The sequence below is a fragment of the Xanthomonas sp. NCPPB 3761 genome (genome assembly GCF_041475705.2).
Taxonomy (GTDB): Bacteria; Pseudomonadota; Gammaproteobacteria; order Xanthomonadales; family Xanthomonadaceae; genus Xanthomonas; species Xanthomonas phaseoli.
This window is the reverse complement of sequence record NZ_CM191262.1, coordinates 172,148-229,818: the sequence shown is the minus strand read 5'-3', so window position 1 is coordinate 229,818 and position 57,671 is coordinate 172,148. Positions and strand designations below refer to the sequence as shown.

Sequence of the window (57,671 nt, the reverse complement as noted above, 5' to 3'; positions counted from 1 at the left end):
GCGTGCGCCAGTGGCGGCGAATGGGTGGCCGGTGGCCAGCGACGAGCCCAGCGGATTGATCTTGTCCGGATCGATGCGACCCAGCGGCGCATCCAGCCCGAGGCGATTGCGGCAGTAATCCTCGCTTTCCCAGGCGCGCAGCGTGCACAGCACCTGCGCGGCGAAGGCCTCGTGGATTTCGTAGATATCGAAGTCCTGCAGGGTCAGGCCCTGGCGCGCCAGCATCTGCGGCACCGCGATGGTGGGCGCCATCAGCAGGCCTTCGCCATGCACGAAATCCACTGCCGCCACCTGTGCATCGCGCAGGTAGGCCATCGGCGTGTGGCCATGCGCCAGCGCCCAGGCTTCGCTGGAGAGCAGCACCGCGGCGGCGCCATCGGTGAGCGGGGTGGAGTTGGCGGCGGTGAGCGTGCCGCGGCCGGAGGTCTTGTCGAATGCCGGGCGCAAGGTCGCGAGTTTTTCCAGCGAGGTGTCGGCGCGCAGGATGTTGTCGCGCGAGACGCCGCGGAATGGCGCGATCAGGCTGTCGAAGAAGCCGCGCTCATAGGCAGCGGCCAGCTTGTGGTGCGAGGCCACCGCCCATTCGTCCTGCGAATCGCGCGAGATGTTCCATTCCTTGGCCATGTCTTCGCAGTGGTCGCCCATGCTCTTGCCGGTGCGCGGCTCGGCCACGCCGGGAAATTCGGGCTTGAGTTCGGCCAGCTTGAAGCCGCGCAGCAGGGCCTTGAGCTTGTCGCCGGTGGCCTTGGCGCGGTTGGCGGCCAGCAGCCGTGCGCGCAACTTCTTGCCGTACACGATCGGCACTTCGGAGGTGGTGTCAGAGCCGCCGCCGATACCCGAGTCGATCTGCCCCAGCGCGATCTTGTTGGCGATGGTGATCACCGAATCCAGGCTGGTGCCGCAGGCGCGCTGCAGGGTGATGCCCGGCGTCAGCGGCGACAGACCCGACGACAGCGCCGCCTCGCGCGCCAGGTTCCAGTCGGCGGAGTGCTTGATCACCGCGCCCATCGCCACTTCGCCCAATTGCTGCCCATGCAACCCGAAGCGCTCGACCAACGCGCCCAGCGTGCGCACCGACATGCCCAGGTTGCCCACATCCGCATACGCGGTGTTCTGACGACAGAACGGGATACGAACGCCGCCCAGAATGGCGACGGGACGGGCTGCGGGCATCGGTTGACCTGGCATGGAGGACTCGGGGACATGGCCTGCACAGGGCCGGCAGGCATAATGGCCGCAGTGTAGCTTCGACCCCGTGATGGGCCAACCGCGAATCATGAGCAAGACCGAACAACGCGTCACCGCCATGGGTGTGCTGGCGCTGGAATTGACCGGCGGAAGCGCCCCCGAGCGGGGCGCCTTGGCGCCCGCGCAGGCTGGCATGCTGGCCGAACGCATCGGCCGCGACTTGGCGCAATGGATCCCGGAAGTCCGTGATCTGGAGTTGAGCGTGGCATTGGCGCATTTCGATCCGGCCGAGGTACTGCGACCGGGCTGGCCGCTGCACCGGCGCCTGGAAGAGCTGCAGGCGCGTGCGCCAGGGCGCGACCAGGGCCCGCGGGTGCTGGCCTTCGGTGCCGACGCGCAAGGCGAGATTCCGCTGCCGTTCCAGGCCGATGCGCAGCTCACCGGTGGTGGGCTGCGCGTCTTGCCGTTTTTGCTCACCGGCGACCCACAGATCGTGGCCACCGTGGCCGAGGCGATGGAGGAGGTGCTGTTGGCCCAGGGCATGGCCCAGGCCGATACCGCGCTACTGGCGCAGGAGAGCTTCGGTGCGCGCATCGAACATGCCCGGTATCTCACCGCGCACGATCTGGCGGCGATGATGTCGATGCAATACGACAACCAGGGCCTGGCACCGCTGTGGCCGCTGATTGAAGCCGCCCTGCTCGCGCCCACCAGCGAAGAGTGGCTGGAGCAGGCGCCGGAACCGGTCCTGCGCTATGTCGATGGCGAAGTGCGCATTGCCCTGTTCGATCCGGCCGGCTGGTGCGATTACTACGCGCACGACCGCGAACACTGCGAGCGCCTGCGTGGGGTCTACGAACAATTCCTCTCGCGCCAACGGCAAATGGCCGCGGTGCTGGAGGCGCACGGACTACCGGTGCTCTACGTGCATGTGGAGCCGGATCAGGATCCGCGGCAGGCGTTGGCAAGCTAGCGCTTACCGTTAACTCGCTTGAGTTATCTCGGATTTCACGGACGAATACACATGAAGCATTACGCAAAGTCTCGTCGATTTGGATTGGTCGCAGTCGCTGGACTTTTCACATGTAGCGTAATCCATAGAGCCGAATCCGCTCCTGCTCAATCTAACTGAACCGTCGACGCCGATTCGATGGCTGCTTCGCCTGCCTTCTTGGATTCGTACAATTTGCACCTCGATTACGAGATGACAGTAGAGGTGCTTGCGACCATCGATGAGGACGACAAAGTTGAAGGCACATCAGTTTCCAGGTCATCTCGCAACAGACTAGTTGATCGCGCGGCAATGGCTGCAGTCGAACATTGGCGTTACCATTGCCAGGGCACCCCTGGAACGGTGTTATTGACTGTTCGAATTCCTGCGCCGCGCTGCAAGCTTGACAGCGATTCATGGCGAGAGCACCGGCCGATCTATCCTGAGCGACTGACACGCGAGCGCGTAAAAGGATCTGTTGAACTGAGCCTGCGCCCGGGCGCCGATGGCAGGACGGAAGTCAGTCTAAAAACAGGTAGCGGCCATGCCGACGCTGACAATGCCGTGCTCGATGCCGCGCGTAAATGGCGTTTCTCGTGCGACTCCTCATCCGCACCAACACAAACTGCGCTCACTACTGAGCAATTCAATTTTTCGGGCTCCTCTATTCCAGAAAAGCAAAAGGTAAAAGCTCCGTCTTACAGCGACGAATTGAGAACGACTGTTCGCGACACCCTTCCGATGGAGTATGCACATGCAGGGCAATTTCTTAACGACCTGCCGAATCGGAACGATGTGGAATTGAACAAGGAACTGGTCGCACCAGGCTTAAAGGTTTACACGACCAGTCTTAAGAAAGTCATGGAGCAGATCCTTTCATCCGACCAACTCGAGCAACCCGATGTAACGACATGGACGATTTTTATGCCTCCGCATCCGTGGGCGCCCTCGGTAATACGTACGCGCAGCGAGACAGTCACCGACGAGCCAAGTGGTCAGCGTCGTCCAATTACCCGGATCAACTACCTGTGCGAGTCGATCACCACGAACTGCGCACAAGTTGAAAACCGTGTTAGCGAGATGGTCAAGCCCGTGTCAGCCACCCAGTGATTTCCCCAGCCGCGTCTCATCGCGACCGGGGATTGGAAGTTAGCGCGTGGCAGCCTGCGCGTTGTCGGTGGTGATCACGCCGCAGGCCAGGCGGCCGCCCGCGTTGCCGGTGGGCTGGGTTTTGTAGTCGTCTGCGTCGGCATGCACGATCACCGCGTGGCCGGCGATATCGAACTGGTCGGCCTTGCCCAGATTGACGTTGCTGGAGACCGGGCCGTCGATGGTGGCGTTACCCTGCGCGTCGGCGGTGATGTTGGGCATGTCGCCACCGTGGTGCGGGTCGGCGCTGATATTGCCGTGATCGGATTGGGACGGGTTGAAATGGCCGCCGGCGCTGCTGCCGTCCGGTGCGCTGCAATCGCCCTTTTCGTGGATATGGAAGCCATGCTCGGTATTGGGCTTGAGGCCGCTGAGCTGACCGGTGACGCGCAGCGCGCCGTCGACGGTCTTGAACGTCACCGTGCCTTTGACGTCATTGCCCTTGGTCGGCTTGAGCTCGGCGGTCGCGGTGGTGGTGGCTGCCGCTTCGGTGACCATGGAGGCGGCGTGTTCGCCACCGTGCGCCGCTTCGGCCGGCGTGCTGGCCTGCGGTGCGGGTGCCGGCTCGGCCGGCGCTGGTTCATCGCGCTTGCACGCAGTCAGCACCAGGGCGGTGGCCAGAAACAATGTGGTCGGAACAATGCGCATGGAGTACTCCTGAAGAAAGGCCGCAACTGCAGCCGTTGATGCCCCGACTCAGGGCTGCGAAGGGGGCGTGCCCCATTGGGTGACGCGAATGACGCCACAGGCCAGGCGCGCACCGGCATTGCCGCTGGGCTGGCTGCGATAGTCGTCGGGGTCGGCATGCACGATCAGCGACTTGCCGATCACGTCGGTCGGGGCGCCATCGCCCAGACTGATGCCGGACAGAATCATGTCCAGATGCGCCACGCCTTCGGCGTCTGCACGCAGATTGTCCATGTCGCCCAGATGATGCGCGCCGCCACCGGCACGCCCGTGCGGCGCACCGGCCGGGTTGAAATGCGCGCCGGCGCTGCTGGCGTCGGCTGCGCTGCAATCGCCGCGTTCGTGCACATGGAATCCGGACACGGCGCCCGGACGCAAGCCGCCGATGGTGCCGGTGAGGCGAATGCCTTGCAGCGCCGGCACCAGCACTACCCGACCGCTGACCAGGCTGCCCGAGGCAGATGCCAGCGCCGCCTCGGCTTGCTGCACCGGGCGCGCAGGCACCACCCGCGCCGCTGGCGGCGGAGGCGCCTTGGGCGGCGGCGGCGTGCTGCTGCAGGCGGCCAGCGCCAGCGCGGTGAAGGCAACGATCGTGGGCGACCGGTAACGCATCGAGCAGTTCTCCTGATCAGGCTGGAAACCTATGCGGGTGCATGTTCACGTGTCATGAAATGCACTTGGGACAGCCCCCGAGTTTACGGGGTAGGTGTCGCTGGCCGGAGATGCGCAAACGTGCTCGCACCGCCCCTGTCCCGCAGCCGGGAGAAAAACTCGACTGCAAAGAGCGATGCCGCCCTGCCCGACTGTCTTGCCTTCTCCCGCGTGCGAGGGAAGCCGCTCGAAGGACGGATGGCGGCGTCGCGCGCCGCCGGATACTCGAGACAGTGGCGCGTGCGAGCAAACAACGAGGAGTTCATGCACGCGTGCTGCCGCGATGCTCGTCAAGCTCGCCTGTTTCGCTGCGTGGATCAAACACCTGCGCGTAGTCCGGCTTTTTGCAGGTGCCCCTCACTCCCTCTCACGCAGGTGGGAGAGGGGCTCACCTCCGCGTGCGGGCTGATCAGCGGCGCTTGCGGCCCGGCCCCAGCTTGCGGGTGACTGTGTTGCGGCCCAGTCCCAGGCGGGCGGCGGCTGCGGCACGACGGCCCTGGGTGAGTTGCAGCGCCGCTTCCAGCAAGGTCCTGTCCAGGCGCTCGCGCGCTTCGGCGTGCAGGCCCTGGGCACCTTCGCTCAGGCGTTGCGCGGCCCAGCTGGAAAGCATGTCGTCCCACTGCCCGTCGCTGCGACCGCTGCGGTGACGACGGCCACCGCGCGCCAGTGCGGCGTCCACGTCGACCACGTCGATGATGTCCGACGTCGCCAGTGCCGCCAGGCGCCAGCACACGTTTTCCAGTTCGCGCACATTGCCGGGCCAGTCGTACTGGCGCAGGTCTTCCAGCGCGGCCGACGAGAGCCGCTTGGGCAGCATGTCGAGCTTGCGCCCGGCCATGGCCAGGAAATTTTCGGCCAATTGCGCGATGTCGCCGCGCCGTTCGCGCAGCGGCGGCAATTGCAGGCGCACCACATCCAGGCGATGCAGCAGATCGGCGCGGAAGCGGCCTTGTTCGACCAGCGCTTCCAGGTCCTGGTGGGTGGCGGCGATCACGCGCACATCGACGCGAATCAATTCGCGCCCACCGACGCGGAAGAATTCGTTCTCTGCCAACACGCGCAGCAGCCGGGTCTGCAGCGGCAATGGCATGTCGCCGATTTCGTCCAGAAACAGCGTGCCGCCATCGGCCTGTTCGAAGCGGCCGATATGCCGTTTGGTCGCTCCGGTGAACGCGCCGGTTTCGTGGCCGAACAATTCGCTTTCCAGCAATTCGGCAGGAATGGCAGCCGTGTTGAGCGCGACGAAGGGTTTGCGCGCACGCGGGGATTCGTTGTGCAGCGCACGCGCCACCAACTCCTTGCCGGTACCGGTTTCGCCATTGATCAGCACCGACAGCGGCGCCTGTGCCAGGCGGCCGATCGCGCGGAACAAGGCCTGCATCGCGGGCGTGTCGCCGATCAACGAGGCCGAGCCTTCGGCCAGCCGCGTGGCGAGGATCTCTTCGACGCCGGCATCGGCGTCCGGCAATGCGCGCGCGGCCAGTGCCACCGCATCGTCCAGGTCGAACGGCTTGGACAGGAACTCGTGCGCGCCGCCGCGGAAGGCGCCAGCGGTGCTGGCAACATCGGTGTAGGCCGACATCACGATCACCGGCAACTGCGGGTGCTTGGATTTGAGTTTGTCGAGCAGGGTCAGGCCGTCTTCGCCGGGCATGCGCACGTCGGTAAACAGCAGATCCGGCGTGGGCCGCATGGCCAGCGCCTGCAGCGCGGCCGCGGCGCTGTCGAAGCCGTCCACGGCGTAGCCTGCATCGCGCAAGGCGGTGGACAGCACGAACCGGACCGACCGGTCATCGTCGACCACCCAGATGTGGGATACGCCGGCGGCCTCAGCCATGTGGATGCTCCTTGTCGTGATCGCCGGCCAGCTCGGGCAGCAGCAGGGTGAAAACGGTATGGCCCGGACGCGAGCGATAGGTCAGCGTGCCGTGGTGCTCGCGCGAGACCTGCTGGGCCAGCGCCAGGCCCAGCCCGCTGCCTTCGGCACGGCCGCTGACCAATGGCAGAAACAGGTGCTCGGCCAGTTCTTCCGGCACGCCGCCGCCGTCGTCGATGATCTCCAGCCGCAGCGACATCGCATGCACGCGGTCGCGGATGCGCTGGCCGTGCTCCACGCGGGTGCGCAGCGTCACGCGCGTGGCGCCGGCCTGGAAGGCGTTGCGCACCAGGTTCCAGACCGCCTGGGTCAAACGGTCGCCATCGCCCAGAATGTCCGGAATGCTGGGGTCGTAGTCGCGCTGCACCTGCACCGACCAGCCACCCTCGGCTTCGGCCAGGCGCAACACCCGTTCGAGCACCACATGAATGTTGAGGCGATCGTGCGGGCGCGCCGGAGTGGGCGAGAGCAGCCGTTCGAGCAGGGTGTTGAGGCGCTCGATCTCGGTGCCGATCAGTTCGATCAGTTCGCGTTCGTCTTCATCGCGCCCGGCCGCGCGGCGCGCCAGCAACTGCGCGGCGCCCTTGAGCCCGGCCAGCGGGTTACGCAGCTCGTGCGCCAGCCCCTTGAGCGCAGCGCTCAAGGCGTTGGGCAGGGCGTGGGTGGGATCGAGCGCGGGGAATTCGTCGACCGGGTGGGTTTCCAGCAGCCAGCCGCCGTCGTCCAGCCGCGACAGCCAGCCCTCGGCAAAGCGCGGCGCGTCGTTGGGCAGGCCCAGCGCCAGCCGGTGCAGGCGCAAGACGTCGCGCTCGTCGTTGAGCAGAAAGCGCGCCAGCGCGTCGCCCTGCACTTCCAGCGCGGCCAGGGGCTGTTCGACCAACCGCCGTGCGCTGACCCCGAGCCAGCGGGCAAACGCCGGGTTGACCCCCAGCACGCGGCCCTCGCGGTCGGCCCAGGCGACCGGTGTGCCCAGGCTGTCCAGCGATGGCATGGAAGAGGACGTCACCATTGCACCAATTTAGTGCAAACCGCAGCGCCATGCATCGATGTCGCGCGAAGCGAAGCGTACGGAGACACCATGTGGGCCGGACGGAGGCGGGTCGCACCGATCCAGCGTGCATCCGCGCCGGCAGTCATGGGCGTGGGGCTGGTCATGCAGGCACCTCGGCAGTGGTTCCGCGCCCAACGGGCGGCGGGGAAAACGGACCCGGCTGGGCGATCCCGGCCGGGTCGTGGCGCCACCCGCGGCAGCGCGGCCGCGGGTGTGCATGCTCAGGACTCGTACGCGGCTTCGCCGTGCGAGGTGATGTCCAGGCCCTCGCGCTCGGCTTCTTCGCTGACGCGCAGGCCGAACACCAGCTTTGCGACCAGAAAGCCCACCACCGACACCACGCCGATCCAGCCGACCGTGATCCCGACGCCCAGCGCCTGGATGCCGACCTGATGCACGATGTCGTAATCGCCGCCCTTCTGGCCGCCCAGCGAGGCCGCCGAGAACACGCCGGTGAGGATCGCGCCGATGATGCCGCCCAGGCCATGCACGCCGAACACGTCCAGACTGTCGTCGGCGCCCAGCAGGCGCTTCAGACCGGTGACGCCCCACACGCACAGCACGCCGGCGGCAAGGCCAATCACGATCGCACCGAACGGACCCACGGTGCCGCAGGCCGGGGTGATACCGACCAGGCCGGCCACCATGCCCGAGGCCACGCCCAGTGCGGACGACTTGCCCTTGATGATCTTCTCGGTCAGCGACCAGCCCAGGATGGCGGCGGCGGTGGCCAGCAAGGTGTTGAGGAAGGCCAGCGCCGCACCGGCATTGGCTTCCAGGTTGGAACCGGCGTTGAAGCCGAACCAGCCCACCCACAGCAGCGAGGCGCCGACGAAGGTCAGGGTCACGTTGTGCGGCTTGATCGCCTCACGCCCCAACCCGGCGCGCTTGCCGACGAAATAGGCGCCGACCAGGCCGGCAACACCGGCATTGATATGCACCACGGTGCCGCCGGCAAAATCCAGCGCGCCCAGTCCGAACAGGTACCCGCCGGTGGCCCAGACCATGTGCGCCAGCGGCAGGTAGCCGAAGGTGAACCAGATCACCGAGAACAGCAGTACCGCGGCGAACTTGGCGCGTTCGGCAAAGGCGCCCACGATCAGCGCACCGGTGATGCCGGCGAAGGTCGCCTGGAACGCGACGAACACGTATTCCGGCAAGCTCACGCCCTTGGTGAAGGTCGCCGCCAGGGTTTCGATGGTGACGCCCTTGAGCAGCGCCTTGTCCAGGTTGCCGATCCACGCGCCTTCGCCGGAGAACGCCAGGCTATAGCCGTACAACACCCACAGGATGGTCAGCAGCGAAAAGACTGTGGCGACCTGGATCAGCACCGACAACACGTTCTTGGCGCGCACCATGCCGCCGTAAAACAGCGCCAGGCCCGGCACCACCATCATCAGCACCAGCAGGGTGGAGGTCAGCATCCAGGCGACATCGCCCTTTTCCACTACCGGTGCGGCTTCGGCGGCGGCGGCCGGCGGGGTGGCCGGCTGCGCCGATGGCAGCGGTTCGGTGGTGACCGGCTCGGTCGGCAGCGGGGTGACCTGCGGGGTGGACTGCGCATGCGCACTGCCCATGCCGCCCACCATCAGCGCGCTGAACAGCATCAGCATGCACACGCTGTAGAACCGGGCTTTCCACCCGGCAAAAAGAGCTGTCTTCATACGAACTCCGGGGGTGGTGGGGTCAGAGCGCATCGGCGCCGATCTCGCCGGTGCGGATGCGCACCACCTGCTCGATCGCGGTGACGAAGATCTTGCCGTCGCCGATCTTGCCGGTGCCGGCGGCGTTCTGGATCGCTTCGACCACCGCGTCCAGACGGTCGTCGGTGACCACCGTTTCGATCTTGATCTTGGGCAGGAAGTCGACGACGTACTCGGCGCCGCGGTACAGCTCGGTGTGGCCTTTCTGGCGCCCGAAGCCCTTGACCTCGGTTACGGTGATGCCCGACACGCCAGCTGCAGACAAGGCCTCGCGGACCTCGTCGAGCTTGAACGGCCGGATGATGGCGGTGATCAATTTCATGCGCATACCCCGAATGGTGGAAAGAACCGGCCGGCATTGCGCCGCCCGGCGGTGTCAGTCACCTGGATGCCTACCCCGGCATCCGATCGTTCGCGATTGCGCGGACCCCAGCAGATGCCATGCATCCGCCTCGTGGGAGAGGTCAGGCCCGCGCGCCGCGAACGATGTGCTCTCTCGTTACCCCTGTGATCCACGGCCGGAGCCCTGGATCGATCGAACATGTGCGGCGATGGCGGAGGTGGGAGGGGGGCCTCCGCCATCACCGCGGTGGAACTCAGTTGCCGTAGTACAGCTGGTACTCCAACGGGTGGGTCGCAGCGCGGAACTTGGTGACTTCCTGCATCTTCAGCGCGATGTAGCCGTCGATGAAGTCGTCGCTCATCACGCCGCCGGCCTTGAGGAACTCGCGGTCCTTGTCCAGCGCTTCCAGGGCCTGGTCCAGGCTGGAGCACACCTGCGGGATCAGCTTCTCTTCTTCCGGCGGCAGGTCGTACAGGTCCTTGTCGCTCGGGGCGCCCGGGTCGATCTGGTTCTTGATGCCGTCCAGGCCGGCCATCATCAGCGCGGTGAAGGTCAGATAGCCGGACTGCAACGGATCGGGGAAACGCATTTCGATACGGCGCGCCTTCGGGTTGGTGACCCACGGAATGCGGCACGAGGCCGAACGGTTACGCGCCGAATAGGCCAGCATCACCGGCGCCTCGAAGCCCGGGACCAGGCGCTTGTAGCTGTTGGTGCCGGAGTTGGCGAAGGCGTTGATCGCGCGGGCATGCTTGAAGATGCCGCCGATGTACCACAGCGCCAGCTGCGACAGGCCGCCGTAGCCGTCGCCGGTGAACAGGTTGACGCCGCCCTTGGCCAGCGACTGGTGCACGTGCATGCCCGAGCCGTTGTCGCCCACGATGGGCTTGGGCATGAAGGTGGCGGTCTTGCCGTTGCGGTAGGCGACGTTCTTGATGATGTACTTCATCGTCAGCAGTTCGTCGGCCTTCTGCACCAGCGAGCTGAACTTGGTGCCGATCTCGCACTGGCCGGCGGTGGCCACTTCGTGGTGGTGCACTTCGGTTTCGATGCCGACCTGTTCCAGCGTCTTGATCATTTCCGCGCGCAGGTCGTGCAGGCTGTCGGTCGGCGGAACCGGGAAGTAACCGCCCTTCACGCCCGGGCGGTAACCGCTGTTGCCGCCGTCGTATTTTTCGCCGGTGTTCCAGGCCGCCTCTTCCGAACCCACCTGGAAGAAGGTGTGGCCCATGTCGTTGGCAAAGCGCACCGAATCGAAGATGAAGAATTCCGGCTCTGGGCCGAAGAACGCCTGGTCGGCGGTGCCGGAGGATTTCAGATAGGCCTCGGCGCGCTTGGCGATGCCGCGCGGATCGCGCTCATAGCTCTGCATGGTGGCCGGGTCGAGGATGTCGCAGGTCAGCACGAGGGTCGGATCGGCGAAGAACGGATCCAGGTACGCGGTGCCCGCGTCCGGCAGCAACACCATGTCCGACTCGTTGATGCCCTTCCAGCCCGCGATCGAACTGCCGTCGAACATCTTGCCTTCTTCAAACAGCGCCGGCTCGATGATATTGACCGGGAAGGTGATGTGCTGCTGTACACCACGCATATCGACGAAGCGCAGGTCGACGAACTCGACCTTGTTGTCCTTGATCAGCTTTTCAACATTTTCCACGGACATCGGAAGAAACCTCAGCAGGAGTTAAGTGGCTCGTGGGCGGTAGTACAGCAGGGATCGTGCCAAGCGATCGCGCTTCACAAGCCCTTGATTTTGCTGACATCGCTCGCGACCGTAACAGCTACATCGCACTATTCAAGTGCAAAAAGTAAAACCGGATGCACCAATGTGGTGCATGCCGCAATGCACTATCCTGGCGCCTCCCTCACCCCTGCCCAGTCCGATGTCCGATCTGATTTCCGCCCTGTTGTTGGGCATTCTCGAAGGCCTCACCGAATTCCTGCCGATCTCCAGCACCGGCCACCTGCTGATCGCCGAACAATGGCTCGGACGCCGTTCTGACTTCTTCAATATCGTCATCCAGGCTGGCGCGATCCTGGCCATCTGCCTGGCGCTGCGGCAGCGCCTGTGGGGCCTGGCCACCGGCCTGGGCGAGCGCGCCAACCGCGACTACGTGCTCAAGGTCGGCGTGGCCTTCCTGGTCACCGCGGTGGTCGGGCTGGTCGTGCGCAAGGCCGGCTGGCAATTGCCCGAAACGCTCCAACCCGTCGCCTGGGCATTGTTGATCGGCGGGGTATGGATGCTGGTGGCCGAACACTTCGCCGGCAAGCTGCCCGAGCGCGATGTGGTGACCTGGAAGGTGGCCATTGCAGTGGGCCTGGCGCAGGTCGTGGCCGGTGTCTTTCCCGGTACGTCGCGCTCGGCCTCGACGATCTTCATCGCCATGCTGCTGGGCCTGAGCAAGCGCTCGGCAGCGGCGGATTTCGTGTTCATGGTGGGCATTCCGACCATGTTTGCGGCCAGCGGTTACGCGCTGCTGGAGATGTACAAGGAAGGCGGTTTCGGCACCGAAAACTGGACTGACGTGGCGGTGGCCTTCGTGGCGGCGACCATCACCGGCTTTGTGGTGGTCAAGTGGCTGCTGGGCTATATCAAGAAGCACCGGTTCACGGTGTTTGCGGTGTACCGCATGCTGCTGGGCGCCGCCCTGCTGCTGTGGTTGCCGGCGGCTGCGGGCTGACACCCGACCGCCCCTACCTGGCCTACAGGTCGCGATGGTTGCGCCATGCGGGCCAGGGCCGCCAGGAACGCAAAGCGTCGCCCCCGAGAGATTGTGGACGGCAGGCTGGGCACTGCAGCGGGCTGGCGACAGCAGCCGGCTCCGGGCAGCGCCCGCGCCCGCCTGGCAGTGCGCGCGGTCGTTGGTTGGCGCTCCGGGGCGTCCACGTCGTGACGCCGGTCATTGCCCCGGGCGCACGCTGGCGGTATCACTGACGCATCGATCTCCGGGAGCTGCGCATGCGTGCCGTGTTCTTCGCCCCTGCACTGCTGGCGGCGGGCGTGACGGCCTGCGGGTCGAGTGCATCGCCGGACCCGCCCGGCGCCAACCACGCCGCTGCGCGGGCGCCGGTTGCCACTCCTCCTGACACGGACAACGTCCCGTTGCGCACCGCCCTGCGTGCGCAGCACTGGCAGCTGCAGCAGGCCAGCGATGCGCATGGCACGGCCTTGCGCAGCCTGTTCGTGGACGGCGTGCCGCCAGTGCAACTGGACTTCGACGCTCAGCGCATCCAGGTCAGCCAGACCTGCAACGCGCTGGGCGCCAACTACAGCGTGGAGCAGGCGCACGCGCAGATTGGCCGGGTGGTCTCGAGCAAACGGATGTGCGCCAATGCACGCCGGATGGCGCAGGAACGCGCGGCCAGCGACCTGTTGTCCGGGCGCTTCGCGGTGGTCATGGACAACGCGGCGGCCGCGCCCCGCCTGACCCTGACCCGCAGCGACGGCACCCGGCTGCTCTTCAGCGGCACGCCCACCGCCGACACCCGGTATGGCGGGCCGGGGCAGACGCTGTTGATCGAGGTGGCCGCAGAGACCGTGCCCTGCGTTTTGGACCCTGCGCGCCGCTGCCTGCAAGTGCGCGAGCACGAGCCGGGCGCGGCCGCCGGCACAGAGGCCGCCACGTCGTGGCAGCCCTACGACGGCACGATCGAGGGTTTCGAGCATGAAGACGGCATCCGCACGCTGCTGCGCGTGACCCGCTACCCGGCCGGCAGCGCGCCGGACGCCAAACCGGTCTACGTGCTCGACCAGATGATCGAAGCCGGCAGCTAGCGCAGCCGCAGTGGGGAGCCGGCGACGGCATCGCACGCTGCGATGCCGGTGCCTCGCATCAGAACCGGATGAGGACCTTGCCCACGTGTTGCGCCTTGGCGAAATAGTCGAAGGCCTGGGGCGCCTCATCGAACCGGAACGTCTTGCTGTGCAGGGTCTTGATGCGGTGCTGCTCGATCGCCCGCAGCAGGTCCACGAACATCGCCCGGCTGCCGTTGGCGATCCCGCGAATGGTCACGTTCTTGCGGATCAACGCCACGTAATCGGGAATCGGCGAAGACGCGCCGGGGGTAACGCCGATCACCACGATGGTCGCGTTCGCGGCCGCCGCCTTGATCGACTGCCCCAGGGTGTCCTGCCCGCCGGTCTCGATGATGACGTCCGCGCCACCGCCGGACAGCTGCATCACCGCCTCGGCCCAGTCGGGGTGGGTGCGGTAGTTGACGGTGATGTCGGCGCCCAGGCGGCGTGCGAGCTCGAGCTTGTCGTCGCTGGACGAGGTCATGGCGACACGGGCCCCGTGCAGCTTGGCCAGCTGGAGTGCGGCCATCGAGACGCCGCCGGTTCCCAGACACAACACCAGGTCGCCGGCCTTGATCCTGGCCACTTCCACCAGCGCGTGCCAGGCGGTCACCGCGGCCGATGCCAGCGCAGCGACATCTTCGTCCTCCAGCGACGCAGGCACCTTGATCAGGGCACCGGCAGGCAGCGACACCTTTTCGGCCAGCCAGCCGTCGTGGGTCACGCCCAGGTCGTGGGCGAACATCTCGGCATCGAACCTGCCATTCAGCCAGGTGGGAAAGTGCCCACTGACGACACGGTCGCCAGGCGCGACCTGGCTGACGCCTGCGCCGACGGAGGTCACGATGCCCACGCCCTCGGCAACCGGAACGCGCGTGGGCGCAAGCTTGCCGCCGTAGGTGCCCTTCAGGATCTGCAGGTCGCGGTTGATCAGGCCCACCAGTCGCGGAGCCACGATGACCTCACCCGGTCCTGCGACCGGCTCAGGCATCTGGACCGCGACCAGGCTCTCAAGGCCGGTTTGATTGCCAATCTGGAATGCTTTCAAGGGGGATTGCCTGTGCTGCGACGCCGGCCGAACGTGGCTGGCGTCATGGGGGATGGAGCGACCGCCGCCATCGGCGCGATCGCTCAGCGCAGCGACGGGTTCAAGGTGTAGGTACCGTGCAACGCCGCTTCGGCCAGCACATGACCCTGCATCGCCGACAGCACATCGGCGGCGGAGAAGTTGTCGGGCAGGCTGAGTTTGGCCACGTCCAGCGCGAACACGCGGAAGAAATACCGGTGCACGCGCAGGTCGTTGAACGGCGGGTACGGGCCGTCGTAGCCGCGGTAGTCGCCGGCCATGTCGGCATTGCCGGCGAACCACTGGGTGTAGGAATTCAGCCCCTGCCGGGCACCGGCCGGGCCGGGGGGCTGCTGCTTGCCCTTGACCACGAAGCCGTCGCTGCAGCTGCCCGCCGCGATCTCATGCACATCGGCGGGGATATCGGCCATCGCCCAATGCACAAAATCGGTGCGTGGCTGCTCGACGGGAATCTGCAGGTCGTCGCGGCCGACGGTCTCGGGCACGGTCGGCACGTCCGGGTCCAGGCACAGCAGCGCAAACGACTGCGTGCCGGCCGGCACCTCGCGCCAGGCCAGGTGCGGATTGCGGTTGGGCGCAAAGCCCTCCGGCGTGCCGGCGGCAAATTCCACCGCGATGGGCGTGCCGTTTTCGATGCTGTTGCTGGTCAGACGCATGGCGGGTCTCCGAGAGAAGCGATACGGATCAGGGTGCCTGGCTCTGCGCCGCAGCGGAAGACGTGGCCATGGAACCTTCTGATGCGCTCGGCCGGGTTTACCGCCGCGCTCGTACCGCGACTGCATGCACTGCAGCAGCGCGAGACGGCGGCCACGCCCACCTGCCGTGGGCGCGACCGCGTTGATGGCGCCTCAGTCCTGCGGGTAGCCGAAGCGCACCGCGATCAGGGTGAGCAGATCGAACTGCGCGCCGAGCACGCCGCGGTAATCGCGCCAGCGGCCGGAGGCCAACCGCGCCGGGCCGCGCGGTTCGACCAGCGGGAAGCTCAGTCCGAACGCCTGCTCCAGGGCCGTCGAAATTCCCTGCGGGTCGTTTTCGATCCCGTCCAGCCGGATGATGCGGTGCGGGTACAGGTCGCGCTCGTGCAGCGTGGCCAGCTGTTCCAGCGCGATCAGCAACCAGTCGGTGGCCTGCTGCGGCGATTGCAGCGCCAGCGGCGCCGACGCACCGGCCGAGAGCCAGTCCAGCAACATGTCGCGCGGGTCACGCAGCGCAATCGCCAGCCGGCCCTCGGGCAGATGCGGGCGCAGCGCGGTCAGCAGGGTGTTGTCCCACCACAGCAGCCAGTCGATGACATTGCCGTCGTCGATGCCGCGGCGCGGCAGTTGCGCCTTCCAGCCTTCCACCAGCGCCGTCGGTGCCAATTCGCCGGAAGCCAACTGTTCGAGGGTGCGGTAGCTCTGCAGCGCATCCGATGGCGGCGTGGTGCCATAGCGGTCGCCACGCACCAGTGGGGTGGCCGCGCCCATCACCGCGACCAGGCGTTCGACATGCGACCCGGGCGTGCCCCACACGAACAGCGGGCGCGCGGTGACGCTATCGGGAATGCTGCCCAGCGCAGGCCACTGCGTCGGCTGCCTGGCTGCCTGCGGCGGCAACGGCAGCCGATGCTGGGCCTGTTCGCGATGGAACTGCATCCAGGTGCCCAGCGCGGCATCGGGCTGGCCGGCGCGGTCCTGCACATTGCCCAACCACGGCCGCAGCACGGTCTGCTGCGGCGCAGGCAGCGATTCGATCAACGATTCGACACAGGCGATCGCCGCCGGCGGATCGCGTTGCAGCAAGGCTTCGACGATGCGCTGCTCGCCGCTGATGCGGCCCGGCTCCACTGCCACGATCTGGCGCGCCACCATTTCCGCCTCGTCGGCCTGGCCCTGCATGTCGTGCACGCGCATCAGCGCTTCCAGCGCCGGCAGGTGTTCGGGCATGGCCAGCAGCCAGCGCTCGATCACGGCCTGCGCCTGCGGCCCACCGACCGGCTCCACCGCCAGGCGCGCCAGCCACAGATCGTGCGCGGTGGCCGAGGTGGCCAGCGCCGCATCCAGGGTGTCGCGCGCATCGTCCACCGCGCCCAGCCGCTCCCAGGCGGTGAGCAGCGCGTGCAACGTGCGGCGGTCGGCCGGCCAGTGCGCCAGCGCCAGGCGCAGGTGCGCGGCGGCCTGGTCGGGACGCCCGGCCTGCAGCTCCATCTCGCCGGCCAGCCGGCGCATGGCCGGCAGATCGCCGCCGGGCTGCTCGAGCACGCCCTGCATCGCCGCCAGTGCGTCGTCCAGGCGGCCCTGGCGTTGGGCCAGTTGGGCAATGAAGGCGCGCAGCGCGGTGCCCGGCGGATTGAGCTCGATCACGCGCTCGAAGGCACGCTCGGCGAACGCAAAATGCTCCTTCTGCAGATACGCAAAGCCCAGCGAAAACAGCACGCGTGCATCGTCGGGCAGCTGCTCGGCGGCGCGGGTCAGCAGCGCCAGCGCGCGGTCGCTGTGGCCGCGGCGCATTTCCACCACGCCATCGACCGCCAGCAATTGCGGGTGTTCCGGCGCCAGGCGCGCGGCGGTGCGGCTGAGCCGCTCGGCCTCGTCCAGATCGCCGCGGGCCACCGCCAGATGCGCCTGCATCACGTAGGCATTGAACTGATTCGGATCCAGCGCGGTACTGCGCGACAGCGCGGCATCGGCGGCGGACAGATCGCGCGTGGCCAGCAAGGCGCCGGCGCGCAGCAGGTGCAGGTCGGCATCTTCGGGCGTCAGCGTCAGCGCGGTATCGATGCTGTCCAGCGCCAGCGCCGGCTGCCCCTGCTGCTGCAGCGCAAGCGCCAGCCAGCGGTGGGCGGCGGCGTGATCGGGCGCGTTGGTGACCCACTCGCGGGCCAGCGCCACCGCATCGTCGGCCGCATTGCGGCGCAGGGCTTGAAGAATGGCGTCTTGCATGGCGGTGGCGGGTCCCGGACAAACCGCTATTGTAACGATGCGCGCTGCGGCGCCGACCTACCGGGCAGCGGCCAGCCGCTCAGCCACCCAGCGTTCGGCGAAGCCGTCGCCGCGGGCGTTTTCCAGAAAGCCGCAATGCCCGCCCCAGCGCGCGATTTCCAGCTGCGCATGCGCCGGCAACTGCCAGGCGGCGAAATCGGCGAACGGAATCACCGGGTCGTCTTCGGCCATCAGGATGTCGACCGGCACCTGCAGGTTGGCCAGGCGTTGGCCGGCAATCGAGTAGCTATCGAAATACGCTTCCAACGAGCCGTGCCCGGTATGTTTCACCGCCAGCCAGGCCATCAGCCCGCGCATGTCCAGCGCCAGGGTGGCGTCGTCGTACCCGTGCTGCTCGGGGAACAGCTTGCGCTTGCGCAGCAGCGATTCGCGCCATTTACGGCGGAAGTACCAGTCGTAGAACTGCGGGCCCTTTTCCAGCTGGGTCATGGTGGCGGCCGGGTCCAGCAACGGGCACACCGCCGCCACGCGCGCCAGCGGCAGGCCGGCGGCGGGCGCACGCAGCGCCAGCCGCAGCGCGAAATTCCCGCCCAGCGAATACCCTGCAGCCAGCAACGGCGCAGGAAAACGCCGCCACAGATCGCCGGCGGCATTGACCACTTCTTCGATGCGGTCGGAGTGGAACAGGTCCACGTTGAGATGGTGGGTACCGCCGTGGTCGCGGAAGTTCAGCCGGAACACCTGATAGCCCAGACCGAGCAGGCGCGCGGCGGTCAGGCGCATGTAGTTGGAATCGGCGCTGCCCTCCCAGCCATGCAGCAACAGCACGGTGCCGCGTGGCGGCGCATCGCCGGGCGGGACGCTCATCCAGCCCTGCAGGCGCACACCGTCGCCGCCATCGAGGATATGTTCGCTGGTGACCGCGCCGCTGGCGGCCAGCAACTGGCGGCTGCGGATGCGCCGCAAGGCACTGCTGCCCAGCACCGATTGCACGTGCGGGTTGCGCAGCCAGCGCGGCGGCAAGTAATCGGAGGCATTCATGCGCGCATCGCACCGGCGTTGCGGCTGGCCGCAGGGGAGAGGCGCGTGCGCATCGTCGGCTAGGACTCCATCGCTGCGACGATGCGCTGGCGCGAGGTCTCGGCCATGCGACGGCGGCCTTCGATGTCCAGTGCGCGAATCGGCTCGAGAAAATGCACTTCGGCCAGCCGCGACGGCTCGCCCAGCAGGCGCACGATATTGGCGAAGAAACTCTCGCGCTCGCCGAAGGCCACCACCGCCTGCGCATTGCCGCGCAGCCCGTAACGCAGCGCCACCGGCTGTACCGGCACGCCGGCTTCCACCGCTGCCTGGAAGATGCGCGCATGGAACGGGCCCACTTCGGTACCGCCACGGGTACGTCCTTCCGGAAAGACCCCCACCGGCTTGCCGCTTTGCAGGCGCAACAGCATTTCCTGCAGCACCCCGCCCAGCGATTCGGTATTGCCGCGCTGGTGGAAGATGGTCTGGCCCTTGGTCGCCAGCCAGCCCACCAGCGGCCAGCCGGCGATTTCGCGCTTGGCCACAAACCCCATCACCCGCTGGCTGTGCAGGATGGAGATATCCACCCAGCTGACGTGGTTGGCCACGAACAGGGTCGCGCCCGGTAGCGGCGTCCCGAAGCGGCGCAGCCGAAAGCCGAACACCCGCATCAAGGTGCCCTGCCACCAGCGGATCATCCGCTCCTCCAGGGTGTCGTCGTGCCCGATGCGGATCCGTGCCAGCGCCGGTACCACCACGCACAACATGGTGACCGGCAGGCCCAGGCACAGATGCAGCAACAACAGTGGCACCCGGTAGAGGTACCGGAACCAACGCAACGCGCCGCCAGCGTCGCGCGTGGCGTCCAGGGATGACTCGCTCATTCGACGAACGGAACCGGTAACGGGGGAAGGAGGCGCGACCATTGTGACAGCAGCGTGGCCGCCGCGCAGTGCCGGCAGCGGATGACGCTGTTCCATGCATGCCGCTGCCGGGCGAACTCAGCCATCGCTGCGCGCGATCACCGCCAGGGTCAACCGCGACACACAGACGCGCTTGCCGGCCGGGTTTTCGATAGTGATGTCCCAGACCTGCGTGCTGCGCCCCACATGGACCGCCCGGGCAGTGCCGGTCACCAGCCCCTGGGTGGCCGCGCGCAGGTGATTGGCATTGATCTCCAGCCCCACGCAGATCTGGGTGGACATATCCACGCACAGGTTGCCGGCGCTGCTGCCCAGGGTTTCGGCCAGCACCACCGAGGCGCCACCGTGCAGCAGGCCATAGGGCTGCTTGGTGCGCGCATCCACCGGCATGGTGGCGCGCAGCCAGTCGTCACCGGCTCCGGTAAAGACGATGCCCAGATGCGCGATCAAGGTATCGCGGCTGGCGGCATTGAGGGCGGCTAGATCGACAGGTTCGCGGAAGGTCATGGGCGGGGAATGGGGAATGGGGAATGGGGAATGGGGAATGGGGAATGGGGAATGGGGAATGGGGAATGGGGAATGGGGAAGCGGGAAGCGGGAAGCGGGAAGCGGGAAGCGGGAAGCGGGAAGCGGGAAGCGGGAAGCGGGAAGCGGGAAGCGGGAAGCGGGAAGCGGGAAGCGGGAAGCGGGAAGCGGGAAGCGGGAAGCGGGAAGCGGGAAGCGCAAGAGCATCCAGGCGCCTGGCGTGCGATGCAACTGGGCGGGTGTGCTGGCGGCCGACAGCATGCGTTGGCGATGCCGATGCATTGCGCGCGCCCCGCCCGTGGCAACTACAGCCGCTTCGGCGATTTCCGGTCTCTTAGGGCCGATCTGTAGCCAACTGCGCCCATCCAACCACAACGTGCAATCACTACACATCCGCTGCTGCCACCCGCGGCACGCCGGCCGATCAGAGGATCGGCACCAGCCCGGCGCCGAAGGCGGTCAGCATGCGCACCAGCAGCCACTTCGGGCCGACATTGACCTCCGGGAAATCGCCCACCGCCACATAGCACTGGCGAAACCGCGGGTCTTGCCGCTTGAGCGGGAACGGACACTCCGGGCCGGGCTGGAACTCGTAGTTGGTGGCGTAGCGCCATGGCCAGAAGTCCAGCACCGGCAAGGCTTCGGAGACCTTGCCCACGCTGTAGTTCAACCCGCCCAACACCGGCGGCTTTTCGCGCGGCGCCACCGTCCAGGCATTTTCCGGGGCGATATCGCGCTCGATGCTGGCAGCCAACGCCTGCGCAAAGCGCGCATCGTCGATCACCACGGCCGCTTCGGTGTTGTAGTTCTCGCTGCGCGGGTCGAAGTTGTGCGTGCCGATCACGCCGATGCGGCGATCCACCACCAACGACTTGGCATGCAAGCCCATGCGCGCACCGGCGCGGGTGACCGGCAGCGGCTTGTTGACCGCGCGCGTGCCCAGGAACGAGGGCCGCGTTTCGGTACGCAACACGCGCCGATCGACCTCGCTCCCGCCCGGCGCACGGCCGCCACCACTGCCGCGCAGCACGCTGCCGCCGCTCGCGCTGGCGTTGCCGTCCGGGCCGCTGCTGCCGCGCATCGCATTGCCCGCTGCGCTGCCGCCGATCAGGCGATTGGCGCGGCTGTCCTGATTGACCTCGGACGCGGGGTTGAGCGGGTCCGGCACCAGGTTGGCGTAATCCACCGGGGCATCCAGCGGAAACGGCTTGAACTCGTACACGTTGAAGCCCAGCTCGCGCATGTTGCGGCGTTTGAACTTGTACGACAGCGCATACACGATGGGGTTGTCGGTGGCGGCCAGGCTATTGGTCGACACCACGATGCGCGGCGGCTGCGGGTGTTTGCGCAACGTGCGGAAGATCGCCTGCGCCTGGTCGGACAACACCAGGTACGGGGTCTGCAACAGCACTTCCTGCTGCGCGCCGGCAATCAGGCCATCCAGTTCCGGCGCGGTGGACACCGCCTTGGCCGCATGCTCCCGGCGGTGTTTTTGCGGCAGATCGGCCACGTACAGCACACGCTGCACCGGCATGGCCGGGGTCACGAAGGCGTCGCGCACGAATTGCGGGTCGCGCGCTTCATGGTCCACCCGCGCCACCCGGTCGGGCCGGCGGAACTGTGCCGGCGGCATCGTCGGCACGCCCTGCTCCAGCAGCAGGCGCCCGACATCGTTCAGACGTTCGGCCGGGACGCTGCGCCGGGCGCGCCAGAACGCATCGAAATTGGCGGCCATGGCGCGCACTTCCGGCCCGGCCAGAATCACGTCGCGGTCGCGGAAGTTGTACTCGCTGTCCCAGTCGTAATAGTCGTCCTGGTAATTGCGCCCCCCGACCACGCCCAGCACGTCGTCCACCACCAGCAGCTTGTTGTGCATGCGCTGGTTGAAGCGGCGGAAGCAACACAGCACGCTGCCGGCGTAGTCGAAGTAATTGAGTTTGACCTTGCCGAAGGTGGGGTTGTAGATGCGCAGCTGCAGGTTTTCATGGCTGCTGGCCAGCGCGCCGAGAATCTGCAGATCGGCGATCGCCGACAACTGATCGATCAGGATGCGCACCTTGACCCCGCGCTGGGCGGCGTCCACCAGTGCATCCAGCACCATGCGGGCGCTGTCGTCCTTATCGAAGATGTAGGTCTGCAGATCGATGCTGCGGGTGGCGCTTCGGATCAGGTTGAGCCGGGCCACCAGCGATTCTTCGCCGTGGTCGACGATGGTGGCGTAATGCCGCGGCGCCGCCGGTGTGGAGGCGGTGATCGCCTCGCCGCCCAGCGCGCGCAACGGCGAGGGTTGCGCACAGCGATTGGCCTGGCTGCAGTTGACCACGGTGCTGCGTGCCGCAGCGGCGACACCGGCGGCACGGTTGCGTTCGGTTTGTGACAGGCTGGCGCATCCGGTGCCGAGCAACAACGTTGCCAGCACGCAAACCCTCAACAGATACGTCACGGGCGCCGCGCCTCCTGCAGGCGCCCACGCAGAATGAACGTCACCCTGTCGCCCAGGGCCATCTGCCACGCATTCATTCCGTAACGTCCACGCAGGACCGTCCCTCGACTGATCACGTCGCAATCATAGCCCGGCCGCGTACATTCGGCCGGCACCACATGCAGCGTTTCCAGATGCGTGATTCCGCGGATGGTCAGGTTGCCGACGATGTCGCCGCCCTGCTTCACCACTTCCTCGACATACGGCAGCGATTCGAATTCGACCACCGGGTACTGCGCAACGTCGAAAAAATCTTCCCCGCGCATCCAGCTGGTGTACCGGTCCTTGCCGGGGATCTCCACCTGAGTGGCGTCCAGCCGGAAGCGCACCTGCTGCCGCCCATCGGCCAACGTCACCACGTCACCGCGAAAACGCGGGAAGAACCCCTCGATCTTCATCCCGAAGCGTGTCTTGATCTCGAACCCGAAGCGCGATTGCGCCGGGTCGATCGACTGCACCTTCTGCTGCGCCATGCAGGGGAACACGACCCAGAGCGCGAGCCAGGCGTACCAGCGCAGCGACGATGACACGGATCAAGGCCACCAGAAGGCGGTCAGGCGGGCGATGCCCGGCTCGATGGTGGCGTCCAGCGGCAAGGCCAGCAACGCGATCGAGGCGGTGGGCATGCCGCGGTAATCGCCGGTCTGGCCGCTGTGCATCAGCGCTGCCAGCCGTTCCAGGCCAGGGTTGTGGCCCACCAGCAGCAGGCGCTCGGCCTCGCGATGTTCGTCCACCAGGCTGGCCAGGGTGCCGGGCGTGGCCTCATAGATGCGTTCGTCCAGCCGTTGTTCGATGTAGCCGGTGAGCTCGAGCACCGCCTCCAGGGTTTCGCGGGCGCGGCGGGCCGGGGAACACAGCACCCGGTCGGGCACCAGCCGCTGCTCGCGCAGCCAACGCCCGGCCGCTTCGGCCTCGGCGATGCCGTGTGGCGACAGCGGGCGATCGAAATCGGCCTGGCCGGTATCGGCCGGTTCGGCGTGGGCGTGTCGCAACAAGATCAATTCGCGCATGGGAACTTTCCGGTTCTAGGACTTCTTGAGCCACTTGAACAGCGGCTCCCAGTCCTGTTGATGGTCGCGCACCTGCGCCGAGCGGTAGTCGAACAAGCTGCGGCCCAGCCCGGCCATCACCACATAGGCCTGGGTGTCGCGCAGTTGGGTCACCAGCGGATACGGCCAGCTGCCGATCATGTCGGCGGCCTGTTGCGAGGTCTGGGTCCAGGGACGGGCACGATTGAGCACCAGGCCCACCGGCAGCTTGCGCTGATGCACGCGCGGCACCTTGGCCAGCGTGTTGAGAAAGCCGACCACCGCTTCGATATCCAGCGCCGAGGACAACACCGGCACCACGATGGCATCAACGTGGTCGAGAAATCCGCTCAAGTCGTCGGCCATGGCACCGGCCGGCGCATCGACGATCAGGGTATCGGTGCCGTCCGGCACGGCGCTCTGCCAGCTGCGGCGCTTGGTGGCGTCGATCGGCAAGACCGCACTTTCCAGGCTGGCGCGGCGCTCTGCCCAGCGGGTGGACGAGCCTTGCGGATCGGCATCCGCCAGCACGGTGCGCTGGCCTTGCAACGCCGCATGTGCGGCCAGGTTGGTGGCGATCGTGGTCTTGCCGACGCCGCCTTTGGAGGCGGCCACCAGGACTGTCTTCATGCACGCCTCGCTTCCGGGAGCAGGCCGGCAGCGTACACCGCGACAAGGTGAGGAAGTAGTCGAAACGCGTTAAACGCACTGCTGCGGGGCTGGCAACGACAGCACAGACCGTCAGCCGATGAGCGCAAGCCCTGGTGCCGCCGCTGTGCGTGGCAACGATGGGAGCCTGGCACCGCGCAGGATCGTCCACGCGTCTGGCTCGGCCGCGGCGTCGCACTGCAGCATGGCGCCGATGGTGCAGCCGTTGGCGTACCACGGCTCGGACAAGCGCAAGCGCGTGCGTGCGTGCGTACGCGCGGTACGAGTGGGCTCTGGCTGCTGCCAGCGTTACCGCCTTATGCCACCAGCCGCGCCAGCAGCCAGGCCCACGCAGGCAGCGTCAGCAACGACAGCAGGATGCTGTAGCCGACCATCGCTGCAGCCAGGCGTGGCGCCAGCCGGTGCGAAATGGCCAGCGCGGCGGCGGTGATCATGGTGGGCATGGCCGATTCGAGCACATTGGTCTGCAGCATCTGCCCTTGCAGGCCCAGCACCCAGGACAATGGCAAGGCCAGTACCGGCATCAACAGCAGCTTGAACACCAGGCCCACTGCCAATGGCCTGAGTTCGTCGGCAGGCAGGCGCAACTGCAGCGAAAAGCCCACCGAGAGCATCACCAGCGGCAACATCGCATCGGCCAGGTTCTTCAGGCCCGCGCCGATCCAGGCCGGCGGTTGCTCGGGCATCAGGGTCAAGGCGAACAGCAGCGCCCACAACGGCGGGAACTGCAGCACGCGCATCACGATCAGCCGTGCGGTCGGCGGGGTATCGCCGCTGTACCGGGCCAGTACGTACAGCCCGAACGTGGACAGCAACACGAAGGTGCCAAACTGGTCGTAGACCACTGCATACGGCAGTGCGTGATCGCCGATCAGCGCGCGCACCATCGGAAAGCCGATGAAGCTGGAATTGGTAAACACCACACACATCAGCAGCGCGGCGTATTCGGCGCGGCCGAAGCGCAACAGGCGGCTGCAGCCCCACAGCAACGGCACGATGATGGCGGTCAGCAGCCATGGCGTGGCAATCACCCCACCGAGCGAAGCATCCAGATGCAGGCGCGGGACATAGGTCAGCACCGACGCCGGCAGGCAGATGTACAGCACGATGCGGTTGAGCACATCGGCGCTGTTGTCCGGCAACACCCGCAGGCGGGCGAACAGCAGGCCCAGCCCCAACATGGCCAGAATCAAGGCAAATGCATCTACCGCCATGCGCGATCGTGTCCGTTGGAATGCGATGCACAGGATCGCATAGCGCACGGTGCGCATCGGACGATGCGTTGGCCTGGCTGATCCGAGGCGCACGCCACCCGAGCTTCGGTCACCGCGCAATTCCCACTACCGCATGCTTTCCCTATGCCGAAGCCAGCGGAGCGAAGACGCGGCGCCTGCGCTGTTCCAGACGATGCGTCGGACAAACACGGCATTGCACCGTGTTTGATGGTGCGCGGACAAACCCTGCAGCAAATTCGCAGCGTCGGCTGCGCGGTACGCTCACCGCGCGCGGGACACGCCGTGAACCCGTCCCTGGGAGTTCGATGGCGGCCTCGATGCCGCCGACGGCCCCGCAATCGGCCAGGACACCGCACTAGACAGCGCGTTGGTGACTTGATTGAAGAGCAAGGACGCAGCGTCAGCCATTCGACCGGCTGTTTCTTTAACTCTGCGCATCGACCACCTTAACTGGTCCTTGCGCGCTCACCGTCGCAGGACCCTCGGCGGCATGGAGGCCCGCCCCCCCACGGAGCCTACAGGGACGTCCTTGCAGGCGTGTCCTGCGATGGTTGGGCGGGCAAGGGCCCTGCAGCCACGCCGCAGACCCATGCTCTGCTCTCCCGCATCGACCCCGCAACGTCAGCAAGCCAAGGTTCCAAGCCGTGCTTGCGACAGGCGCAGACCCGATCAGCCTTTCGCCGAGCGAACGGCATCAAGGTCAGACGTCTTGGTTTCAGGTAAGCGGCGGGCCGGCGCACCAGATGGCGCCTGGTTTATCGGCAAATGGCGGCAGCCCGTGGATCCACTGCACGACCCGCGCTGCAGGAACTCCCGCAGCGCGGCGAGGCATTACCGAAACGCTGGCGGGTTGGCCTGCCAGGCTGCGAAGACCTCGGCCAGGCTGGCACGGTCGGCTTCGCGCCATTCCGGCAACAGGCTGGCGTAGTTGGCGGTGCTGCTCCAACGGTCCGGCCAGGTGCGCACGGCTGCGGCATACCACTCGACCGCCTCCTGCTTGCGCCCGGCACGCCAGAGCGCCAGTGCAGCCGTGGTTGGCAGCCATTCCGGCGTGGCCGGACGGCCATTGGCCAGGTTGGCCCATTGCTGCAGCGCCTTGTCGGGCTGGTCGGCACGCAGCAGGTCCCACCCATAGTTCCAGGTGATGGCCCGGTACTGCTGGCTGCCGTTGGAGACCAGCGCCAGCGCGCCCTGATACAACTCATCGCCCAACTGGGTGCGCCCGCCCGCATAAGCCAGCGCCGCCAACTGCGCGCGCGGATCGGCCGCACGCGCGTCGCGTTGCACCATCGCCGCCAGCCGGTCGACGACTGCATCGCCCTGGCCCTGTACGGCCACCACGGCCTTGGTGGTACCGCGATCTTCGTCGAAATAGAACTCCTTGGGCTTGGGCAAGCTCTGCGCCTGCGCCAACGACCACACCCCTCCGAGCAGGGCCAGAGCGGCCCACGCGTATTTCCTTTTCACTGTGTTTTCCCCTGACAGCAAACGACCCCTTCCCATCCCCATCCTACCCGCAGCGCGTCGGCTGCGCATCCGCACAGGGATAGGTGCGGAAAAGCTGACTGTTACACTTTGCGCCGCCGTTTTGGAATCCGTCGGGTGCGTCAGATAGTTTCAGATGACATGCACCGGGGCCCAGCCACCCTTTCCGGGCACGCCATGACCAGTACCGCTGCGCTTTCTTCTCCCGACTCTGCCAACACGCCGGAGCTCGGCCGGGTGGATGCGGACTACACGCTGGACCACAAGTACACGCGCACCGATGGGCGCATCTACCTGTCCGGTGTGCAGGCGCTGGTGCGGCTACCGCTGCTGCAGCGCCTGCGCGATGACGCCGCCGGCCTTGCGACCGCCGGCTTCATCAGCGGCTACCGCGGCAGCCCGCTAGGCGGGCTGGACCTGGAACTGTGGCGGGCGCGCAAGCACCTGGACGCGGCCAAGGTCACCTTCACTCCAGGCCTGAACGAGGACCTTGCCGCCACCATGGTGTGGGGCACCCAGCAGACCAACCTGTTCCCCGGCGCGAACGTGCAGGGCGTTTACGGCATGTGGTACGGCAAAGGGCCGGGCGTGGACCGCAGCGGCGACGTGTTCAAGCACGGCAACGCCGCCGGCACCTCGCCGTTTGGCGGCGTGCTGGCGCTGGCCGCCGACGACCATGCCTGCCGCAGCTCGACCCTGCCGCACGGGTCGGAAGACGAATTCGTCAGCGCGATGATGCCCATCCTCAACCCGGCCGGGGTACAGGACATCCTGGACATGGGCTTGCTCGGCTGGGCGATGAGCCGCTACACCGGGCGCTGGATCGGCTTCAAGACGATTGCCGAAACGGTGGAATCGTCCGCCTCGGTGGACGTGGACCCGTTCGCCCGCACCATCGTGCTGCCGGAGGATTTCGCGCTGCCGCCGGGCGGTTTGAGCATCCGCTGGCCAGACCCGCCGGTGGACCAGGAGATGCGCCTGCATCGCTATGCGATTGCCGCCGCGCAAGCCTTTGCGCGCGCAAACCGCATCGACAAGGTGGTGCTGGATGCGCCGCACGCACGCTTGGGCATCGTCACCACCGGCAAGAGCTACCTGGACGTGCTGCAGGCGCTGGAATACCTGGGCCTGGATGCGCAGGCCTGCGCGCAGATCGGCATCCGCGTGTACAAGGTCGGCATGACCTGGCCGCTGGAGCCGGTGGGGATCAGCGCGTTCGCGCAGGGGCTTGAAGACATCGTGGTGGTGGAGGAGAAGAAGGCCTTCATCGAGCGCCAGATGAAGGAGCTGTTCTACAACTGGCCGGCCAGCGCCGGTGCGCGGCCGAGCATTGTCGGCAAGTACGATGAGCAGGGCGCGTGGATCCTGCCGTCCACCGGCGAACTGACGCCGGCCACCATCGCGGCGGTGATCGGCAGACGCATCCTGCGCCTGCTGCCATCGAGCACGATCAATACCGATTCGATCCAGCAGCGGCTGCGCTGGATGGACGCCAAGGAAGCGGAAATGGCGCTACCACGTGCGCAGTTCCCGCGCGTGCCGCATTACTGCTCCGGCTGCCCGCACAACACCTCCACCGCCGTGCCGGAAGGCTCGCGCGCGCTGGGCGGCATCGGTTGCCACTACATGGTGACCTGGATGAACCGCGCTACCGACACCTTCACCCACATGGGCGGCGAAGGGGTGACGTGGTCGGGGCAGGCGCCGTTTACCGACACCCCGCACGTGTTCCAGAACCTGGGCGATGGCACGTATTTCCATAGCGGCTCGCTGGCGATCCGGCAGTCGGTCGCCACCGGCGTCAATATCACCTACAAGATTCTCTACAACGATGCGGTGGCGATGACCGGCGGGCAGCCGGTGGATGGCACGCTCAGCGTGCCCGACATCGCGCATCAGCTGCGCGCCGAAGGCATCCATGAGATTGCGGTGGTCAGCGACGACATCGGCAAATGGACGCGGCGACGCGACCTGTTTCCGCCTGAGGTCGCGTTTCACGATCGTGGTGAACTGGATGCCGTGCAGCAGCATCTGCGCACGGTCAAGGGCGTGTCGATCCTGATCTTCGACCAGACCTGCGCCACCGAAAAACGCCGCCGTCGCAAGCGCGGCAAGCTGATCGATCCGCCCAAGCGGGTGATGATCAATTCGCTGGTGTGCGAAGGCTGCGGCGATTGCGGCGAGAAAAGTTTTTGCGTGTCGGTGTTGCCGAAGGAAACCGAATTCGGGCGCAAGCGCCAGATCGATCAGTCCAACTGCAACAAGGATTATTCCTGCGTCTCGGGCTTTTGCCCGAGCTTTGTCACCGTGCATGGCGGTGCCCCGCGCAAGGGCAAGCGGCGCGACGCCAGCACGCTGCTGGACACGCTTCCCTCACCGCCCAAGCGCACCGCTCTGGAACGGCCGTGGAATATCCTGATCACCGGCGTCGGCGGCACCGGCGTGGTGACCATCGGCGCGCTGCTCGGCATGGCCGGGCACCTGGAAGGCAAGGGCGCCACGGTGCTGGACCAGACCGGCCTGGCGCAAAAGGGCGGCGCGGTGACCACGCATATCCGCATCGCACGCCAGCCCGCCGACATCCATGCCGTGCGCATCGCCGCCGGCGAAGCGGACCTGGTGTTGGGCTGCGACATGGTGGTGGTCAACGATTATTGGGCACTCTCCAAGGTGCGCGATGGCCGCACCCAGGTGGTGCTCAACACCTACGAAGCCATGCCGGGCACATTCACCACGCAGCCGGACCTGCAGTTTCCCGCTGCCGAGATCATCGCCGGTGTGCGCACTGCGCTCGGTGGCCAGGAGCCGTTGTTGCTGGATGCCACGCAGCTGGCCACCGCCCTGCTGGGCGACGCCATCGCCAGCAATCTGTTCGTGCTCGGCTACGCCTGGCAGCACGGGTTGGTGCCGCTGTCGCATGCGGCGCTGATGCGCGCGATCGAACTCAATGGTGCCGCCGTGACGATGAATCAGCAGGCGTTCGCCTGGGGGCGCCTGGCGGCGATCGATCTGCCGGCGGTGCAACGCGCTGCGGGTCTGGCCGATGCCGACGCGCCTGCACATCTGCATGGCGAGACACCGCATGCACGCGGACCAGGCCGCTGGGAAGAGCACGATCTCAGCGGCCAAAGCGCACCGCGTGCGTTGGCGCAGACCGACGGCAGCACGCTGCATGGCGAGGTCGCTGCACCGGCCGCCCCGCTCGACGACGAGCAGTTGGCGCACTCGCTGGACGAGGCCATCGCGCGTCGCGTCGCGTTCCTGACCGACTACCAGGATGCCGCCTACGCGCACCGTTATCGCAGCCTGGTCGAGCGCGTACGCACGCACGAGCTGCAACGCGTGCCCGGCAGCAGCGCACTGACCGAGGCGGTGGCCCGTTACGCCTTCAAGCTGATGGCCTACAAGGACGAATACGAGGTGGCGCGGCTGTATACGCGTGGCGATTTCCAGCGCCGGTTGCAGCAACAGTTCGAGGGCGACTACACGCTGCGCTTCCATCTGGCGCCGCCGCTGCTGGCCAAGAAAGACGCGCACGGCAACCTGATCAAGCGCGAGTACGGGCCGTGGATGTTCACCGCCTTCAAGCTGCTGGCGCGGTTGAAGTTCCTGCGTGGCGGCACGTTCGACGTCTTCGGCTACAGCGAAGAACGGCGTGGCGAGCGTCAGCTGATTGCCGATTACAGTGCCACCGTGGACATGCTGCTGGAACGGCTGGATGCCGATAACGTGGGTTTGGCCGCGCAGATCGCCAGCATTCCGGAACACATTCGCGGCTATGGCCACGTCAAGCATGCGCATCTGCAGGAAGCCAAGGCGCGCGAAGCGGCGCTGCTGGCGCAGTGGCGCAATCCCAGGGCGTTGCATGTGGTGCAGGCGGCCTGATGCACCGCTCAGCATGGTTTTAGCGGGCACGGCCGCGACATCCTTGGCGCGGACACAGCACCAGACAGTTGGTTGGCTGCTTCATTCGAGACCATGCATCGATCGACCATCTCGACTGGTCCTTGCGGCGGACGCGAAGATCTCAAGGGCGCAATGCCCTCACCGCTCGCGGGACACGCCGTGAACCCGTCCCTGGGGGCTCGATAGGTAAAGGCCGAGAGGATCCGATCAGCAATACACCCGCATGACCTGGTCATTGACCACTCCTGTACGCAGGCCAACCTCAGTCGAATCGCGGCCCGCGCATCAGCCGAATCGGTCCGCGAACATCGGGCAGCTGCACGGTTCTGCCTTGCTGGGTGACACGCACGACACCAGCGCTTGCGGCAGCTGCGGCCACCGCACGCACCTGGGGCATCAGGCTCCGCCATACCGCCGCGTCATCGCTAAAGGCACGCGCGACCTCCGAGGGACAGATAGACTGCTCGGGACGACGTTGCGCAAGCAGGTGCCGGATCAACGCGGCAACCTGCGCATCATCGGGCGGCTGCACGCCGAGCCCGCAGGATCACACTGGGCGCAGCAGGCGCAGGCCGAACCAATCCTTGGCATCGTTCCAGCCGTGGGTGACCTTGAGCCCGGCTGCGGCAGCCAATTCGGCAAAACGCGCGTCGGTGTATTTGCAGCTGTATTCGACCTGCATCGCCTCGCCTTCGGCAAACGCGATGTCCTTGCCGCCGACCCGCACCTGCTGCGCGCGTTGGCTGACCAGGAAGGTTTCGATGCGGCCGCGCTCACGGACATACACCGCGTGGTGACGGAAACCGTCCAGATCGAAATCGCTCCCGATCTCGCGATTGAGCCGCGCCAGCAGGTTGAGGGTGAACTCGGCGGTGACGCCGGCTGCATCATTGTAGGCCGCCTCGATCAGCCCGGCGTCCTTGTCCAGATCGATACCGATCAGGGCGCAACCATCGCTGCCCATGGTCTGGCGCATCGCGTCCAGCAATTCGATCGCGGCCGCATCAGCGAAATTGCCGAGCGTGGAGCCGGGGAAGAACACCACGTGCCGCCGCGCCGGGCGCTGCGCATCGGGCAGGCGTAGCGGCTTGGTGAAGTCGGTGCACACCGGCAACATCTGGATCTGCGGAAATTGCTGGGCCAGCCGCGCGGTGCTTTCCAGCAGCGCGGTACGGGAGATTTCCAGTGGCGTGTAGGCCACCACATCGCGCAGGCCCTGCAGCAGCAACTCGGTCTTGCGGCCGCTGCCGCTGCCGTATTCGACCACATGCACGCCAGCGCCGATCGCCTGAGCGATCGAGCCCATGCTGGCTTCCAGCAAACTCAGCTCGGTGCTGGTGAGGTAATACTCCGGCTGCTGCGTAATGGCTTCGAACAGCTGCGAGCCGCGCGCATCGTAGAAATATTTCGACGGCAGCGTCTTGGGCGTTTGCGACAACCCCGCCAGGGCATCGGCAGTGATGTCGTCCGGCTGCGGGCGCAGATCGGTGAGCGCGGCGTGCGCGCGTTGCATGGCATGGGCGGCTGCGTTCAAGGCAGATCCTTGGCAAGGCGCACGCCGGCAAATTGCCAACGCGCATCGGAGGGGAAAAAGTTGCGGTAACTGGCACGCAGATGGCTGGCCGGGCTGGCGCAACTGCCACCACGCAAGACCCATTGCGCATTCATGAATTTGCCGTTGTATTCACCCAGCGATCCGGGCCACGGGGTAAAGCCTGGATACGGCAAATACGCGCTGCCGGTCCACTCCCAGACATCGCCGAACAGCTGCTGGATACCGGTGTCCACGGCGTCGGCGCCACGCGGATGCAGCGCATCGGTGTCCACGAAATTGCCCTGTACCGGCACGCCGGTCGCGGCCTGCTCCCACTCGGCTTCGGTGGGAAGGCGCGCACCGGCCCAGCGCGCGAACGCATCGGCTTCGAACAGGCTCAGATGGCAGGCCGGCGCGTGCGGGTCGCGCATGCGCCAACCGTCCAGCGTGAACTCGCGGCCATCGGCATCCCAATACAAGGGATGCTGCCAACCGTGTGCCTGCACCATCGCCCAACCATCGCTGAGCCAGGCACCGGCGCTGCGGTAGCCGCCGTCATCGATGAATTGCTGGAACTCGGCGTTGGTGACCACACGGCTGGCCAGCGCATGCGCACCGACCAGTACGCGATGGCGCGGCGATTCGTTGTCGTAGGCGAAGCTGTCGGCCTGTGGCCATGCGGGCGCGCCGATCTGGACGACCTGCTCGTCGCGCGCATGCCAGCGCAGTGGGCTGGCAACGGCCGCAGGCGGCGCGGGCAGGTCACGGTAGGCCGGCTGCAACGGGTTGCTCCACAGCGCGTGCTTGATATCGGTCAGCAGCAACTCCTGGTGTTGCTGCTCGTGCTGGATACCGAGCTGCACGACGGTGCAGGCCTGGGCATCGAGCAGGCCTTCGCGCAAGCGCTGCTGCATCTGCCTATCGACCGCAGCACGGTAGTCGCGAACCTGCTGCAACGAGGGACGCGAGAGCACGCCGCGGCGGGCCCGCGCATGCATCGGCCCCACGCTCTGGTAGTAGCTGTTGAACAGGAAATCCCAGGCCGGCTCGAACACGCGATACGCCGGATCGGCCTGCAGCACGAAGCGTTCGAAAAACCAGGTGGTGTGCGCCAGGTGCCATTTGCTGGGGCTGGCATCCGGCATGCTCTGCACCATCGCGTCTTCGGCGCTCAAGGGTGCGGCGAGACGGTCGCTCAGCGCGCGGGTCTGCGCGTAGCGTTCCAGCAGCGTCAACTGCTGTTGCTGGAGGTGGCCAAGCAGAGGAGAGAGTGCAGACATCGCCATATGCTTGGGGAGCGCCCGTGAACGTGCTGTGTCGGCAGCGTGGCAGCCAGCGGTAAGCTGTGGGCATGTCATCGCCATCTCTGTCCAGTACGCTTGCTGGGCCCTTCGATTGGGCCCAGCGCCAGCAGGCATTTGCACTGCCTCCCGGGGTCATCTATCTGGATGCGGCGTCGCGTGGTCCGCTGTTGCGCGCCATGCAGACAGTGGCGCATCACGCGGTGGATGCGATGGCCGCACCGTGGCGGTTGCCATTCGATACCTGGTTACAGCAGATCGAGCAGGTGCGCGGACTTGCGGCCGCGTTATTGGACGGCGATGCCGATGCGGTCGCCATGGTGCCCTCGGCCGCGCACGGCCTGGCCACGGCCGCGTGCAATCTGCCCGTGCAGGCCGGCGACGCAGTGCTGGTGCTGGAAGGGCAATTTCCTTCCAATCTGTTGATCTGGCAGCGCCGCTGCGCAGAGACCGGGGCGCATCTTGTGTCGGTGCCCACCACCGCTGGCGGCAGCTTGACCGATGCAGTGCTGCAGACCATTGCCGACACGCCTGCGCTGCGGATTGCGAGCTTGCCGCATGCGTACTGGCTGGACGGGCGAATGCTGGATCTGGACCGCATCAGTGCCGCCGTGCATGCACGCGGAGCGGCCCTGGTGCTGGACCTGAGCCAGAGCCTGGGGGTGTTGCCACCCGATCTGCACCGCTGGCAACCGGATTTCGTGGTCAGCGTCGGGCACAAATGGTTGCTCGGGCCGATGGGATTGGCGTGGCTATGGGTCGCGCCGCAGTGGCGCACAGACGGGCTGCCGATCGAAGAACACTGGATCGGCCGCGATGCAGGCAGCAGTTGGGAATTCCCGGTGGCCAGCGCGCCGCGGTACCGCAGCGGTGCGCGCCGATTCGATGCCGGCGGGGTTGCCGACCCGTTGCGGGTCGCAATGGCCACCGTGGCCTTGCAACAACTCAACGCGTGGCAGCCGGCGCGCATCGCAGCCGCGTTGGGCGAGTTGACCACGCATTGGAACGCCGCCCTTCAGGCGCGCGGCTTGGGCAGCTGGTGCACGCGCGGACATGCGCCGCATCTCGCCGCACTGCAGCCGCCGGCAGATACGCTGGACGCAGTGGCGACAACCCTCACCACGCTCGGCGTGATCTGCACCCGGCGGCACGGACGTCTACGGATTGCGCCGCATTTGAGTGTCACCGAACACGCACTGTCACGGGTGATTGAGGCGCTGCCAGGCGCATGAAGCGGCACCTGCGTGCAGGAGCAGGCCTGGCCGCGCCATGGCGTCATCGGGGATGCCGCATCGCGGCCAGGTCCGCTCCGACGCATCGATGTGGTCGTGAACCGCATGGGCGTAGCCGTGAACAGGCTTGCCCTGCCGCTCAACCGCGTTGGCTGATCCGCAAGCCACGCGGCGTTGCCCAACGCTCCAGTCCTTCGAACAGGGCCTGCACCACCAGCGCCAGCACCGCGGCGGGAATGGCGCCTTCCAGGATCAGGCCGATATCGTCCAGGCGGATGCCGGTGAGAATCGGTTGGCCATAGCCGCCTGCACCGATCAGCGCGCCCAGCGTGGCGGTGCCCACATTGATCACCGCCGCGGTCTGGATGCCGGCCACGATTGTGCGGCGGGCCAACGGCAGTTCCACCCGCCACAGGCGTGTCCACGCGGGCAATCCGATGGCGCGGGCAGTCTGGCGCAGTTCGCGTGGGATCGAGGTCAGCCCGGCGTGGGTGTTGCGCACGATCGGCAGCAGGCTATACAGAAACAGCGCGGCAATCGCCGGCTTGGCGCCGATGCCGAACAGCGGAATCATGAACACGAACACCGCCAACGATGGCAGCGTCTGCAGCACGCCGGTCAACGACAACACCACCTGCCCCAGGCGTGGACGCCGCGCTGCCAGCACGCCCAGCGGCAGCGCAAGCAGCAACGCAAGACCCAGCGAGATGCCGACCAACGCCAGATGCTCACGTGTATGCCGCAGCAGGCGCGTCAACCGCGAGTCCGTTTCAGAGGCTGGCGTGATGCCCAACCAATGTGCGGCAACCGCCGCTTCGGACTGCCGCTCCAGTTTGACCTGTGCATTGAGCCGCTGCATGGTCGCTTCGTCGATGCGTCCTTGCAGCTCACGCAAGGCCTGCAACATCGCCGGTGCGCGCTGCGCCAGATCCTTGCGATACACGAAAATCGCCTGGTAATCGGGGAAATAGTGGCGGTCGTCGCGCAGCACCTGCAACTGGTAATACGGAATTTCCGCATCGGTGCTGTACAGATCGGTGACCTCGATGGCGCCGCTCTGCAGCGCGCGATAGGCCAGGTCGTGATCCAGCCCGGTCGCGGCCTGCGGCAGCGCGTACGCCGCGCGCACGCCCGGCCAGCCATCGGCGCGCTGCATGAACTCATTGCTCAGACCGATCTTGAGGGTGGGATGTCGTGCAAGATCCGACAACGAGGCGATGCCCAACGTCTGCGCACGTTCGCGCTGCATTCCGAAGGCGTAGGTGTTCTGGAAACCCAGCGAATCGGTCATCGCCAACCCGCGTGCATCGAGTGCGGCGCGCAGCTCGGCCTGGCTGGCGTTGGGCAGTTGCAGCAGCTCCTGTGCCAGCGTACCGGTGTATTCGGCATACGCGTCGATCTGCCCGGTCTCCAGCGCGCGCCACAGGATGCGCGTACCACCGAGTTGCGCGCGGTGCTGCACGTCCACACCATCGCGCTTGCCGGCAGCGGTGGCGATTTCGCCAAGAATGACCGCTTCGGTGAAGTTCTTCGAACCGATGGCGACCTGCGCGGCCTGCGCACCGACACTGCAGACCAGCAGCACCGCAGCGATGAGCGCACGCGCCATCATGCGGCATCGCCAATGCTGCGCTGGGCGCTGAGAAAGCGCTGCACGAACGCATCGGCCGGCTGCTCCAGCAGCTCGCGCGCAGTGCCTTGCTGCACGATGCGCCCGGCACGCATCAGCACCAGGTGGTCGGCCAGATAGGCCGCTTCGGCCACGTCATGCGTCACCAGCACCACGGTCTTGCCCAACTGCGCGAACAGTTCGCGCATCTGCGCCTGCAAGTCGTAGCGCACGATGGGATCGAGCGCGCCGAGCGGTTCGTCCAGCAGCAAGGCCGGCGGGTCCAGCATCAATGCACGAATCAGCCCCACGCGCTGGCGTTGACCGCCGGACAGTTCGGCCGGGTAGCGCGCCAGCAACTCCGTCGGCAATTGGCACAGGGCGCACAAGACATCCAGACGCGCATCGATGCGCTCCCGCGTCCAGCCCAGCGTCTGTGCCAGCAAGGTCACGTTGCTGCGCGCGTCCAGATGCGGAAACAAGCCGCCCTCCTGGATGACGTAGCCGATGCGTTGCCGTTGCGCCTGCAGATTGGCGCGCTGCAACGGCGTGCCGTCGAACGCGACCGTGCCGCTGTCCGGCCACTCCAGCCCGACCAGCATGCGCAGCACGGTGGACTTGCCGGCGCCGCTCGGGCCGATCAATGCGGTCGTGATGCCGCTGGCAAAGGTCAGCGAGACAGCATCGAGTGCGATGGCCTGGCCGTAGCGGCGGCTGACCTGGTCGAGAGTGAACATGCGGCCGAGCTTGCCGAACGCAGCGTCAGCCACGCGCGAAGGTTTGCATCAGCGGGGCGGCGCGAGCAATTCGCGTGCGCTCAGGTAGCCGTCGCCATTGGCATCCTGCCGCGCGAAGCGCGCGATCAGGGTGGCGCGATGCGCCGCACGGGTGATCGGCTTGCCGCGGCGGCCCGGCAGTTCATCGCCTTGCAGCACGCCATCGTGATCGGTATCGCGTTGGTCGAAGGCATAGCTCATCCAGGCCAGATATTCGTCCAGGCTCACCCGCCCATCGCCATCGGTATCCATGCGCTGCAGATATTGCTGGCTGTCCTGGACCTGGGCCTGCGCAGCAACCGCCGGCAGAAAGGCGCACCACACGGCCAGCACGGCCCGCACTATCGCGCCACGCACCCGATGTACACGCATCACAGCGCGCCTGCCGCCCGGGTTACGCACCACTCAGCGCATACCCCTTGAGCCGCGCCGCATACGCCTGCAATGCCGCATTACCGCTGGCCTCGGCCTCATGGCACCACTGCTGCAATTGCCGGAGCCGCTCGGACGCATCGTGGCTGCGCGCTTCCAGCACCGCGGTCAGCCGCGCACGGTACTCGACCAGCGTGCGCATGCGCGGACGCTGCGCCACCCAGGCCTGCAACTGCGCCCGCGCGTCCGGCTTGAGCCAGCGCCCATCGTCGAGCAGGCCCTTGCGCAGGCGACGCGGCAGCAACTCGCGCAGCTTGGCGCCGGTGGCAGCCGCCTCTTCGCGCAACGCCGGCTTGAGCACGTTGCGCTGGTAGTCGGTCATGGCCTGGAAGCGGTGCGAGAGCAGCGCCTTGAGCGTGTCGGCATCGGGCACGGCGATATTGGGGCGAATATCCAGCGACGGCGCTACCCGCAGCACCTTGGCCAGGCCCAGCGCCTGCAGGCCGCGGATCGCGATCCAGCCGATATCCAGCTCCCAACGCCGCATCGAAAACCGTGCCGAGCTCGGGAAGGCATGATGGTTGTTGTGCAATTCTTCGCCACCGATCCACAGCGCCCACGGGGTGAGGTTGGTGGAGGTGTCGGCCGATTCGAAATTGCGATAGCCCCACCAGTGGCCCAGGCCGTTGACCACACCCGCTGCCCAGAACGGAATCCACGCCATCTGGATCGCCCACAACGCGATGCCGGGCAACCCGAACAGCACCGTGTTGATCACGCCCAATGCAATCGGGCCGGCGTTGGCATGCGGCGTGTACAGATGCCGCTCGATCCAGTCGCTAGGCGCGCCCTTGCCGTACTGCTCGATATCGGCGCGCTGCGTGCGTGCTTCGCGGTACAGCTCCACGCCGCGCCAGAACACCTGCGAGATGCCCTTGGTCTGCGGGCTGTGCGGATCTTCCTCGGTTTCGACCTTGGCGTGATGCTTGCGATGGATCGCCACCCATTCGCGGGTGATCATCGAGGTGGTGAGCCAGGTCCAGAACCGGAAGAAATGCGCGATGACCGGATGGAAATCCACACCGCGATGCGCCTGGCTGCGATGCAGGTACAAGGTCACCGCAAAAATGGTGAGCTGGGTGAACACCAGCAGTACTGCCAGCATGCCCCACACGCCCAGCCCTGCCACGCCGGAAGTCAGAAAGTCGATGATCGGATCGGACAACATCGGCATCTCCACAGCAGCGCTCCCCATTTGATGCAGACATGATGGGGGCGATCGCGGCAAACTTCACCCTTCGGATGCGTAGGGTTGCACCTACATTTCTAAAGCGATTCAGACCCCGTCCCCACTTCCGTCTGCTGTCACCCGTATGACTGTTGCTACCGAAAATGCTGCTGTTTCTGCTGCTGTCGCCAACGCCGCCCCGCTGATCGAACTCGACCAGGCCAGCGTGATGCGCGGCCAGGTGCGGGTGCTGCATGCGCTGAGTCTGCGCATTGCGCTGGGGCAGCACACCGCGATCCTGGGCCCCAACGGCTGCGGCAAATCGTCCTTCATCAAGCTGATCACGCGCGAGCTGTACCCGCTGGCGCGCGGCGACGGCCAGCCCGCCGTGAAGGTGCTGGGACAAACGCGCTGGCAGGTAGATCGCCTGCGCTCGCAACTGGGCATCGTCACCGGCGATCTGAGCGTCAACCTGGCCGACATGCCGGGGCTGGATGTGGAAAGCGCGGTGCTCTCCGGATTCTTCGCCAGCTATGTGGTGCCGCCACATCGCGAGATCAGTCACGACATGCGTGCACGCGCGCGCGAAGCGCTGGCGCTGGCGCGCGCATTGCCGCTCGTGGACCGGCAATTTGCCGAACTGTCGGCCGGGGAAACCCGCCGGGTGCTGATTGCGCGTGCGCTGGTCAATCGCCCGCAGGCGTTGCTGCTGGACGAACCGTCCACCGGGCTGGATCTGGTGGCGCGCCAGCACCTGCTCGAGACGATGCGGCACCTCGCCCATCAAGGCATCACGCTGGTGCTGGTGACCCATCACATCGAAGAAATCGTGCCCGAGATCGAACGGGTGATCCTGCTGCGCGCCGGCAAGGTGGTGGCCGACGGCACGCGTGAGGCGCTGCTCACCGATGCCAGCCTGTCGGCCGTGTTCGACGGCCCGGTGCGGGTGCAGCGCGATGGCGAGCGCTGTTGGGCGACAGTGGGCGAGTAGCCGACACTCCGCCCGCAGTTCGCGCAGGGCGTGTCCTTGCACGAGCTGCCGACGATGCTCGGCAGCGCGATGGCCAAGCGCGCGCCGGATGCGCGCATAACCGCCTCACAACCACGCTTTCCAGGCATGACCTTGGACACGGGACGCCGCCGCCGCGCCTGCGCTTAGACTCGCCGCACACACAGACAGGAGTCGTCCCGATGGCCCAGTGGTATTTCCATAACCCCGGACAGGCCGACCGTCTCGGCCCCCTCGACGATGCCAGCGCCCGCGCGCACGCGCAGCGCCACCCCGATGCGCTGGCCTGGCGCGACGGGCTCGATGGCTGGACGTCGGCCCGTCAGCTGACCGAACTGCAGGGCGGCGCTAGCGCACCGCCGCCGTTGACCGGCATGCACGGGCGCGCGGATGAAATCGACTACCGCATTGTCGGCAACGACATGCAGTTCGTCGAAGTCGAGCTGGACCCGGGCGAGAGCGCCATCGCCGAGGCCGGTGCGCTGATGTACAAGGACGCGGCGGTGCAGATGGACACCGTGTTCGGCGACGGCTCGCATGCCGGTCAAAGTGGCGGCGGGCTGATGGGCAAGCTGCTGTCGGCCGGCAAGCGCGTGGTCACCGGCGAAAGCATGTTCACCACCGTGTTCACCCACGCCGGCAGCGGCAAGGCCAAGGTCGCCTTTGCCGCGCCCTACCCGGGCACGGTGCTGGCGCTGCGCCTGTCCGAGCATGGCGGCCAACTGATCTGCCAGAAGGACAGCTTTTTGGCCGGCGCGCGCGGGGTGTCGCTGGGCATCGCCTTCCAACGCAAGATCCTTACCGGCCTGTTCGGCGGCGAGGGCTTCATCATGCAGAAGCTCGAAGGCGACGGCTGGGTGTTCGTGCATGCCGGCGGCACCGTCGTCGAACGCGAGCTGGGCCCGGGCGAGCGCATCGACGTGGATACCGGCTGCGTGGTGGCCTATCACGCCGGCGTGGACATGGACGTGCGCCGCGTTGCCGGCCTGAAGAGCATGTTCTTCGGCGGCGAAGGCGTGTTCCTGGCCACCCTCACCGGCCCGGGCAAGGTCTGGCTGCAATCGCTGCCGTTCTCGCGCATGGCCGGCCGCATGCTGCAGGCCGCCCCGCAAGGCGGTGGTCAGCAGCGTGGCGAAGGCTCGGTGCTGGGCGGCCTGGGCCGCTTGCTGGATGGCGATAACCGGTTTTGATCGGGTGTCGCGGCGGGCGGACGTGATGGCGAGTTGGATTCGGGGGGCGAAGCACGCGTCGTTTCGCTTCTGAAGGCGCGTGGCGAGGCGTTTGTCGCTCCAGGCATCTGGCATGTGCTGGGGCGTACCCTGGTCCGGCGCGTTGCGCCAGCTTCTGCTCCATGAAGCAGGAAACTGTCCCGGCGGGAGAAGGCAGGCGACCGGGCCGTTGTGCAATGACGGCACCCTGGCCGCAGCCAGGCCCATCGCCGCACGGAACCGGAGCCCTCTCCCGGCAGGGCGAAAAGGCAGGGCGAGCGCGCCATCGGCGCGCCTGCCTTCGAGCGTCCACGCCGCAAGGTGGGAGGTTGGGGCGCGGAGCGGGGGTTGGGGTGAGGGTCCGGGCGAAGCCACAGGTGGAATGGGAATGCATCAGGCGCCGCTCTTGCCCTCGTCCGGCGCTGCGCGCCACCTTGTCCCGCGGGGAGAAGGAAGTGCAACGCCTGCAAAAGATGCTGTTCCGAATGAATTCCACTCACGCCACACCAGCGCAGCAGTGACAGCGCGCGTGTATTCTCCCTCGCCTTTCCCATCGATGCTCTCGCCATGATCGCGCTCCGCTGCTCCCGCTCGCTCGCCCTGTTGTCCATGCTCGGTCTGCTCGGCGCCTGCGGGGGCGAGCCGCGCCCGGCGACACCGGCGCCGGTGGTGCAGGCACCTTCGGCCGCAGCCCCCAAGCCCATCAAGATCGGCGTGGCGCTCGGTGGCGGTGCGGCCAAGGGCTTTGCGCATATCGGGGTGATCAAGATGCTCGAGGCCAACGGCTTTGCGCCGGTGGTGGTGTCCGGCACCAGCGCCGGCAGCGTGGTGGGCGCGTTGTATGCCAGCGGCATGGATGCGTTCCAAATGCAGGAAAAGGCCGTCGCGCTCGACCAGACCAGCATCCGCGATGTGCGGCTGTTTTCCGGTGGCTTGGTGCAAGGCCAGAAACTGCAGGACTACGTCAACGAACAGCTCGGCGGCAAGCCGATCGAAAAACTGCGCAAGCCGTTCGCAGCGGTCGCCACGCGTCTGGAAGATGGCGAACGTACCGTGTTCGTGCGCGGTAATGCCGGCCAGGCGGTGCGCGCGTCCAGCAGTATCCCGGGCGTATTCGAGCCGGTGACCATCGGCAACTATCACTTCGTCGATGGCGGCGTGGTCAGCCCGGTGCCGGTGGATGCGGCGCGCCAGTTGGGTGCCGAATTCGTGGTGGCGGTGGATATTTCCAGCAAGGCCAGCGGCAAGAATCCGGGGGACCTGCTGGGCACGGTGAACCAGTCGATCTCGATCATGGGCCAGCGCCTGGGCGAGGCCGAACTCAAACGTGCCGACGTGGTCATTCGCCCCAAGGTCAACGATATCGGCTCGGCCGATTTCAACCAGCGCGGTGCGGCGATCCTCGAAGGCGAGCGCGCCGCAATGGCGGTGATGCCGCAGATTCGCGCCAAGATTGCGCAACTGCAGGCCGCGCGCAGCAGCGCAGTACGGACCGCCGCCGATCAGGCCAAGGCGGCCAAGCAACAGGCGTACGAGCGCTGCCTGGAACAACGCTCGCGTTGGGAAAAATTGCGTGGCAAGGATGAGGGCTGCGTGGCGCCGTAAGGCGGCTGTGGGCTGCGCTGGAGGAATGGATTGCGGCCGGATGCGGCCGTGGGCGGGGCGCGCATGCACGCAAGGACTCCGTCGGCGATGCCTGTGACGCACGCCTGCCGGCCAGTCGCATGTAGCTGCACAGTGAGTCCGCTGGATGTCATGGGTGCTCGGGCCGGATGTCATCGGGACGGCATCGCGGCCGGGGCCGCTCCTACAATGGCCTGTGCCGCAGCCCTCGCTGTTGCGGCATGCGTGTGCGCCAAGGGGCGTGCTGGTGGGTGCCTGGTCGCAACGAATGCACCCCACGTGGGGCCTGCACCCGACGTGGTGGCTGGTGCGGACGGCGGGCTTGGCCGAGTCGTGGCAGTTGAGGACAAAACGGCATCGAGATGGCGTCGTGGCCGAAGGCTCGACAACGACGACCTGCGTCGCTGCACTGCGCTTGCCGCGTGGTTGCACTGCGCTTGCTACGTGGTTGCACCGCGCTTGCAGGAGCGACCTGCTCGCGATGCCGTCCCGGTCACCACACCGCACGCATCGCGCCGTAATGCGCATCGCTCGGCCGCATGCTTCACTCAGGCGTCTGCATCGCCCACGACCTCAATACCGCCAACGCAGCGACACGCTGACAAAGCGCGGTTCGCCGTAGTTCTGATAATCCAGATTCGCCCAATAGGTCTTGTCGAACGCGTTACGAACCGCCAGCGAGGCGGTCCACTGCTCGCTGATGCGGTAATTGGCGTTCAAATGCACCAGCGCGTACGGGTTCTGCACCACGGTGACCGGCGTGGTGGCGCCCGTGCCGTCGCCGGTGGGGCGTGCGATATTGAAGCCGCGTACTGCGCTCTGCCAACTCACGCCGCCGCCGATGCTCAACCGGTCCCACGTCCCCGGCAGGCGCCACTGGGTGGAGAGTTGCAGATAGTCTTCGGGCAGGTTGGCGTAGATCGCATCGGTGGGCGCGCGCGTCACCTTGACGTGGGTATAGCCGGCGTTGATGGTCCAACCGGGCAACACTTCGCCATTGAAATCCACTTCCCAACCGCGGCTCTTGGTGCCATCCACGCCGATGTACGCTGAGCTGCCATCCGGCAGCGAAGCTTCCGGCTGGGTCATGTCGCGCACCGCGTAGTTGTCCTGCTTGGCTTCGAACACGGCGGCGGTGGCCATCGCGTGGCCATCGAACAACTGCGCCTTGATGCCGGCTTCCAGGTTGGACCCTTCCACCGGCGCGAGCAGGGTGTTGTCCTTGTCGCGGTAGTTCTGCGGGTTGAAGATTTCGGTGTAGCTGGCGTAGACCGACACCTCCGGCACGATGTCGTACACCAGGCCGACGTACGGGGTGACTTCGTCGCTGACTTCATAGCGGCCGCTGGTGCCGGTGTAGCGGCCGCTGGCATTGAACGCCTGGGTGCGGGTTTCCCAGGAGCTCAGCCGCGCGCCGGCAATCAACGACAGCGGATCGGCCAGCCGCAAGCGCGTGGAGGCATACACGCCGCGCTGGGTGGTGCGTGCGTCGCGTCGCGCGCCGGTACGCGTGTAGCTCACCGCGGATGCGTCGCCATTCCAGTTACGGATGTTGGGAATGAAATAGCACCGTTCGCTGCCGCAGGTGGTCCAGTCGTCGGGATAGGTCTGCGCCAGGGTATAGGTGGTCGATTGCAGGTCCTGCCAGCTGCCGCCGATCACCACGTCGTGCTGGCGGCCGAACAAGGCGAACCCGCCGGACAGGTACACGTCCACGCTATCGCGCGTGTCCTGCGTTTCGCCAGCGTTGGCGCGCAGAAACACGCCGCTGCCATCGGCGGCCGGGTAACCGGTGCCGTAGACGCGCAGGCTCTGCACGGCGCCCTTGGTGTGGGCGGCGTTGACGCGCAGCAACCAGTCCTGCCCGAAGCGCTGCTCCAGGTTGGCGAATGCCGTGCTGGTGTCGCGCTGCCAGCGTGTCCATTCCGGCGCCATGTTGGTCGAGCGCGACAGGTTGGCGAAGGAGCCGTCGGCGGCGAAGAACGGCACCGTGCCCCAGGTCGAACCGACCGGGCTGTTGTCCTGGCGCTGGTAGCCCACGGTCAGCGTGCTGCTGTCGGTCAGGTCGCCTTCCAGCACCGCCATGCCCGACATCTTGTTGTCGTGGTAACGGTCGTAGTAGTAATCGCGATCCTGCCAGGCGGCCACCACGCGGCTGCGCAAGCGTCCGTCTTCGGTCAGCGGCGCGTTGACGTCGGCCTGCATGCGGCGGAAATCCCAGGTGCCCGCACTCACTCCGAACGAGGCGTCGAAGTCCTTGCCCGGGCGCTTGCGCAACAGGTTCACCGTGGCCGAGGGAATGCCCGCACCGGTGAGCAGGCCATTGGCGCCGCGGATCACTTCGATGCGGTCGTAGAAGACCGTGTCGTATTCCTGATTGGTGGCGCCGCTGTAGGTGGGCAGGCCATCGACCTGGAAGTCGGTGATCTGGAAACCGCGCGCGAAATACAACGGCCGCTGGGTGTCGTAGAACGACACGTTGACGCCAGTCACATTGCGCATCACATCGTCGATGCTGAACAGCGATTGCTCTTCCAGGCGCTGCAACCCGATCACGCTCACCGACTGCGGGGTTTCCTGCAGGGTCAGCGGCAGCCGCGTGGTGGTGGCCGGTTGCGCGCGACTCACCGTGCCATTGACGCTGACCTGGTCGAGCGTCGTGGCGTTGGTCGCATCGGCGGCGTCAGCGGCATGGGCAGCGGGAGCCAAGGTCGACAGCGCGCACAGCAGCGCGGCAGACAATAGGCCAAGGGGAGCGATGGCAGCAGACATGGGGCGTTCTCGTCGATCGCTGCGGACGCAGCGCGTCACGCAACAGGGAAAGGCACAGGCACACGCGGGCGTCCACTCGAACCGGCTGGCTGACCCTGCGCGGGCTGGCGATGCGACACGAACGACATGGCCGGACGCGGCCAAGATGTGACGTAAATGTAAATCGTTATCGTTTATGTGGCAAGCAGCACGTTTCTGCGTTCGCCTGGGAAGCGGCGGCGCGCCTTGCCGGCTGCGGCGCGCGCGCGGCGTCCTGGGCCAGCGCCACATGGCTGAACTGCACCTCAGGCCAGATGCGACAACGGCAGACCTTCCGGCGCCTTCACCGTGCGCAGCACGAAGCTGGAATTCACATCCGATACGCCGGTGGCATTGAGCAGGCGATCGAGCAGGAACCGCGAGAAGTGTTCCAGGTCGCGCACCTGCACCTGCAACAGGTAATCCATGTCGCCGGTCAGCGCCCAGCACGCCACCACCTCGTCCCAGCCGCGCACGCCCTCGGCGAAATGCTCGATGTCGGCCTGCCCGTGCTGCTCCAGCTGCACGCGCACGAATGCCTGCAAACCCAGCCCCAGCGCGCGCGCGTCCAGGCGCGCGCCATAGCCGGCGATGATACCGGCCGCCTCCAGCCGCTGGGTGCGGCGCAGGCACGCCGACGCCGACAGATTGACCTGCACGGCCAGCTCCGCATTGCTGCTGCGGCCCTGCGTCTGCAGCAAGGCGAGCAGGCGCAAATCGGTGCGGTCCAGGGCGATGGGTTGATCCATATGTTGCGCAGCAGCAGACCAAGACGCACGAATCTTGCGCCAATCCGCTTATGACACGCAAGATTCACAATCCCGTTGCGCGCGCATCCGGCTAAGGTGACGGCTGATCACCCGGGAAGTGCCGCTGCATGAAAACCGCCCCGCAACGCGTCGAAAACCAGCTCACCGACAAGGGCTATGTGCCGGTCTACACCATCGCGGTGGTGGAGCAGCCGTGGGACGGCTACAGCGCCGACGATCACGCCACCTGGGGCACCTTGTATCGGCGCCAGCGCGAGCTGCTGGTCGGTCGGGCCTGCGACGAGTTCCTGCAGGCGCAGGACGCGATGGGCATGGGCGATACGCACATCCCGCGCTTCGATGCGCTCAACCAGGTGTTGCAGGCCGCCACCGGCTGGACCCTGGTCGGCGTGCAGGGCCTGCTGCCGGAGCTGGATTTCTTCGACCATCTGGCCAACAGGCGCTTCCCGGTGACCTGGTGGATCCGCCGGCCCGATCAAATCGATTACATCGCCGAACCGGACTTGTTCCATGACCTGTTCGGCCACGTGCCGTTGTTGATGAACCCGCTGTTTGCCGACTTCATGCAGGCCTATGGCCGCGGCGGGGTCAAGGCGCACGGCATCGGCCCGGACGCGCTGCAGAACCTCACCCGGCTGTATTGGTACACCGTGGAATTCGGTCTGATCGACACGCCGCAGGGCCTGCGCATCTACGGTGCCGGCATCGTGTCGTCCAAGGGCGAATCGCTGTATTCGCTGGAATCGCCGGCACCCAACCGCATCGGGTTCGACCTGCAACGCATCATGCGCACGCGCTACCGCATCGACAGCTTCCAGAAGACCTATTTCGTCATCGACAGTTTTGCGCAGCTGATGGAGGCCACCGCGCCGGACTTCACCCCGATCTATGCCGAGCTTGCACAACAGCCGCAGGTGCCGGCCGGTGATGTGCTGCCGAGCGATCGGGTGATCCAGCGCGGCAGCGGCGAGGGTTGGAGCCGCGACGGCGACGTGTGAGGTCGCGGCGGCTCCGCTGGCGCGGCACCAACCGCCGTACGCGGCGGTGCCGCGGGCACGCTGGCGCGACGTGACCTGCACCGACTCGACACCACCGCCAACGCGCACTAAGGTCGAACCTCCCCACATCGCCTTCGCTCAATGGACCTGACGCATCTGCGCATCCGGCGCTTGGAGCTGGACGACACCCGCCTGCTGTTCACCCTGGCCAACGGCATCCGCATCGACGAGCCCATCCAGGCGCATCGGCTCCTGCTCAAGGCATCGCCGCCGCAACGCGCGCAATGGCAGATCACCGAAGACGGCTTCGGGGTGAACTGGCCCGCAGTGGCGCCCCCCACCCCGGAAGGCCTGCTCAACATGCCCGAATTGCTGTGGCGCCGCCGCGCTGCCCGTGTGCAGGCCAAGCTCAGCCAATTGCGCGGGCGCATGGATGCGCTGTCGCCGGGTGAGCGCGAACTCATCGCGCTGGCGCGGCTGGATGCGGACATGAACGAGAGCGGCTACGCCCGCTATTTCGACCGCTGGGATGCGGCGACCCGCAGCGATGCATTGCGGGGGCTGGCCGCGATGGGCGCGGCGCAAGCGCGCCAGGCCATCGAAGGCCTGGGCACAGTGTTCGAGCGTCTGGAAGAAGACCCGAATCTGCTCAGCATCGAAGACATTCTCGATGCCATGAGCGACACCGACCGCCAACGCGTGGATGGTTGGGAAGAGGTCTACTACCGCCGTTCGGCCGAACTGGCGCGCCTGGGTCTGACGCACTATGGGGTGGACAAGGCCTGAGGGTGCTGGAACGCTTGCATCGCCGGATGTCGGCGGCGAACACCACTGACGCGGTTCGTGGGCCGGCGCAATTGGCTGTCTGCTGTCGCTGATCCACCGCAGCCTTTTGCGCTTGGAAGCAGACCGACCCGCACGCTGGCCATGCCTGATTGCAACGCAGCCCCTATGAAAAAACGCAGCGCTTCGTTGCAGCCGCGCTGTCTTGGGCGCAAGACTTACTTGGATGCGGTGTACGTCAGCAACAGCACCAGCGGTTCTTCGCCGGTTTGCTGCAGGGCGTGCGTGCTGCCCGGCCGCGTCAACAACGCATCGCCGGCAGCGACCTGGTATTGCTTGCCATCCAGCGCGTATAAGCCGCGCCCGCTGACGATGTAGTAGATCTCGTCCTTGTCGTGCAAGTGCAGGCCGATGCCGGCGCCTTTGTGCAGCACCCGCTTGCGCAGCACGAACGTCAGATCCGGGGCGTCGGCGAAAAACGGATAGGCGGTGGTCGGGCCGGCGCCACCGTGTGGGCCCGGTTGGCGACGCGCAAGATCACGTTCGTGTGCGATCAACGACGGATGCGGTTGTGCGGCGCGTTGCGCGGCGGTGTCGGGCGCAGCACCGCAATCGGCGTCGCGCCGCAGCTGCGCCTTGAGCGTCGGCTGCAGTTGCACCCATCCTTGCACTACCAGGCAGGCGATGGCGGTCGCGCCGGCACGGCTGAAGTGGGTACCGTCGGCCTTGCCCTGTTCGGGCACGAACAGAAAATACGGTTTGGCGGCCTGCTCGCCGAGCGCGCGGATCCAGTCGCTGGAACTGGCGTTGAGATCGATCAGCTCCACCTGGTCCTGCGCGGCAAGTTGCTGCATCGCCAGGGTGTAGCGACCGTGCGTGTCGAGCAACGCGCCGAAGTCGTACAACAGCCGGGCGGCCGGCGTGATCAGGATCGGCGTGGCGCCTTTGTCGCGCGCAGTGGCGATATAGCGGCGCAGGAACTGCACGTAATCGGTCGTGGGATCGGTGTAGCGCGTGGGGTCTTCGCGTTTGGCATCGTTATGACCGAACTGGATCAGCAAGACATCGCCGCGCTGCAGTTCTTTTGCGATGGCATCCAGCCGCCCTTCGGCAATGAAACTGCGCGTACTGCGGCCGCCCTTGGCATGGTTGTGTACCTGCCACTGCGCCGGATCGAACCAGTCCTGCAGCAGTTGGCCCCAACCGGCTTGCGGGGCGCGCTCGGCACCGTATTCGGCAGCCGTGGAATCACCGGCGATGAAGATGCGCTGCGGCGCGGCGTGGGCGATGCCGGTGCAGAGCAACAGCATGGCGATAAGCAGTCGATGCATGAGGGGCTCCGCTGAGTGCACGTGCGGTTACTTGCTGTTGTTGCGGTTTGCATCGACGCATGGGGCGCATGCGTGGTCTTGGGCGATGCAATTGCGCTTTGCGCGCTCACTGGGCTCGGCAGAGCCACGCGTTGATGCCGTTGGTAAGCGATGCAATGGTGTGACCGTTTCGTCGATGGTTCGGCGCGTGCGTCTAGCTGCCTGGATTGGCTGTCTTCCGCCGTACCCTCACCCCAACCCCCGCTCCGCGCCCAGCCCACGCCCACACCTTGCAGCGTGGGCGCTCGAAGGCGGGCGCGCCGATGGCGCGCTAGCCCTGTCTTTTTCGCCCTGCCGGAAGAGGGCCGACGTGCGTGCAGGCGTGTTGCCTGCGTGCGCGTAGTGGCACTCCAGTTACAGAGGCGTCAAAGGTCGACATTGCCGGATCAAGCGATGCCCCTGATGAAGCGCATTTATCCATGAAGGGCCCGCTTGGGCTTGCGATGCATGAAGCTCAGACGATCTGCTGCATCGTGGCACTGGCACATGCCTGCTCTGTAAACAAGATCAGGCATGCGCGTGCAGCGTGACTCACGCAGCAGCCGCTTCGGTCTTGCCCAGCACGCCGGCAACGAAGTTGCGGATTTCTGCATCCTGCGCGTTGTCGAAGAAGCATTGCTGGAAGCGCTCGCCGCCGACGGCCTGCTTGATCAGCTCCGGATCGATAGCGCGCAGGCCGTCCAGGTACGACTTGGCGGTGGCCTGCTTGAGCTGGGTCAGGATGCCGGCGTTGGCCTGCTGCGATTCGCGACGCTCGGCCGGGTAACCCATGCCGCGCTCGCCGCTGAAAGCCTTTTCGAAGATGTAGCGCACGTTGATTTCCGCACCCCAGCCGTAGCCCTTGGCAAACGCCAGCGACAGCGCGTTGCCGTTGTTGACCTGGGCGAACAGGTAGGCGTCGGTCGGCTCGATGCAATAGCCGCAGAACACGCCCGGGTGCGCGTTGAGCGACATCATCGCGCCCTGACCGGTACCGCAGCCGGCCACCACGAAGTCCACCGCCTTGGAGTTCAGCAGCAGGCTGGCGACGATGCCCAGGTGGATATAGGTCAGGCGGTGGTCGTTGTCGCCGTCCATGCCGACGTTGAACACGCTGTGGCCCTGCTCGCTGGCGACGTCGTTGAGCTGCTGCAGGATCACCGGGTTCTTGGCGGCCTGGCTAAACTCATTCATGAGTGCGATTTTCATGGGAATGCTCCGATTGGGTTGGGGAAGATTCTTAAAAGGATTGTTGCCAGGTCGCGATGATGCGTGCGTTTGGTTGCCGTTTTTTCAACTGCCGGCGCATTGTTCGTTGCAGTGATCAAGGCGCTGATGCAGTCGGCAAGGCAGATTGCCGCGAAGCACATTGGCAGTTGATTGATGTGCGTGTGACAGACCCTCATCCGCCCTTCGGGCACCTTCTCCCGCAGGCGGGAGAAGGACACCACAGCGCAGCAACAGCAGGGGCGGCGGCGCGCGTTGGAGGGTGCGCGTCATCGCCGTGCGATCTGGATCAGCGCGCCAGCCAGCCACCGTCGACCGGAATGATGGCGCCGTTGACGTAGTCCGACGCGCTGCTGGCCAGGAACACCGCGGTACCGCCCAGGTCGGCCGGCACGCCCCAGCGCGCGGCCGGGATGCGGTCCAGGATGGCCTTGTTGCGGTCTTCGTCGGCACGCAGCTGCGCGGTGTTGTCGGTGGCCATATAGCCCGGTGCGATGGCATTGGTGGTCACGCCCTTGCTGGCCCATTCGTTGGCAAGCAGGCGGGTGATGCCGGCGATGCCCGACTTGCTGGCGGTGTAGGACGGCACGCGGATGCCGCCCTGGAACGACAACATCGAGGCAATGTTGATGATCTTGCCGCGGCCCTGCGCAATGAAGTGACGGCCTGCGGCCTGCGCCATGAAGAAGGCCGACTTCAGGTTGACGTTGAGCACGTCGTCCCAATCCTGCTCGCTGAAATCCACTGCGTCGGTGCGACGGATCAGGCCGGCGTTGTTGACCAAGATATCCAGCCCGCCGAGGCCGGCGATGGTCTCGTCGATGATGCGCTGCACCGGCTCAATGCTGATCAGGTTGGCTTCGATGGCGATGAAGCGGCGGCCCAGCGCCTTGACCTTTTTTTCGGTCTCGGTAGGCGCCTGGATGCCGGCGGCAGCGATGTCGGCGCCGGCTTCGGCTAATGCCAGCGCGATGCCCTGGCCCAAGCCGGTGTTGGCACCGGTGACCAGTGCGACCTTGCCTTCGAGACTGAACGGATTGCTCATTACCTTATCGCTCCTGCTGGGTGTGCGGTGGTGTGCTGTGAGCCGCGCAGCGCGCGGACGATTGCGTCTTATGAGTGGGGTTGCGCCACAAGCCCTTGCATCGCGCCGGCGTTGCTGGCCCCGGCTTGAACACAGCGGTGTCATGGCCGCGGCCGTCTGCATGCAGGCGCATGGATGCAGGCCTTACTTGAGCTGGCAGATATCCAGCACGTGCATGTCGGTGTAATCCAGGTTTTCGCCGCCCATTGCCCAGATGAAGGCGTAATTGCTGGTGCCGGCGCCCATGTGGATGGACCACGGCGGCGACACCACCGCTTCGTTGTTCTGCATCACGATGTGGCGCTGCGCATCGGGTTCGCCCATGAAGTGGTAGACGCGGTCGTTGGCGCCCAGGTCGAAATAGAAATACACCTCGCTGCGGCGGTCGTGCAGATGCGGCGGCATGGTGTTCCAGACGCTGCCGGGCTTGAGCACGGTCAGGCCGAGCAATAGCTGCGAGGACTGGCAGGTGGCCGGCACGATGTACTGGTAGATGGTGCGCTCGTTGCTGGTTTCCAGCGCGCCGCGCTCCAGTGCCACCGCATCCTTGATCGAGAGCTGCGTGGTCTCAAAGCGCGCATGCGCCGGCGTGGAGGCCAGATAGAACTGGGCCGGGTTGGCCGCGTCTTCGGAAGCAAAACTGACATCGGTGCTGCCCATCGCCACGTACAGGCCGTCCTTCGGCCCGAGCGTGTAGGCAGTACCGTCCACGGTCACCGTCCCGGTGCCTGCGCCGACATTGAGAATGCCCAGCTCGCGACGCTCCAGAAACGGATGCCCGGCGGCCGATGCCGGCTCGGTCTGTTTGGGCAGTTCCAGCGTCTTGCCCAGCGGGGCGGCGCCACCGAGCACGAAGCGCTCGTAGTGGGTGTACTTGAGCGTCACCGCGTCGTCCACGAACAGCCCATCGAGCAGGTACAGCTCGCGCAGCGCGTCGTTGCTGGCGCCCTTGATGGCGTCGGGATGGGTGGCGTAGTGCGTTTTGCAGTACAGGGACATGGCACTTCTCCGAGGCAAGCGAGGGGGGAACATGGGCTTGCAGGGGGCTAGTCTACCGACTCTGGTTAACCGGTGTCATTGCGCAGTGCACGAAAGACGGTGTGGGGCGGCGAGGACTGTCCACTTCCCTTCTGGCATCGGGAGACGGTGGCGCGTGGCGCCGGATAGGGTCCGAGGCTGCGCGCTGTGCTGGGAGGCAAGGCGCAATCTGCACGTAAAGGTTGCCGGCGGTCAGCGCCGGCCTGGGCTCTTAAATGGCTGTCTGCCGCCGTACCCTCACCCCAACCCCTCTCCCGCAGGGAGAGGGGCTTTACAGCAGCGACCGCGGACTGCCTTCCCCCGCCTGCGGGGGAAGGTGCCCGAAGGGCGGATGGGGGCCAGCCGTTGGCCGAACGCAGCGTGTTCCTTCTTCCGGCGAGAACGTGGCGCGTAGCTCCGGCTAAGGGCGCGGCGCGCGGCGCGCGGCGCTCAATCTTCCGGCGGCTGGCAGGAGTCGCGCACGATCAGGTGCGGGCGCACGCTGGCGGTGGGCAGCTGCGGCGCGTTGTCGGGCTGGATCAGCATCGCCGCGGCAGTACGCCCGGTGTCACGGGTGTGGCGGCGTACCGAGGTCAACGGCGGCCACAGCCGCGAGGCCAGCGAGCTGTCGTCATAGCCGATCACCGAGAGCTGGCGCGGGATATTGATGCCGGCGCGCAGCGCCACCTTGTAGATACCGGCGGCCATTTCGTCGTTACCGGTGAAGATGGCGGTGGGGCGCTTCTTGCCCAGCAGCAGCTTTTCGGCGGCGGCCACGCCCGATTCGAAGGTGTAGCCGGCTTCGACGATGCGCTCGGGCGGCAGTTCGATGCCGCGACGGGCCAACGCGTCGGCAAAGCCGGAGGTGCGCTCGATCGAGGAGCGGTAAGCGCTGGGGCCGGTGACCAGGGCGATGTCGCGGTGGCCCAGCGAGAGCAGGTAATCGGCCGCCTCCGCTGCCCCGTCGCGGTCGTGGGTGATCACCGTCTGCGAGGTGGTGTCCAGCGCGATCGAGGCGATGCGGGTGTAGCGGCACCCGATTTCGGCCAGCATGTCGGCCAGTGCCTGGTCTTCGGAGGCGCGCGGCACCAGGATCACGCCGTGCAGCTTCTGCGCCTGCGCAAAGCGGCGCACGCCTTCGATATAACCGGGACTGCGGCTGTCGCAGGGGTGCACCACCAGCTCGAAACTGGAACCACGCAGCGCGTCCAGCGCGCCGTACTGCATGTCCACGATGTATTGGGCAGTGGGGTTGTCGTAGACCATGCCGATCAGGAACGAGCGCCGGAACGCCAGCCCGCGCGCCAGCGGATCCGGCGCGTAGCCGACCTCGCGCATCAGCGCCTCGACCTTCTCGCGCGTGTCCTGCCGCACCAACGGCGAATTGTTGATGATCCGCGAGACGGTCTTCTTGGACACGCCCGACATCCGCGCGATGTCGTTGATCGTTGCAACCCGGCCCTTCGGCAGGCCAGGCATTCCCTCTTCAGGCATCTTGCGGGCGGGCATAGCGGTCAACCAGTAAAGTTGATTGGATTCTACCGGCCAGACGGCCGGCAGACCTGAGCGAAGCCTGCCGCTGCACCGGGTCCGCCGTGCCGGGCCTGCCACGGCAGGCAGCGCCACGACATGCCCGCCGATGCAGAACGGTCAGTCCAGGGCGCGGTAGCGGAAGTTGCGGAATTCCACCTGGCCGGGGCCTGCGGCATACAGGGCCGGTTTCAGGGCCAGGAACTTGCCGGCCACGTTGTGGTGGTAACCGGACACTTCCATCTGCACCGGGTACTTGGTCCACGTCTTGCCGTCGGCACTGCTGTGGATGGTGACGATGTGGCGGTTGTTGGTGACGCGCAGCCACAGCGTGCCGCCGTTGGCGCTGGGTGCCAGCGTACCGGGGCGTTCCTCGCCGTAGCGGTGCATGACGAAGTTCTCGCCATTGCTGCCGACGCCGGCGTAGAGCTTGTCGCTGTAGAACAGCAGCGCCCCGCCCTGCCCGCCCGGCGACACGGTCATCTGCACCTCGAACTGGTAGGCCGGGTCGGTGGCGATCACCGTCAGCGGCGACGCATCGCGCGGCGCGGTGCCCTTGCCCTGCAGGCGCAGCACGCCATTGCCCACCTGCAGGCGCTTGGCTTCATCGGCAGCCGGGTTGAAGAACGCCCACTGCGGGCCCAGCCTGGCGGCACGGAAATCGTCGGACAACGCCATGCCGTGCTGCAGCGCCTGCCCGCTGGGTTTTTTCAGCGGGGTGCCCAGATCGCCGCCCTTGGCGACGAACCAGCCATCCGGCGTCCATTCGATCGGGTCGAGCAGCGCCTGCCGGCCCAGCGTCCAGTAGCCGTGTTCGTAGCCGTGGTAGAGCATCCACCAACGGCCGTCGGTGCCTTCCACCAGGGTGGCGTGGCCGCGCGACCACCACGGCTCCTCCGCGCTCCTGGTGCGGGTGATTGGGTTGTTGGGCGCGTTCTGCCAGGGGCCGTGGATCGAGCGCGAACGCGCAGTGATCACCATGTGCCCGGTCGGCGGGCCGGCGGTGCCGCCCACGGCGGTGGTCATGTAGTACCAGCCGTTGTGGCGGGTGATCTTGGGGCCTTCCTGGGAGTAGCCCTCCACGTCCCAGCTTTCCGGGTATTTCCAGCCGTCGTAGACATGCTTGGGCGTGCCGACCACCTTCAAGCCGTCATCGGACAGCTGCACATAATCGCCGCCGCTCAGGAACAGGTAGCGCTTGCCGTCTTCGCCCACCGCATGGCCGGGGTCGATGTACTTGCCCAGGCCGATGTCGATCGGGGCGCTCCATGGGCCGGCGATGTCGTCGGCCCACACCACGAAATTGCTGCGCCCGCCCTGGTCGCCCCGCCGTGCGGGGAAATAGATGTAGTAGCGCTTGCCGTGCTTGATCAGGTCCGGCGCCCAGATCGCACCCACATTCTGGGTGATGGCGTGGCCCAGCGGCTGCCAGTTGACCAGGTCGCGCGAGTGCCAGATCGGCAGGCCCGGGTACGCATCGAACGACGACAGCGTGAGGTAGTAGTCGTCGCCATCCTTGAGCACCGACGGGTCGGGATGGTCGCCGGCCAGCACCGGATTGAGGAAGCTGCCGTTGCCCTGGTCGGCGATGCGCTGGTGTTCGATGCCGCGCTTCCAGTCGGCCGCCGCGCTCAGGCCGGCGCACAGCAGCAAGCCGCCGGCCATCAGCCAACGCCATCGGGATGAAACGGGACGCACACGCATGCTCTCTCCTAGTCCCGGATGCCGGGCTTTACTACGATGGTGCGTCATGCCACCGGTTAACCAGATGCGGCAGAGCCCTCCTGCCGGCAGCGATGCCCGACGCGCCTGCCTGTGGAGGGCAGGCGATCGATACCACGCGAACAGGCCGTACCGATCACCCGTCTGCCAGTGACGCAATCACGCAATCGCCCAGGCTCAGGCGCGCAGGGCGCGCGGCAGCCACAGCGACAACTCAGGGAAAAACGCCACGATCAACAGCACGCACAACGCCGCCAGCCAGAACGGCCAGATCGTACGCATGCTTTGCGCGATGGTGATCTGCCCGATGGAGGTGCCGATGAACAACACCGAGCCGATCGGCGGGGTGATCAGGCCGATACCGCCAGCCAGCACCATCACCAGGCCGAAGTGGATCGGGTCGATGCCGTAGGCCTTCACCACCGGCAGGAAGATCGGTGTGCAGATCAGGATCTTCGGCGCCAGGTCCATGAACATGCCCAGCAACAGCAGCATCACCACGATCATCAACAGCACCATGTTCTTGCTGTCGGCAATGGCTTGCAGGAACTTCACCGCCGCCGCAGGCACCTGCAGATAGGCCAGCAGCCAGCCGAACACGGCCGCCGTGGCGATCACGAACAGGATCACGCCGGTGGTGCGCGCGGCATGCGTGACCGCGGCGAAGAACTCGGCCCAACGCAATTGGCGATACAGCAATGCGGTGACGATCAAGGCGTACACCACGGCAATGGCGGCGCTTTCCACCGCGGTGAAGATGCCGGCGCGAATCCCGATGAAGATCAACCCCACCAACCCCAGGCCGGGCAGCGCACCGATCAGGCGCAAGGCCACCGCACGCCACCCAGGAAAGGCTTCGGTGCCGTAGCCGCGATGACGCGCCACTGCATAGCCGGTCACCATCATCGCGGCGGTCATCAACAACGCGGGAAAGATGCCGGCCGCGAACAGATCGGCAATCGACAAGCCGCCACCGGCCGCGGCCGAGAACAGGATCAGGTTATGCGAAGGCGGCACCAGCAAGGCCACCAGCGCGGCGGTCATGCTCACGTTCACCGCGTAATCGCGGTCGTAACCGCGTTTGATCATCTGCGGAATCATGGTACCGCCGACCGCCGAGACATCGGCAATCGCCGAGCCGGAGACGCCGCCGAAGAACAGCGACGACAGCACGCTGACCTGGCCCAGACCGCCGCGGACACGCCCGACCAAGGACGAAGCCAAGGCGATCAAGCGTTCGGAAATGCCACCGCGCAGCATCAGCTCGCCGGCGAAGATAAACAGCGGAATCGCAATCAGCGACGCCGAGCCGCTACCGGCGGAAATCTGCTGCACCAACACCACCGTGGGTAGGTCCAGGTACAGCAGCGTGGCCAGTGCCGCCGCGCCCAGGGCGTAGGCCACCGGCACGCCGATCAGCAGCAGCACCACGAAGGTGCCCAACAACATGGCGATGCCCATCAGCGCACTCCTCCGACATGGACCGGGCGCAGCACACGCCACAACTTGTACAGGGCGAACAGCACCATCAGCGCACCGCCGATGGACAGCGGCAGGTAGTTGATGCTCTGCGGCATCTGCGCGCCGGCCATCTTGATATCCAGGCCATCGATCAACAGCGCCGCGCTCCACCACGCCAGCACCGCACCGATGGCGAGGATCATCAGCGGGCGAATCACTTCGAACAGTTTGCGCACCAGCGGCGGCACGTGTTCGCCCAGCAGGTAGAAGCCGAAGTGGCGATTGGTATGCACGCCGGCCGCCGCGCCCAGGCTCAGTGCGGTGCTCAGCAG

The 57,671-nt window shown here is 66.5% G+C and carries 48 protein-coding genes (2 of these 48 running past the window's edge); 11 read left to right on the top strand and 37 right to left on the bottom strand.

All coding sequences use genetic code 11. The features are described 5' to 3' along the window. Positions 1–1,188, bottom strand: partial view of an acetyl-CoA C-acetyltransferase gene (locus tag ACCQ00_RS00970; RefSeq protein WP_017156403.1) — the 5' portion only. Its footprint begins 108 nt before the window's first position; the window shows 1,188 of its 1,296 coding nt (coding positions 1–1,188); its start codon is at positions 1,186–1,188; the stop codon falls past the left edge of the window. Positions 1,189–1,276: 88 nt separating this feature from the next. On the opposite strand from ACCQ00_RS00970, the gene ACCQ00_RS00965 reads away from it, so the two are divergent. After that, complete coding sequence (locus ACCQ00_RS00965; RefSeq protein ID WP_039571453.1) at positions 1,277–2,161, top strand: hypothetical protein; 885 nt, start codon at positions 1,277–1,279, stop codon at positions 2,159–2,161. Positions 2,162–2,338: 177 nt separating this feature from the next. Beyond that, positions 2,339–3,289, top strand: a complete 951-nt coding sequence (locus ACCQ00_RS00960; protein WP_080948839.1) for a TonB family protein — start codon at positions 2,339–2,341, stop codon at positions 3,287–3,289. A gap of 39 nt (positions 3,290–3,328) precedes the next feature. Here the strand turns inward: ACCQ00_RS00960 and ACCQ00_RS00955 are convergent, their stop codons facing one another. The 7 genes from ACCQ00_RS00955 to glnA all read right to left on the bottom strand — a co-directional run bounded on the left by ACCQ00_RS00955 (position 3,329) and on the right by glnA (position 11,302). After that, positions 3,329–3,976, bottom strand: coding sequence for a superoxide dismutase family protein (locus tag ACCQ00_RS00955; RefSeq protein ID WP_039571447.1), 648 nt, complete (start codon positions 3,974–3,976; stop codon positions 3,329–3,331). A gap of 48 nt (positions 3,977–4,024) precedes the next feature. After that, positions 4,025–4,627 carry a superoxide dismutase family protein gene (locus ACCQ00_RS00950; protein ID WP_017157342.1) on the bottom strand — a complete coding sequence of 201 codons (603 nt, stop codon included), beginning with the start codon at positions 4,625–4,627 and terminating at the stop codon, positions 4,025–4,027. A gap of 448 nt (positions 4,628–5,075) precedes the next feature. Further along, positions 5,076–6,503 (bottom strand): nitrogen regulation protein NR(I), encoded by a 1,428-nt coding sequence (gene ntrC, locus ACCQ00_RS00945; RefSeq protein WP_039583968.1) that lies wholly within the window; start codon positions 6,501–6,503, stop codon positions 5,076–5,078. Next, positions 6,496–7,551 carry a two-component system sensor histidine kinase NtrB gene (locus ACCQ00_RS00940; protein ID WP_016850649.1) on the bottom strand — a complete coding sequence of 352 codons (1,056 nt, stop codon included), beginning with the start codon at positions 7,549–7,551 and terminating at the stop codon, positions 6,496–6,498. The genes ntrC and ACCQ00_RS00940 overlap by 8 nt, the downstream gene beginning before the upstream one ends. Positions 7,552–7,814: 263 nt before the next feature. Then, positions 7,815–9,257, bottom strand: a complete 1,443-nt coding sequence (locus ACCQ00_RS00935) for an ammonium transporter (protein ID WP_017157344.1) — start codon at positions 9,255–9,257, stop codon at positions 7,815–7,817. A gap of 22 nt (positions 9,258–9,279) precedes the next feature. Next, positions 9,280–9,618 carry a P-II family nitrogen regulator gene (locus ACCQ00_RS00930; protein ID WP_002808480.1) on the bottom strand — a complete coding sequence of 113 codons (339 nt, stop codon included), beginning with the start codon at positions 9,616–9,618 and terminating at the stop codon, positions 9,280–9,282. A gap of 274 nt (positions 9,619–9,892) precedes the next feature. Further along, positions 9,893–11,302: a type I glutamate--ammonia ligase gene (glnA, locus tag ACCQ00_RS00925; RefSeq protein WP_017157345.1), complete on the bottom strand. Its 1,410-nt coding sequence runs from the start codon at positions 11,300–11,302 to the stop codon at positions 9,893–9,895. 220 nt (positions 11,303–11,522) lie between these two features. On the opposite strand from glnA, the gene ACCQ00_RS00920 reads away from it, so the two are divergent. Next, complete coding sequence (locus tag ACCQ00_RS00920; RefSeq protein WP_017157346.1) at positions 11,523–12,320, top strand: undecaprenyl-diphosphate phosphatase; 798 nt, start codon at positions 11,523–11,525, stop codon at positions 12,318–12,320. Between the two features lie 278 nt (positions 12,321–12,598). Continuing rightward, entirely contained in the window at positions 12,599–13,414 is an 816-nt protein-coding gene (locus ACCQ00_RS00915) for an META domain-containing protein (protein WP_039571440.1), read from the top strand. A gap of 58 nt (positions 13,415–13,472) precedes the next feature. Here the strand turns inward: ACCQ00_RS00915 and ACCQ00_RS00910 are convergent, their stop codons facing one another. The 12 genes from ACCQ00_RS00910 to ACCQ00_RS00855 all read right to left on the bottom strand — a co-directional run bounded on the left by ACCQ00_RS00910 (position 13,473) and on the right by ACCQ00_RS00855 (position 26,792). Further along, a complete protein-coding gene (locus tag ACCQ00_RS00910; protein ID WP_039571437.1) occupies positions 13,473–14,483 on the bottom strand; it encodes a zinc-dependent alcohol dehydrogenase family protein in 1,011 nt (336 codons plus the stop codon). Between the two features lie 83 nt (positions 14,484–14,566). Next, a complete protein-coding gene (locus tag ACCQ00_RS00905; RefSeq protein WP_039571435.1) occupies positions 14,567–15,178 on the bottom strand; it encodes a YbhB/YbcL family Raf kinase inhibitor-like protein in 612 nt (203 codons plus the stop codon). 192 nt (positions 15,179–15,370) lie between these two features. Further along, complete coding sequence (locus tag ACCQ00_RS00900) at positions 15,371–17,443, bottom strand: tetratricopeptide repeat protein (RefSeq protein ID WP_039583967.1); 2,073 nt, start codon at positions 17,441–17,443, stop codon at positions 15,371–15,373. Positions 17,444–17,500: 57 nt separating this feature from the next. Beyond that, positions 17,501–18,484: a YheT family hydrolase gene (locus tag ACCQ00_RS00895; RefSeq protein ID WP_039571429.1), complete on the bottom strand. Its 984-nt coding sequence runs from the start codon at positions 18,482–18,484 to the stop codon at positions 17,501–17,503. A gap of 59 nt (positions 18,485–18,543) precedes the next feature. After that, positions 18,544–19,443, bottom strand: coding sequence for a lysophospholipid acyltransferase family protein (locus ACCQ00_RS00890; protein ID WP_007968095.1), 900 nt, complete (start codon positions 19,441–19,443; stop codon positions 18,544–18,546). 21 nt (positions 19,444–19,464) lie between these two features. Beyond that, complete coding sequence (locus ACCQ00_RS00885; protein WP_039571426.1) at positions 19,465–19,893, bottom strand: hotdog fold thioesterase; 429 nt, start codon at positions 19,891–19,893, stop codon at positions 19,465–19,467. A 442-nt stretch (positions 19,894–20,335) separates the two neighbouring features. Beyond that, on the bottom strand, positions 20,336–22,354 hold the full coding sequence (locus ACCQ00_RS00880; protein WP_039570985.1) for a phospholipase D family protein: 2,019 nt from the start codon (positions 22,352–22,354) through the stop codon (positions 20,336–20,338). Then, positions 22,351–22,923, bottom strand: a complete 573-nt coding sequence (locus ACCQ00_RS00875) for a YceI family protein (protein ID WP_017159612.1) — start codon at positions 22,921–22,923, stop codon at positions 22,351–22,353. Before ACCQ00_RS00875 ends, ACCQ00_RS00880 begins: the two co-directional genes overlap by 4 nt. Before the next feature lie 3 nt (positions 22,924–22,926). Next, a complete protein-coding gene (locus ACCQ00_RS00870; protein ID WP_003488452.1) occupies positions 22,927–23,403 on the bottom strand; it encodes a SixA phosphatase family protein in 477 nt (158 codons plus the stop codon). Positions 23,404–23,418: 15 nt separating this feature from the next. Beyond that, on the bottom strand, positions 23,419–24,051 hold the full coding sequence (locus ACCQ00_RS00865) for a ParA family protein (protein ID WP_017159611.1): 633 nt from the start codon (positions 24,049–24,051) through the stop codon (positions 23,419–23,421). A gap of 335 nt (positions 24,052–24,386) precedes the next feature. Continuing rightward, positions 24,387–25,304, bottom strand: a complete 918-nt coding sequence (locus ACCQ00_RS00860) for an AEC family transporter (RefSeq protein ID WP_039571011.1) — start codon at positions 25,302–25,304, stop codon at positions 24,387–24,389. Positions 25,305–26,156: 852 nt separating this feature from the next. Then, entirely contained in the window at positions 26,157–26,792 is a 636-nt protein-coding gene (locus ACCQ00_RS00855; RefSeq protein ID WP_039584125.1) for a hypothetical protein, read from the bottom strand. Positions 26,793–26,951: 159 nt separating this feature from the next. Here ACCQ00_RS00855 and ACCQ00_RS00850 point away from each other — a divergent pair, with 159 nt between their 5' ends. Further along, on the top strand, positions 26,952–30,695 hold the full coding sequence (locus ACCQ00_RS00850; RefSeq protein WP_180959827.1) for an indolepyruvate ferredoxin oxidoreductase family protein: 3,744 nt from the start codon (positions 26,952–26,954) through the stop codon (positions 30,693–30,695). 283 nt (positions 30,696–30,978) lie between these two features. Here ACCQ00_RS00850 and ACCQ00_RS00845 read toward each other — a convergent pair whose 3' ends face one another. Genes ACCQ00_RS00845 through egtB form a run of 3 tightly spaced genes read right to left on the bottom strand, consistent with a single transcriptional unit; the run spans position 30,979 to position 33,536 of the window. Then, positions 30,979–31,248: a DUF3253 domain-containing protein gene (locus ACCQ00_RS00845; RefSeq protein WP_017157359.1), complete on the bottom strand. Its 270-nt coding sequence runs from the start codon at positions 31,246–31,248 to the stop codon at positions 30,979–30,981. A 15-nt stretch (positions 31,249–31,263) separates the two neighbouring features. Continuing rightward, a complete protein-coding gene (egtD, locus tag ACCQ00_RS00840) occupies positions 31,264–32,250 on the bottom strand; it encodes an L-histidine N(alpha)-methyltransferase (RefSeq protein ID WP_039570995.1) in 987 nt (328 codons plus the stop codon). Beyond that, positions 32,247–33,536 (bottom strand): ergothioneine biosynthesis protein EgtB, encoded by a 1,290-nt coding sequence (egtB, locus tag ACCQ00_RS00835; RefSeq protein ID WP_039570997.1) that lies wholly within the window; start codon positions 33,534–33,536, stop codon positions 32,247–32,249. Before egtB ends, egtD begins: the two co-directional genes overlap by 4 nt. A gap of 65 nt (positions 33,537–33,601) precedes the next feature. Between egtB and ACCQ00_RS00830 the strand changes: the two genes are divergently transcribed. Then, positions 33,602–34,783: an aminotransferase class V-fold PLP-dependent enzyme gene (locus tag ACCQ00_RS00830; RefSeq protein ID WP_039571000.1), complete on the top strand. Its 1,182-nt coding sequence runs from the start codon at positions 33,602–33,604 to the stop codon at positions 34,781–34,783. 139 nt (positions 34,784–34,922) lie between these two features. Here ACCQ00_RS00830 and ACCQ00_RS00825 read toward each other — a convergent pair whose 3' ends face one another. Genes ACCQ00_RS00825 through ACCQ00_RS00810 form a run of 4 tightly spaced genes read right to left on the bottom strand, consistent with a single transcriptional unit; the run spans position 34,923 to position 38,768 of the window. Further along, positions 34,923–36,395, bottom strand: a complete 1,473-nt coding sequence (locus ACCQ00_RS00825; protein ID WP_039571003.1) for an ABC transporter permease/substrate-binding protein — start codon at positions 36,393–36,395, stop codon at positions 34,923–34,925. Further along, positions 36,392–37,129, bottom strand: a complete 738-nt coding sequence (locus tag ACCQ00_RS00820; protein WP_039571013.1) for an ATP-binding cassette domain-containing protein — start codon at positions 37,127–37,129, stop codon at positions 36,392–36,394. The genes ACCQ00_RS00825 and ACCQ00_RS00820 overlap by 4 nt, the downstream gene beginning before the upstream one ends. Before the next feature lie 48 nt (positions 37,130–37,177). Further along, positions 37,178–37,525, bottom strand: coding sequence for an EF-hand domain-containing protein (locus ACCQ00_RS00815; RefSeq protein ID WP_039571006.1), 348 nt, complete (start codon positions 37,523–37,525; stop codon positions 37,178–37,180). A 37-nt stretch (positions 37,526–37,562) separates the two neighbouring features. Then, a complete protein-coding gene (locus ACCQ00_RS00810; protein ID WP_441005362.1) occupies positions 37,563–38,768 on the bottom strand; it encodes a DesA family fatty acid desaturase in 1,206 nt (401 codons plus the stop codon). A 145-nt stretch (positions 38,769–38,913) separates the two neighbouring features. On the opposite strand from ACCQ00_RS00810, the gene ACCQ00_RS00805 reads away from it, so the two are divergent. From ACCQ00_RS00805 to ACCQ00_RS00795, 3 genes are all read left to right on the top strand, one after another. Further along, positions 38,914–39,759, top strand: coding sequence for an ABC transporter ATP-binding protein (locus tag ACCQ00_RS00805; RefSeq protein WP_017159607.1), 846 nt, complete (start codon positions 38,914–38,916; stop codon positions 39,757–39,759). Positions 39,760–39,959: 200 nt separating this feature from the next. Then, positions 39,960–40,967 carry a TIGR00266 family protein gene (locus tag ACCQ00_RS00800; RefSeq protein ID WP_039571008.1) on the top strand — a complete coding sequence of 336 codons (1,008 nt, stop codon included), beginning with the start codon at positions 39,960–39,962 and terminating at the stop codon, positions 40,965–40,967. Positions 40,968–41,552: 585 nt separating this feature from the next. Beyond that, the gene (locus ACCQ00_RS00795; RefSeq protein WP_017157369.1) at positions 41,553–42,590 is read left to right on the top strand and encodes a patatin-like phospholipase family protein; all 1,038 of its coding nucleotides are present in this window, start codon (positions 41,553–41,555) and stop codon (positions 42,588–42,590) included. Between the two features lie 591 nt (positions 42,591–43,181). On the opposite strand, the gene ACCQ00_RS00790 is transcribed toward ACCQ00_RS00795, so the two are convergent. Both ACCQ00_RS00790 and ACCQ00_RS00785 read right to left on the bottom strand, forming a co-directional pair. After that, positions 43,182–45,380, bottom strand: a complete 2,199-nt coding sequence (locus tag ACCQ00_RS00790; protein ID WP_039575179.1) for a TonB-dependent siderophore receptor — start codon at positions 45,378–45,380, stop codon at positions 43,182–43,184. A gap of 284 nt (positions 45,381–45,664) precedes the next feature. Then, positions 45,665–46,147 (bottom strand): Lrp/AsnC family transcriptional regulator, encoded by a 483-nt coding sequence (locus ACCQ00_RS00785; RefSeq protein ID WP_003490476.1) that lies wholly within the window; start codon positions 46,145–46,147, stop codon positions 45,665–45,667. A 128-nt stretch (positions 46,148–46,275) separates the two neighbouring features. Here ACCQ00_RS00785 and phhA point away from each other — a divergent pair, with 128 nt between their 5' ends. Continuing rightward, a complete protein-coding gene (gene phhA, locus ACCQ00_RS00780; protein ID WP_039575181.1) occupies positions 46,276–47,166 on the top strand; it encodes a phenylalanine 4-monooxygenase in 891 nt (296 codons plus the stop codon). Between the two features lie 141 nt (positions 47,167–47,307). After that, positions 47,308–47,952 carry a DMP19 family protein gene (locus tag ACCQ00_RS00775; RefSeq protein WP_039575183.1) on the top strand — a complete coding sequence of 215 codons (645 nt, stop codon included), beginning with the start codon at positions 47,308–47,310 and terminating at the stop codon, positions 47,950–47,952. Positions 47,953–48,167: 215 nt separating this feature from the next. Here the strand turns inward: ACCQ00_RS00775 and ACCQ00_RS00770 are convergent, their stop codons facing one another. From ACCQ00_RS00770 to ACCQ00_RS00735, 8 genes are all read right to left on the bottom strand, one after another. Then, complete coding sequence (locus ACCQ00_RS00770) at positions 48,168–49,301, bottom strand: GDSL-type esterase/lipase family protein (RefSeq protein ID WP_180301604.1); 1,134 nt, start codon at positions 49,299–49,301, stop codon at positions 48,168–48,170. Positions 49,302–49,850: 549 nt separating this feature from the next. After that, the gene (locus ACCQ00_RS00765) at positions 49,851–50,507 is read right to left on the bottom strand and encodes an RpiB/LacA/LacB family sugar-phosphate isomerase (protein ID WP_017154952.1); all 657 of its coding nucleotides are present in this window, start codon (positions 50,505–50,507) and stop codon (positions 49,851–49,853) included. A 307-nt stretch (positions 50,508–50,814) separates the two neighbouring features. Next, positions 50,815–51,570 carry a 2-dehydro-3-deoxy-D-gluconate 5-dehydrogenase KduD gene (kduD, locus tag ACCQ00_RS00760; RefSeq protein WP_039575187.1) on the bottom strand — a complete coding sequence of 252 codons (756 nt, stop codon included), beginning with the start codon at positions 51,568–51,570 and terminating at the stop codon, positions 50,815–50,817. Positions 51,571–51,753: 183 nt separating this feature from the next. Next, positions 51,754–52,608, bottom strand: coding sequence for a 5-dehydro-4-deoxy-D-glucuronate isomerase (gene kduI / locus ACCQ00_RS00755; RefSeq protein ID WP_039575188.1), 855 nt, complete (start codon positions 52,606–52,608; stop codon positions 51,754–51,756). A 468-nt stretch (positions 52,609–53,076) separates the two neighbouring features. Further along, complete coding sequence (locus ACCQ00_RS00750) at positions 53,077–54,135, bottom strand: LacI family DNA-binding transcriptional regulator (protein WP_039575191.1); 1,059 nt, start codon at positions 54,133–54,135, stop codon at positions 53,077–53,079. A 141-nt stretch (positions 54,136–54,276) separates the two neighbouring features. Further along, complete coding sequence (locus ACCQ00_RS00745; RefSeq protein WP_039583374.1) at positions 54,277–55,860, bottom strand: family 43 glycosylhydrolase; 1,584 nt, start codon at positions 55,858–55,860, stop codon at positions 54,277–54,279. A 195-nt stretch (positions 55,861–56,055) separates the two neighbouring features. Further along, positions 56,056–57,339 carry a TRAP transporter large permease gene (locus ACCQ00_RS00740; RefSeq protein ID WP_008574485.1) on the bottom strand — a complete coding sequence of 428 codons (1,284 nt, stop codon included), beginning with the start codon at positions 57,337–57,339 and terminating at the stop codon, positions 56,056–56,058. After that, positions 57,339–57,671 carry the 3' portion of a TRAP transporter small permease gene (locus tag ACCQ00_RS00735; RefSeq protein ID WP_039573519.1) on the bottom strand. The gene runs 189 nt beyond the window's last position, so 333 of the gene's 522 nt are visible here — the last part of the coding sequence; its start codon lies beyond the right edge, outside the window; the stop codon is at positions 57,339–57,341. Before ACCQ00_RS00735 ends, ACCQ00_RS00740 begins: the two co-directional genes overlap by 1 nt.

Bases quoted from the DNA above. Each gene is read 5' to 3' on its own strand.
- ACCQ00_RS00825 (WP_039571003.1), bottom strand. From the start codon at position 36,395: ATGATGGCGCGTGCGCTCATCGCTGCGGTGCTGCTGGTCTGCAGTGTC.
- ACCQ00_RS00820 (WP_039571013.1), bottom strand. From the start codon at position 37,129: ATGTTCACTCTCGACCAGGTCAGCCGCCGCTACGGCCAGGCCATCGCA.
- ACCQ00_RS00850 (WP_180959827.1), top strand. From the start codon at position 26,952: ATGCACCGGGGCCCAGCCACCCTTTCCGGGCACGCCATGACCAGTACC.
- glnA (WP_017157345.1), bottom strand. From the start codon at position 11,302: ATGTCCGTGGAAAATGTTGAAAAGCTGATCAAGGACAACAAGGTCGAG.
- ACCQ00_RS00785 (WP_003490476.1), bottom strand. From the start codon at position 46,147: ATGGATCAACCCATCGCCCTGGACCGCACCGATTTGCGCCTGCTCGCC.
- ACCQ00_RS00865 (WP_017159611.1), bottom strand. From the start codon at position 24,051: ATGAAGACAGTCCTGGTGGCCGCCTCCAAAGGCGGCGTCGGCAAGACC.
- ACCQ00_RS00900 (WP_039583967.1), bottom strand. From the start codon at position 17,443: ATGCAAGACGCCATTCTTCAAGCCCTGCGCCGCAATGCGGCCGACGAT.
- ACCQ00_RS00940 (WP_016850649.1), bottom strand. From the start codon at position 7,551: ATGGTGACGTCCTCTTCCATGCCATCGCTGGACAGCCTGGGCACACCG.
- ACCQ00_RS00830 (WP_039571000.1), top strand. From the start codon at position 33,602: ATGTCATCGCCATCTCTGTCCAGTACGCTTGCTGGGCCCTTCGATTGG.
- ACCQ00_RS00920 (WP_017157346.1), top strand. From the start codon at position 11,523: ATGTCCGATCTGATTTCCGCCCTGTTGTTGGGCATTCTCGAAGGCCTC.
- ACCQ00_RS00915 (WP_039571440.1), top strand. From the start codon at position 12,599: ATGCGTGCCGTGTTCTTCGCCCCTGCACTGCTGGCGGCGGGCGTGACG.
- ACCQ00_RS00870 (WP_003488452.1), bottom strand. From the start codon at position 23,403: ATGCGCGAATTGATCTTGTTGCGACACGCCCACGCCGAACCGGCCGAT.
- ACCQ00_RS00795 (WP_017157369.1), top strand. From the start codon at position 41,553: ATGATCGCGCTCCGCTGCTCCCGCTCGCTCGCCCTGTTGTCCATGCTC.
- egtB (WP_039570997.1), bottom strand. From the start codon at position 33,536: ATGGCGATGTCTGCACTCTCTCCTCTGCTTGGCCACCTCCAGCAACAG.
- ACCQ00_RS00895 (WP_039571429.1), bottom strand. From the start codon at position 18,484: ATGAATGCCTCCGATTACTTGCCGCCGCGCTGGCTGCGCAACCCGCAC.
- ACCQ00_RS00890 (WP_007968095.1), bottom strand. From the start codon at position 19,443: ATGGAACAGCGTCATCCGCTGCCGGCACTGCGCGGCGGCCACGCTGCT.
- ACCQ00_RS00950 (WP_017157342.1), bottom strand. From the start codon at position 4,627: ATGCGTTACCGGTCGCCCACGATCGTTGCCTTCACCGCGCTGGCGCTG.
- kduD (WP_039575187.1), bottom strand. From the start codon at position 51,570: ATGAGCAATCCGTTCAGTCTCGAAGGCAAGGTCGCACTGGTCACCGGT.
- ACCQ00_RS00800 (WP_039571008.1), top strand. From the start codon at position 39,960: ATGGCCCAGTGGTATTTCCATAACCCCGGACAGGCCGACCGTCTCGGC.
- ACCQ00_RS00740 (WP_008574485.1), bottom strand. From the start codon at position 57,339: ATGGGCATCGCCATGTTGTTGGGCACCTTCGTGGTGCTGCTGCTGATC.
- ACCQ00_RS00790 (WP_039575179.1), bottom strand. From the start codon at position 45,380: ATGTCTGCTGCCATCGCTCCCCTTGGCCTATTGTCTGCCGCGCTGCTG.
- ntrC (WP_039583968.1), bottom strand. From the start codon at position 6,503: ATGGCTGAGGCCGCCGGCGTATCCCACATCTGGGTGGTCGACGATGAC.
- ACCQ00_RS00955 (WP_039571447.1), bottom strand. From the start codon at position 3,976: ATGCGCATTGTTCCGACCACATTGTTTCTGGCCACCGCCCTGGTGCTG.
- ACCQ00_RS00935 (WP_017157344.1), bottom strand. From the start codon at position 9,257: ATGAAGACAGCTCTTTTTGCCGGGTGGAAAGCCCGGTTCTACAGCGTG.
- kduI (WP_039575188.1), bottom strand. From the start codon at position 52,608: ATGTCCCTGTACTGCAAAACGCACTACGCCACCCATCCCGACGCCATC.
- ACCQ00_RS00750 (WP_039575191.1), bottom strand. From the start codon at position 54,135: ATGCCCGCCCGCAAGATGCCTGAAGAGGGAATGCCTGGCCTGCCGAAG.
- ACCQ00_RS00905 (WP_039571435.1), bottom strand. From the start codon at position 15,178: ATGCGTCTGACCAGCAACAGCATCGAAAACGGCACGCCCATCGCGGTG.
- ACCQ00_RS00960 (WP_080948839.1), top strand. From the start codon at position 2,339: ATGGCTGCTTCGCCTGCCTTCTTGGATTCGTACAATTTGCACCTCGAT.
- ACCQ00_RS00860 (WP_039571011.1), bottom strand. From the start codon at position 25,304: ATGGCGGTAGATGCATTTGCCTTGATTCTGGCCATGTTGGGGCTGGGC.
- ACCQ00_RS00810 (WP_441005362.1), bottom strand. From the start codon at position 38,768: ATGTTGTCCGATCCGATCATCGACTTTCTGACTTCCGGCGTGGCAGGG.
- ACCQ00_RS00775 (WP_039575183.1), top strand. From the start codon at position 47,308: ATGGACCTGACGCATCTGCGCATCCGGCGCTTGGAGCTGGACGACACC.
- ACCQ00_RS00805 (WP_017159607.1), top strand. From the start codon at position 38,914: ATGACTGTTGCTACCGAAAATGCTGCTGTTTCTGCTGCTGTCGCCAAC.
- ACCQ00_RS00765 (WP_017154952.1), bottom strand. From the start codon at position 50,507: ATGAAAATCGCACTCATGAATGAGTTTAGCCAGGCCGCCAAGAACCCG.
- ACCQ00_RS00885 (WP_039571426.1), bottom strand. From the start codon at position 19,893: ATGACCTTCCGCGAACCTGTCGATCTAGCCGCCCTCAATGCCGCCAGC.
- ACCQ00_RS00930 (WP_002808480.1), bottom strand. From the start codon at position 9,618: ATGAAATTGATCACCGCCATCATCCGGCCGTTCAAGCTCGACGAGGTC.
- phhA (WP_039575181.1), top strand. From the start codon at position 46,276: ATGAAAACCGCCCCGCAACGCGTCGAAAACCAGCTCACCGACAAGGGC.
- ACCQ00_RS00965 (WP_039571453.1), top strand. From the start codon at position 1,277: ATGAGCAAGACCGAACAACGCGTCACCGCCATGGGTGTGCTGGCGCTG.
- ACCQ00_RS00745 (WP_039583374.1), bottom strand. From the start codon at position 55,860: ATGCGTGTGCGTCCCGTTTCATCCCGATGGCGTTGGCTGATGGCCGGC.